Here is a 44,096-nt window from a genome sequence, read left to right on the forward strand (position 1 = left end):
CACGCACACCGCGTGCCGGGGTTCGGCGCAGGGCGCCCGTCCGACGGGCGGTGTCGCCCGCCCGGCGCGGCGGTCAGGTCTCGGACCAGGAACGGAACTCCCGCAGGCCGTAGAGCAGCGGTGGCTCGGCGTGCCGCCGCGTGATCCGGCGGCAGGTGCCGAAGACGGTGACATGGTCACCCATCTTCTGGGTGAGAGCCACCGAGCAGTCCGTGACCGTGTGCGCGTCCCGCACCAGATGAGGTCCGGCCGCGTCCGGCCCGTACTCCCACGGGGTCATCTCGAACCGGCGCTGGTTACCGGAGGCGAACAGTTCGGCGACCTCCTGGGCTCCGCCGTGCAGCAGATTCAGCGCGAAGGTGCCGGATTCCATGATGGCTTCGAGCGTGGGGCTGCCGTCGCGCAGACAGACCAGCAACGTGGGCGGATCGAGGGACACGCTGCACACCGAGGAGCACGTCATACCGCGTGGCGTTCCCTCGCGGTCCGTGGCGGTGACCACACAGACCCCCGTGGGAAAGCCGCTCATCATCGTCCGGAAGCCGTCGGGGGTCGCTTCGGCGACCGCTTGTATGGAGGAATGAGTCATCGAGCACTGCTTCCTGTCTGTGCGGGAACCTCCGCGACCCGGACACGGGACTCCTCGTCGCCGAGGAGGTTCAGGAGGGGGCCGGTCATCGCCGTTGTCGTCAGCGCCATCACGACCAGCGCCAGGACCATCGGTGCTGTCAGGAGCCCCGCGCTGTAGCCGGCTTGCAGCACGATCAGCTCGGTGAGACCGCGGGTGTTCATGAGCACAGCGACCTGCTGCGCCGTACGGCGGGACTCGCCGGCGAGCCGCGCCCCGAAGTAGCCCCCGAGACCCTTGCCCGCGCAGCCGAGCAGCACCGCCACGGCGATCAGCCCCCAGGGGGCCGAGGAGAACACTCCGTTGAGCACCGTGATGCCGGTGACCACCATGAAAGCGGGGACCAGTGCGCGGCCCGCCCGGGAGACACGGGACACCGCCCGCGCCCACGGGGCGTTCTCGTCCCCCGGGATCGACAGACCCACCAGGGCGGCGCCCAGGATCGCCGTCATCCCGAGGTGTTCCATGGCCAGGGCCACGCCGAGGGCCGCCGCACCGAGCAGCGCCGCCGCGGTCCTCGGCAGCGTCGCACACAAGCCCTGGGCGGTCCGGGTCCGCAGCCCGTACCGGATGGCGAGCGCGCACAGCGCGCCGACGACGAGCGCCCGGGCCGAGTCCAGTGTTCCCGCGAGACTCCCGGACCCGGCCCCGATCGCGGCGGTGAGCAGCAGCCAGCCCACCCCGTCGATGACGATGGCCGCGGCCAGCGCCAGCCGGCCCGCGGCCGATTCGCTCATTCCCCGGTCCGTCAGGATCCTGGCCATCACCGGCACCGCCGTGATGGACATCGCGACGGCGACCATCAGGAGGAAGGCCGGCAGCGGGGCGCTCCCGCGCGCCGTGGAGTCATCGGTGAGCAGTACCCAGCCGGCCAGCAGAAGGCCGGACAGCAGTGGTGGGACCAGGGCCCCCACGGACACCCAGACCGTGCTGCGGCGCGGGGGCCGGGCCGGCCCGATCCGTAGTTTGTGGGCCAGCCCGACGAGGAAGAGCACCAGCCCGGCCTGGGCGATGAGTTTGAGGACGTGGAGCACGGACCGCGGCAGCAGGGCGTCGAAGGTGTCCTGACCGAGGAGGCTGATCGCGGCGGGCCCGGACAGCAGGCCCAGTGTGATCTCCCCGATCACTGCGGGCTGGCGCAGCCGGACGGCAATTCTCCTTCCCACGACGGAAATCAGCAGAACTGCGGCGAGTGCGGTCGCCACATGCGCGCTGCGCGCCAAGAAGTCGAAGACGTCCATATTTGAGCGGTCCTTAACGGTCTCTTTTCGGTCAGCCCAGCTGGGAGAAGTAGTCGTACGCCTTGGGCAGCACCTCGGTGAGCCGCCTGGTCTTCTCGCGGATCTCGGCGAACTCGCGCTGCGCCGCCGTGCTGTCGGACAGCCGGAGCGCGGGCGACGGCTTCAGTTCGATGCCGCCCATGCCCAGCAGGATGCACATGTACGAGTACGGCGGCAGGCCGTGGTAGTAGGGGAAGACGGATTCGGAGTCGGGCAGCTGGGTCTTCCACTTCTCGATGCGCTCGGCGAGCGCATCGGGAATCTTCCGGGTCTTGGTGTCGCGCCAGTACTGGGTGTCCGACCGCTTCGCCGCGACGTAATGCAGCACCAGGAACTCCCGTACGCCATCCATGACATGGGAGATGGCCTCGTTGTAGAGATCGCGGTGGGTGCTGTTCCAGTCCTCGCCGGGGAAGTGCTTGACGAGCTGCTCGATGGCGTGGTGGATGAAGAAGATGCCGGTCGACTCCAGCGGCTCCACGAACCCGCTGGAGAGGCCGATGGCCACGCAGTTCTTGACCCAGGAATTCCGGCTGCGGCCGATGCGCATACGAATGTGGTTGGCCTCCACATCCGCAGCCGCCGGGCCGACGAATTCACGCAGTGTGCGTTCGGCGTCCTCGGGCGAGAGGTAGTCCTTCGCGTAGACGTATCCGGTGCCGACCCGGCCAAGCAGCGGGATCGTCCAGATCCAGCCCGCGTCCTGGGCGGTGGCGGTGGTGCACGGCAGGATGCCGCGGCGCTCCATGTCCATGGGTACCTGAAGGGCCACCGCGCTGTCGTTCGGCAGGGTGTCCTGGTAGGAGATGAAGGGCTCCTCCAACGCCTTGTTCAGCAGCAGCCCGCGGAAACCGGTGCAGTCGATGAACAGGTCGCCGGTGAGGTCGCCGTGCTCGCGGGTGTTGAGCTTGGTGATCCAGCCGCGCTCGTCCAGCTCGACGTTCTGGACGTCGTCCACGATGCGCTTGACGCCCCGGTCCACCGAATACGTGGTCAGGTACTTGGCGAGCAGCGCGGCCTCGAACTGATAGGCGTACGGGAACTGTGTCTTGCCCTGGTGCTCGGACATCGTCAGGCCCTGCATCTCGTCCGCGCCCTCGTCGAAGGGCTGGTCGAGCAGGGTGCCGTCGTTGCGCCGCGGGCTCAGCTGGGCGTCGATGACCGAGGCCATGACGAAGCAGTCCTTGTCGAACCGCTCCGTCGGACCTTCCTGGAGCCACCAGTCGGTCAGAGGGAAGCCGTTGACCGACCGCATCTGCTCGAAGGGGTGGTAGAAGTAGTGCCCCTGCTCGCGCCAGTTCTCGAACCGGACGGCGAGTTTGTAGGTGGCGTTGCACGCCGGCATCCAGTCCTTCTCCTTGAGTCCCAGGAACTCGAAGAAGTGTCGGATATCGCTGAAGGTGGCTTCGCCGACGCCGACCGTGCCGACGTTCCCGGACTCCACCAGCGTGATGTCTATTCGGTCTCCGAATGCGGCCTTGAAATAGGAGGCCGTCATCCATCCAGCTGTTCCGCCGCCCACGATCACAACTTTGTTGAGCACAGGTGACTCCTGTTCGGTTGCTGCACGATTTCCGGTGCCCTGAAGGGGCGCCATAAAGGGGAGAGTTCGCCATGCACCGATGACTCCCACCCGTGGACGAATCCGTCGGGGTGGCGCCACCAAAGAATGATCCTAGGCAGCTTGGAAGTAGCCGGCCAGATCATTAAGCATTGAATGAAAATCGCAGGTGAGGATGATGGGCGGGCAGGTGGGGGGTGCCTGCGCGGAGTTCGGCGCCGTGTCATTGGCCTGAATGCGACGGTGGTCGCGTCCGGGGGGAGGAGGGAGGCGTTCAGCAGGCGGAACAGTCGACTCGTGAGCCGGGTCGGCGTCAAGTCCCGTGAGTGGACGTCCCGGTGATGGTGTGCCCGCGTGTTCGCCGGCCTTCGTCTTCCTCGTGGTCGTACCGGACGGCGCCCTTGGATTTGAAGATCATTGGCCTGCTTCTTGATGGACGTAGTCAGAGCAGCCTGTTAGCGTGTTGATCACCTCGGTGCTTTTCTGCGGGCACGAGTACGAAGGTGCAGGTCGCGAGCGGGGGGATCGTGGATATTGAATTAAGGCATGCCAAGATAGTGGCAACGGTAGAGCGGGTCGGCAGTATTTCCAAGGCTGCTGTTGAGCTCGGTGTCCCCCAGTCGAGCCTTACTGCGCAAGTGCGCAGAATTGAAAAGGCGGTTGGCGGCGAATTGTTCGTCCGCTCCCGTTCCGGGGTCACTGCGACGCCCCTGGGAGAACGACTGATCCCCATGCTGGCCGAGCTCGTCGAGAGCGCGGACATGGTGGTCGCCGAAGCGGCCGCGCACGCCTCGGACGTATTCCGGTTCGGCAACACCGAGTGGACTCCGCCGTCACTGCACAATGCACTCCAGTCAGCGCTGTCCCCCGCGGAGATGCGGACCGAGACGCTCACCCCCGCCGCGGCGCTCGACGCGGTCCGCCGTGGTGCGCTCACCGCCACACTCGTCCCGAGCACGGCCTTCGGTGAGCCGGTCGACACCCCCGAACTGGCGTTGTCCCGAACGGTCGTGGTGCGCGAGCCGATCTGGCTGGCGCTGCCCAAAGGCCATCCGCTGTCCGAGCGGACCACCATCGACGCGTCCCATCTCGCCTCGCTGAACTGGGTGCGTCACGCGGTGGACCACTGGTTCCATCACGTCGAGAAGCACCTGTTCGCCAAGCTCGTCCACGACGACCACGAGGTCCTGCACAACGTTGTCAGCCACCACGAGGCGATGAGCTGGGTACGGGATGCCGACGCGGCGGCGCTGACCACGCCGACCGGTGGCACCCGAGATGTGAGTCTGGTGCCGATCTCCGGGACGGAGAGCGTCGAGATGCTCATGGTGTGGCGCAGCGGCTCCGTCGCCCGGGACGTACTGCGCCGGCTGGTGAGGGCGCTTCGCGAATATTACTGTGAATACGCCCGAACGATCCCCCGTTACTGGTCCTGGATCCTGGAACACCCGGGCGAGTTCACCGAGTTGAAGCGCTTCATGTCGGCGCCGGCCGGTTCCTAGGGCCGCGCCGGACAGGCCCCTGGGACGGTGCCGGACGGGCCGCTGGGACGGCGCGCCGGTCAGTCGCCGGGACAGCGCCGGTCAGTCCCTGGTCAGTGCCGGTCAGTCCCTGGTCAGTCTCCCATCAGCCCGCTGTCAGGGCCGTCCGCCAGCATCTACCGCATGACTACTGCGAATCAGGTGGACGCCGAAAGCCGCGCCACGATCAAGGAAATCATCTGCGACATCCTCGAGATCGACGCGGACGAGATGACCGACACCAGCCGCTTCAAGGAGGACCACGAGGCGGACTCGATGGGGGCCATCGAGATCCTCTCGCAGCTCGAGCGCGCCTTCGGAGTCGACATCGATCAGGCCGAACTGGCCCGGATGGTCAATCTCGAAGGCGTCATCACCGTGGTGAACGACGCCGTGGCGGCGAAGGCGACCCAGTCCAAGTAGACATCGGGACCGACTGACTGGAGCGCGTGGTGGACAACAACGATCAGCCGGCGCGGCGAGTGGTGATCACCGGGCTGGGGACGGTCACCAGCATCGGGCTCGGCGTACCGGCCTTCCTGGACGGACTGCGGGCCGGACGCAGCGGGGTGAAGCCGATCACCGCCTTCGACACGACGGGCTTCGCACACGCCAACGGATGCGAGGTGACCGACTTCGACCCCACGGAGTGGATTCACCGCATCGACCCGGCGGAGCTGGGGCGGGCCACCCAGTTCTCGGTCGCCGCGGCCAACATGGCCGTGACGGACGCGGGCATGCCCTTGGAGGAGCTCAGGCGCCGCAGGGCTCTGGTCTCGGTCGGTACCACCGACGCGGAGTCCCGCGACCTCGACGCGCTCATGGGCAGGCAACTGCAGGACGGCCCGGAGCAGTGGGAACCCGGCGTGGCACGCCGGGCCCAGGCCGGGCGGCTGTCCACCGGCATCGTCCGTGAGCTCGGGCTCGTGGACGTCGAGGCGGTCACCATCCCCACCGCCTGCGCCGCCGGCAACTACGCGATCGGCAGCGGCTTCGACGCGATCCGCGAGGGTGATGTCGAGGTCGCGCTGTGCGGTGGGGCGGACGCGGTGTGCCGCAAGACGTTCACCGGGTTCTACCGGCTCGGCACGATCGCTCCGGAGGTCTGCCAGCCCTTCGACACCGACCGCAAGGGGATCCTGACCGGTGAAGGCGCCGGAATCCTGATGATGGAGAGCCTGGAGTCGGCGCTGGCCCGCGGCGCCCGCATCTACGCCGAGGTCCTCGGATACGGTCTGAACTGCGATGCGCACCATCCGGTCGCACCCGACCGGGACAGCCTCGCGCGGTGCATGGAAGTGGCGCACCGCAACGCCGGGCTGAAGCCCGAGGACGTCGACTTCATCTCCGCACACGGCACCGGCACCCGTGCCAACGACGTGACCGAGGCCGGCGCCATCCGCCAGGTCTTCGACGCGCCCCCGCCGACCATCTCCATCAAGTCCATGATCGGGCACGCCATGGGGGCGGCGAGCGCGCTCGCCTCGGCCGCCTGCGCACTGGCCATCACCGAGGGCTTCATCCCGCCGACGATCAACCACCGGGAGACCGACCCGGAGTGCGGTCTGGACTGTGTGCCCAACGAAGCAAGGCCCGCCGAACTGAACGTGGTCCAGAACAACGCGCTCGCGTTCGCGGGCAACAACGCCGTGCTGATCCTCGGCCGGTACCGGGAGGCTGAGTGATGTCCGAACTGGTCTTCTCCGCCTGGTCGGCGGTCTCCCCGTTCGGCGTCGGCAGTGCCTCGTTCAGCGAGGGGATCAACGCCCGGCGCAGCGCGATCGGCAAGCTCGATCCCGAGGCGTACCCGGGTCCGTTCGGCGAAGGCGGCCTCGTGCCGGACTTCTCCGCCGCCGAGCACGTCGGCAGGAAGGGCACCCGGACGATGGACCGGGTGACCGCGATCGCCGTCGCCGCGGTCGGCCGGCTGCTGGACGCCTGCGGTCCCGGACTGACCGCCAGGCCGGAGCAGATCGGCCTGGTCCTCGGCACCGGGTCGGGCAGTGTCCAGAGCATCATGGACTTCACCCGGGACTCCCTCGAAGGGGAGCGTCCGTACCACGTCGACCCGGCCCGCTTCCCGAACACGGTGATGAACCGGGCAGCCGGCCAGAGCGCCATCTGGCACGGCATCAAGGGCCCCAACACCACGATCGCAGGCGGCTGGCTGACCGGCCTGCTGGCACTGAGCTACGCCGCGCGACTGCACCGCGGCGGACACTGCGCCCGCGTGCTGTGCGGCGCGGCCGAGGAGTACTCCACGCAGCGCGCCTGGCTGGAGTGGCACGGCCGCGCCGGCGAGGACCGCCGGTCACCGCTCGGTGAGGGCGGTGCCGTCTTCCTGCTGGAGACCGCCGAGGACGCGAGCGCCGCCGGACGCGGCCCCCTGGCCAGGTTGCTCACGACCCGCTTCAGGGCGTACAGCGACCAGGAGGGTGACCGCAACGGTGCCCGTGAGGCGCTCGCCGAATGCGTGCGCGGCGCGCTGCGAACCGCGGGCGTACGGGCCGAGGACGTCCGCCTGGTGGCCCCGCTCGGCGGCGGCGAGCTCGCCGCGCCGGAGGAGTACGGGATCACCGACGCGCTCGGCACGGCGCGGCCGGAGTGGATCCGCTGCCGCCCGCTGCTCGGCGACACCTCCGCGGCCGCCACGAGCCTGCAGCTGGCGGCGGTGCTCGCGGCAGCGGGCGACGGTGGGCTCGGCCCCGGCGAAGCGGCACTGGTCACCGGCATCGAGCGGGACGGCACGGTCGGTTGTGCGGTGCTAGGCGGCAGCGGGCGCCAGTCGATCCAGCGAGGAGAGGACAGGCATGTCCACAACTGACCGGCGCTGCGCGCTGGTGACCGGAGGCTCCCGGGGGATCGGCCGCCATGTGGTGACCCGGCTCGCCCAGGACGGTTACGACGTGGCTTTCTGCTACCAGTCGAACAAGGAGGCCGCCGACGGCGTGGCCGAGGAGGCCGCCGACGCCGGGGCGCGCGTGTACACGGCCCGGGTGGACGTCTCCGATCACGAGGCCGTGCGCGCGTTCGTACGCGACAGCGAGAAGGAGATCGGCCCCCTGAGCACGGTGGTCTCCTGCGCGGGCATCGTCCGGGACAACCCGCTGGTGATGCTGTCGGCTCAGGACTGGGACGCGGTGCTGCGGACCAACCTCGACGGCACGTACAACCTCTGCAAGGCCGCCGTCTTCGCGATGATGAAGCGCCGGGCCGGCTCCGTGGTCACGATGTCCTCGGTCGCCGGGGTGTACGGCAACGCCACACAGACCAACTACTCGGCGACCAAGGCCGGGATCATCGGGTTCACCAAGGCGCTGGCCAAGGAGTCCGGGCGCTACGGCATCCGCGCCAACGCCGTCGCGCCGGGTTTCATCGAGACCGACATGACCGACGGGCTCGCCGCCGAGTACGTGAAGAAGATGACCGAGCGGATCCCGCTGGGCCGGTTCGGCCGCCCCGAGGAGGTCGCGGACCTGGTGTCGTTCCTCGCCTCCGACCGGGCCCAATACATCACCGGCCAGGTCTTCGGAATCGACGGCGGACTCGTCGTCTGAGTCGTCCCGTCCCTCGACAGAAATGGGGTGTCGACATGCCCAAGAACAGGACACCGCGGTTCTACTTCTCCCTGCGCAGCCCGTATTCCTGGCTCGGCTACCAGCAGTTGATGTCCAGCCACCCGGAGCTGGCCGACGAACTGGAGTGGATCCCGTTCTTCGAGCCCGACCCACTGAGCGCACGGCTGCTCACCGAGCACGGCGGGACGTTCCCGTACTCGGAGATGTCCCGCGCGAAGCACCTGTACGTCCTTCAGGACGTCGGCCGGATCGCCAAGGCCCGGGGTCTCACGGTCACCTGGCCCGTGGACCGGGACCCGGTGTGGGAGGTGCCGCACCTGGGATACCTGGTCGCCGCACGCGAGGGACGGGGGCACGACTACATCGCCGCCGTCTACCGCGCCCGGTTCACGGAGGGCCGCGACATCTGCGACCGGCAGACCATCGCCGAGATCGGCGCCGGGCTCGGCATCGACCAGCGGCTGATCGCCGGCGCGAGCGACAATCCCGAGCTGCGTGCCGAAGGCATCCGGATCCTGCTGGAGATCTGCAAGGACGGGGTCTTCGGCGTTCCCTTCTTCGTGCACGGCTTCACCCGTTTCTGGGGGATCGACCGGTTCGACGACTTCGTCGAACACCTGCGGACCAAAGCACGGCCCGCGACGTCCGTACCGGAGCCGCTCGTCGGTGCCGTGGCCCTGGGCCGCTCGGCCGACGACGGCCACGCGGGCGGCTGCGGCTGACCTCCGGGGGAGGGATGACGTACTCATGAACGTACTCGACGACATTCTTGACGGAGTGAACGCCGATCTGGCCGTGCGCCGACGAGACGTGTCCGTCGCCGAGTTGGAGGACCGCGTGGCGGCGGCCGGGCCCGCACCGGACTGTGCCGTGCTGCTGCGCGGCGGCGGGCGCGCACAGGTGATCGCGGAGGTGAAGCGGGCAAGCCCGTCCAGAGGACCGCTGGCCGAGATCGGTGACCCGGCGGAACTGGCGGCCTGCTACGAGGCGGGCGGCGCGTCCGCCGTCAGCGTCCTGACCGAACGGCGCCGCTTCGGCGGCTGTCTGGCGGACCTGGACGCGGTACGTGCCCGGGTCGGCATTCCCGTACTGCGCAAGGACTTCATCGTCGGGCCGTACCAGCTGTGGGAGGCGCGGGCGCACGGGGCCGACCTCGCGCTGCTGATCGTCGCGGCGCTGGAGCAGCCACTGCTGGCCGACCTCGTCGCCCTGTCCGCGGAGATCGGCCTGACACCGCTGGTGGAGGTGCACGACGAGCGGGAGGCGGAGCGGGCGGTGGCCGCCGGCGCGAAGGTGATCGGTGTGAACGCGCGGGACCTGCGGACACTCGAGGTGGACCGCGGGACCTTCGCACGCATCGCGCCGCGTCTTCCGCGGGACGTCGTGAAGATCGCCGAATCAGGGGTCCGGGGGCCGCGGGACGTGGCGGAGTACGCCGCCCACGGAGCGGACGCCGTGCTGGTGGGCGAGTCGCTGGTCACCGGCGGCCGTCCCCGCGACGCCGTCCGCGCCCTGGTGGCGGCCGGCCGGCGGATCGCGGCCGGCTGAGGGCGCCACTGGTGCGGCTGCGACCGGCTCAGCCATTCCCGGCGCGCTTGGCGGTCACGGCCGCCCACCGCTCCAGAACGGCTGCCGCCGCACCCGAGTCGACCGACTCGGCGGCCCGTTCCACCCCCGCCGCCAGCCTGTCCGTGATGGGCAGGTCGCGGGGTTCGAGCGCCGCGAATCCGGCCGCGGCCGACAGCAGCACCGCGTCCCGCACCGGCCCGCGCGCCCCCGACAGGACCTCGCGGGCCACTCGCGCGTTGTGGGCCCGGTCGCCTCCGCGCAACGCGCCGGGGTCCGCGTGGCCGATGCCGATGTCACGCGGGTCGAAGACCTCGCAGCGCACCTGCGAGCCGTTGACCGACCAGACCGTGGAGGTGGTGGTGACCGTCAGCTCGTCCATGCCGTCGTCGCCGCGGAAGACCAGGGCCGACACCCCCCTGCGGGCCAGCACCCCGGCAAGCACCGGGGCCAGGCGCCGGTCCGCGACGCCCACCGCCTGGGCCGCGGGAGATGCGGGATTGGCCAGCGGCCCCAGCGCGTTGAAGACCGTACGGATTCCCAGCTCGCGGCGCGGCCCGGCCGCGTGCCGCATCGCCGGGTGGAACAGCGGGGCGAAGCAGAACGTGATGCCGGTCTCCTCAGCCACGTCCGCGACCTCGGCCGGTGGGAGGTCCAGCGCCACCCCCAACTCCTCCAGCACATCGGCCGATCCGCAGTCGGAGGAGGCGGAGCGGTTGCCGTGCTTGACCACCCGGGCCCCGCCCCCGGCCGCGACGACGGCCGACATCGTGGAGATGTTGACGCTGTTCGAACCGTCGCCGCCGGTGCCGACGATGTCCAGCGCGGGACCGGGGACGTCGAGGGGCACGGCGTGCCGGTACATGGCGCGCACCAGACCCTCGATCTCGTCGACGGTCTCTCCCTTGGCGCGCAGCGCCACCAGCAGTCCGGACAGCCGGACCGGCCCCGCGTCGCCCGACATCACCTGATCCATGGCCCAGGCGGTGTCCTGTGCGGACAGATCCCTGCGATCCAGCAGTGCGTTCAGTATGTCCGGCCAGGTCCGACCCTGAAGTTCGGCGGTCACGGGAATTCTCCTTGAACGGCGTCAGAGAAGCGGAATCAGAAGAAGCGGAATCAGAGGAAACGGAATCAGGAAGCGGATTCGGAGAACGGCGCCGGAAGCGGTCCTCGTCGCCTCGCCCAGTCTGCGACCGGTCGCAAACGATCCGCCAGACCATTACCCGCACAGAAATACAGTCCACTTCGGCAGTCCGAGAGGGGGAGGGCCGTGGCCCTGCACATGGCGGTCGAGGTGATCAGGGATTCGAAGAATTCCCTGACCTCACAGATCCAGCGGTCCATCAAGAGGGAGATATCCGAAGGAGTTCTGCAACCGGGCACCCGTCTGCCCTCCAGCCGCCGGCTCGCCGATGATCTCGAGGTCTCGCGCAGCGTGGTGGTGGAGGCGTACGGCCAGCTCGTCGCGGAGGGCTATCTGGAGGCGACACGCGGCGCGGGTACCCGGGTGGTACCGCATCTGAGCGCCGAGCCCGTCGTCCCGGCCCTGCTGGACGAGGGCCAGGTGCCCGCCGCCCGCTGGGACCTGCGCACGGGAGGCCGCAACATCCCGGCCTTCCCGCGCCGGGAGTGGCTCAGCTGCTACGAGCGCGTCCTGCACTCGGCCGTGCCCGCGGACCACGACTACCCGCCGCTGGCCGGAGCGGTCCGGCTGCGGGCCGAACTCGCCCGCTACCTCGGCCGGTTGCGCGGCATCCGGACCACCGCCGAGCAGATCATGGTGGTGGCGGGCTTCGCCCAGGCCCTGGGCCTGCTCTGCGCCGTCCTGCCGGATGCGGGTGTCGACGCCCTCGGCATCGAGGACCCGGGCCATCCGGGACAGCGGCAGTTCATCCACGAGAGCGGACTGCGGTCCGTACCGATCCCGGTCGACGAGGAGGGGATCGACGTCGAGGCGCTGGCGGCGTCCCAGGTGCGCGCCGTCCTCGTCACCCCCGCCCATCAGTTCCCCACCGGCGTCACCCTCTCCCCCCGGCGCCGGGAGGCGCTGGCCCGCTGGGCACACGACGTCGACGGCTGGGTGATCGAGGACGACTACGACGGCGGCCTCTGGTACGAACGCGGCACCCGTCCACTGGCCCTGCAGCGTGTCGCCCCCGAGCACGTCGTCTACGCGGGCACCGCCAGCAAGGCCCTCGCCCCCGGACTGCGCCTCGGCTGGCTGGCCGCTCCCGCGGGCATGCTCGACCGGCTGCTGCGCGCCCGGGCCCGGCACGACCTGGGCACCGACAACCTCACCCAGCTGGCCTTCGCCGAACTGCTGCGCAGCGGACTGTTCGACCGGCATCTGCGCCGACTGAACTCCCAGTGCCGCAGCCGCCGCGACGCGCTGGAGGAAGCCGTCCGCCGGCATCTGCCCGGCGCCGTGGTCCTCGGCCAGGCGGCGGGACTGCACGCGTACGTACGGCTGCCCCGGCACACCGACGAATCGGCCCTGGTGGCCGGGGCACTGCGCCGCTCGGTCCTGGTGCGCGGCGGTGCGGCGTTCCAGGCCCGGCCGCGATGGGACGCGCCCGCCCTGGTCGTCGGCCATGCGCACCTGCCGCGCTCGGCGGTGGCCGAAGCTATCCGCGAGGTGGGATCCGTACCGCGCCGGTGAGCTGGTGCCGTGGCCGGAAAGGTTTGCCGGCTCGCGTCGCCCTGCACGGCACTCCCCCAGCTACCGCTGGGAGGTACCCCCACGCTGCGTTGTCGCGTCACCCAAGTACGTCCAGTACGAGGGCGATGCTCCGCCTTGCGATGCGTCCCCTCGGCCCTCCGGGCCTGGGGAGACCCCATGCACCGGACGCCGCGAGCTTCCCGGCAAACCTTTCCGGCCTCGGCACTAGGGCACCGGAGCGTCGCTCGTCGTCAGGAAGTTCTCCAGCATCGTCAGCCCGCCGGTGGTCATGATGCTCTCGGGGTGGAACTGCACGCCCTCGACGGGCAGTGTGCGGTGGCGCAGACCCATCACATAGCCGTGGTCGATGGCGACGGCCGTGGTCTCCAGCTCGTCCGGGAGCGGGGCGGAGACGACCAGGGAGTGGTACCGGGTGGCTTCCAGGGTGTTGCCCAGGCCCTGGAAGATGCCGCGTCCGTCGTGCCGCACCGTGCTGGTCCGCCCGTGCATCACCTGGCCGGCCACCTCGATGCCGCCGCCGTACGCAAGGGCGATGGCCTGGTGCCCCAGACAGACACCGAGCAGCGGAACCCGCCCGGCGAAACGGTGCACCAGCTCGACATGGCCGGACTCGGCGGGGTGGCCGGGTCCCGGCCCGAGCACCACCGCGTCGGGCCCGGAGGCGGCCAGCTCGTCGGGGGAGCGGGTCAGCGACCGTACGACCTCGGTCCGTGCCCCGAGCGTGCGCAGATACTGGTCGATGATGTGGACGAAGCTGTCGTACGCGTCGATCACCAGGACCTTCATGCCCCGTACGCCTTCCGGGCCTCCCACTTCCGCGCCCCTCCCGTACCGCATGTCGTCCGTGCCCTTCACGGCAGCAACTCCTCACCGGTGAGCGCCCAATAGGCCGCCCCCATCTTGGCCAGCGTCTCCCGCCATTCGGCCGCGGGCTCCGACTGCGCGACGATGCCTGCCGAGCTCTGGGTGGAGTACGTGCTCCCGTCGTACTCGATCGTGCGGATGCACAGGGCCAGTTCGCTCCAGCCGCGTACGTCCACCAGGCCCACCGCGCCCGCGTAACTGCCGCGCCGCTCCCGCTCCAGTCCGTCGATGATCTCCATGGCACGCACCTTGGGCGCACCGGTCATGGTCCCGGCGGGGAAGGTGGCGCGTACCGCCTGCCAGGTGTCCACGCCGTCCTCCAGCCGCCCGGACACCGTCGAGACCAGATGGAACACGTGGGAGAAGCTCTCCACGGCCATCAGCCGGTCCACCGGCTGGGTGCTGGGCCGGCTCACCCGGCCGATGTCGTTGCGGCACAGGTCGACCAGCATGACGTGCTCGGCCTGTTCCTTCGTGCTCTGCTGCATCTCCTTGACGCGCCGCTGGTTCTCCTCCTCGTCCGGGCCGCGGCGCGCGGTGCCCGCGATGGGGCGCATCACGATCTCGTCGCCCTCGATCCGGAAGAACAGCTCGGGGCTCGCACCGATCAGCGTGCTGCCCGCACGCGGCATCAGATACATATGGGGCGAGGGGTTGCGGGCGCGAAGCCGTCGGTAGACCTCGATGGGCGTCAGGGCGGAGCGCACATCGATGCGATGGCCGATCTGGATCTGGTAGATGTCCCCGACCCGGATGTGCTCAAGGCAGCGGCCCGCCCAGTCCAGGAACGTCTCGCGGTGCACGCTGTCGTGTACGGACAGGGGCGCGGGTGCCTCGGGAACCCCGGGGCGAGGACCGCCCGTCCCGTTCCGCGCCGCCTCCCGCGCCAGTGCCGCGACATCCGGTGCCGTCGCCCGTCCGGGGAACGCGGCGCTCTCGGCGCGCAGCAGGCGCACCTCTCGCCCCTCTCCTGACGGGCGGTCGTACCACACGGTGTCCCGGAACAGGGTGAGGGTGATGTCCGGGCCGTGGGGTGCCTTGGTACGGGCCGGCAGGCGCTCCATGTGCCAGGCGGACTCGTACGCGAACGAGGCGAGGAAGCCGAAGGCGTACGACGTCGACGGGATGCCGGTGTCCACGGCGAACAGCCGCTGCGCCCGCCCCAACAGGTCCCAGACCTGATCGGGGCCGGTGAAACGCATGCGGTGCGGGGCACCGGAGAGGGGGTGCTCCCTGGTCAGCGCGAGCTCCTCGGCAGCCGCGGCCAGGGCCGCCACGAGGGCGGGCTCACCGTCCATGTCGACGTACCCGTCGAACACCCGGATCTCGGCCAGCCGGCCGGCACCGACGACGGCCGAGTGGCGGCCCGGGTCCGCGCCGTCCGCGTTCTCGAAGAGGAAGACCTCCTCGTCCCGCAGGACGTCCCGCAGGCGGGCGTACAGGTCGAGCGGATCGTGGGGCGGCAGCCCGGCGGCGGTGACCCGCACACTGATCGGTGTCGCTCCCGGCATGGTGAACTCCCTGTGAATTGTGCGCGATCGGAATATCTGTCGCGACAGGCCTTTGCCGCTCTGCCGATGTCAGGAAAACAGCGGCCCTCGAACCGGGCCAGACCAATTGCAGGGCCTTGATGCGGACCACTGAGGGATCGCTTGACCGGGACGTGGCGGGTGGATTGGGCTGGTGCGAGTTCCCATCCGTCCTCCCGCGAGGCAGCGACGAACGACAGAAACTGGAGACCCGAAGTGGAGAATTCTCCGAGCGACTCCTGGCGTGCGTTTCCCGCCGCCCAGCAACCGGACTGGCCCGACGAAGCGGAACTGCGTGCCGTGACCGCGGGGCTGGCCGCGGCGCCACCTCTGGTATTCGCCGCCGAATGCGATCTGCTGCGCCGGAGGCTGGCCGTGGTCGCCCGCGGCGAAGCCATCCTGCTCCACGGCGGCGACTGCGCGGAGACCTTCGGGCAGGTGACCGCCGAGACGATACGCGGAAAGCTCAGGACACTCCTGCAGATGGCGGTCGTGCTCACCCACGCCGCCGCACTGCCGGTCGTCAAGCTCGGCCGGATGGCGGGGCAGTACGCCAAGCCCCGCTCCAGCCCGGTCGAGGACCGGGACGGTCTCGTTCTGCCGTCCTACCGCGGCGATGCGGTGAACGGCCTGGAGTTCACCGCCGAGTCCCGGCGCCCCGACCCGCGGCGGATGCGGCGGATGTACGAGGCGTCGGCGATGACGCTCAACCTCGTGCGCGCCCTCACCACCGGCGGCTTCGCCGATCTGCGCCAACTGCACGCCTGGAACCAGGGGTTCGTGGCCGGTTCCCGGGCCGGTGCGCGCTACGAGAAGCTGGTGGACGACATCGGCCGCAGCCTGGCCTTCATGCAGGCGTGCGGAGTCGACACCGCGGAGCTGGGCAGCGCGGAGTTCTTCGTCGGGCACGAAGGACTGCTGCTCGACTACGAGGCGGCGCTGACCCGCGCCGAAGTCGGCTCCGGCCGGTCCTACGCCACCAGCGGACACCTGCTGTGGATCGGTGAGCGGACCCGGGACCTGGACGGCGCGCACGTCGAGTACTTCTCACGCATCCATAACCCGATCGCGGTCAAGCTCGGCCCGTCCGCGAACCCCGACACGGTCCTCGGTCTCATCGACCGGCTGGACCCGGAACGGGAGCCGGGCCGGCTGACCTTCGTGGTGCGCGCGGGGGCCGAGCGGGTCCGTGACGTCCTCCCCACGCTCGTGGAGAAGGTGATCGCGGAAGGTGCCCAGGTCTGCTGGGTCAGCGACCCGATGCACGGCAACACCATCACCGCCCCCAGCGGTCACAAGACGCGCCGGTTCGACGCGATCCTCGACGAGGTCCGCGGCTTCGTGGAGGTCCACCAGGCGCTGGGGACCCATCCCGGCGGAGTCCATGTCGAGCTCACGGGCGACGACGTCACCGAGTGTGTCGGAGGAGGCAACGCGGTCCTCGCCGAAGAGCTGCACCACCGCTACGAGACGGCCTGCGACCCGCGGCTCAATCACGCCCAGTCGCTCGATCTCGCCTTCCTGCTGGCCGAGATGTACCGCGATCGGCCCCCAGGCGGCGGGCAGCGGCGGAAAATGCCGCCGAGCTGGCCGTGAGGGAGCGATCACCCGATGTCATCAGGGGTCGTCAAACGCGCCTGCCCGCGAGGCATACCGCTCCGGTATAGGTCGCCCTGACGATCTGGTATAGCCGATCGGACGCGAATGTGGACGAGGCTGGACCCAGCACACGTCTGTGCAAGGTGAACAAGAACATGGGGGCCAGTAGCCGTATGCACATTCAACTTCTAGGTGCACTCACGCTCTCGAACGGAGGCAACCGGACTGTCCTGACCTCGACCCGTACCGGCGCGATCCTCGCTCTGATGGCGCTCTCGCCGCGCACGCCGGTGCCCATCGACCAACTCGTCGAAGAGATATGGCCCGACCAGCGCATAGCGAACGCCAGGAACGCGCTGCACGCCAACATCCGCAGGATCCGCAAGCTGTTCGGCGAACTGACAGGGTTCGCCGACGAGCAGGTCATGACGGTACGCGGGGGCTACCTCCTGCAGGTTCCGGCCGACACCGTGGACGCACACCGGTTCGTGACGCTCGCCGACCGAGGCTCCGGCCTGGTGGAGCGGGACCCGGCCGACGCCGTACGGCTGCTGGAGACGGCCCTGGACCTGTGGCAGGGGCCGGCCCTGCTGGAACTGCGCGACAGTGTGCGGCTGCGGATCGAGGCCGAGCGTCTCGAAGAGCGGCGGCTGTGTGCGTACGAGGACCTGATCTCGGCGAAATTCCTCATCGGAGCCGGGCGGGGCATGACCTCCGAGCTGCGGCAGCTGGCCCTCGAGTACCCCGAGCGGGAGCGACTGGTCGAGCTGCTGATGCTCGCGCTCTACGACGAGGGCCGGCAGACCGAGGCACTGGACGTGTTCCACAGCACGCGCCGGCGGCTCGTGGGCGATCTGGGCGTGGAGCCGGGGCGCGCCCTGCACCGGCTGTACCAGGCGATCCTCAGCCAGGACGCGAGCCTCGGCGAGCCGAGGTCCGTCCGTCTGTACAGCGCGCAGCTCGCATCCTGATTCCCACAGTGGGGCCGGGGCAGGGGGCGAAGGCCCCGGGCCCGGCTCCACTCGCCGTTCTGAAGGAGTGCCTGATGGCAGCTGCGACGACACGGACCCCGCAGAAGACCCTCGGTGTCCTCGGTGGCATGGGGCCCGCGGCGACGGCGGAGTTCCTCCGCCTTCTCGCGGCCGACGCGCCGGCGACCGTGGACCAGCAGCACCCCAGAATCGTCATGCTGTCCGACCCCGCCATTCCGGACCGGACGGCCGCCATCCTCGAGCGCGACGACGAACCCGCACGCCGGGTCCGGGAATGCCTGCGGACCCTCATCGGCTGGGGAGCCGATCTGCTGGCGATCCCCTGCAACACCGCGCACACGTTCCTCGACGAGTTCATGGCCGAGTCGCCGGTCCCCGTCATCGACATCGTCGACGCGACACTCAACGAGGCGATACGGCTGAGCCCCGAGGGAGGATGGCTCACGGCGACCACCGGGACCCTGGCGAGCGGTCTCTACCAGGAACGCGCCGCCGCACTCGGATACCCGCTGCACGTTCCGGACGACGTGACCCAGAAGCTCATCCACGAATCCGCGACGCATGTGAAGGCCAAACGGACCGGGGACGCGGCCCGGGAATTCCAGGAAGCCGTACAGAGCCTCTGGCGACGACGGGATCTGCCCGTTCTGGCGGCCTGCACCGAGCTCCCGATCGCCTATCACGGAACCTCGCTGCCGGCGGAGCGGATGGTGTCCAGTCTGTGCGCCCTGTCCCGGGAATGTATCGATGAATTATATGAATCGGTTTCACTGGAGCTGGTGTGAATAATCCCATGAGGGCTCATGGCTGATTGCCTCGTTCATTTCCGGCATGAATTCCGCCAGTTCGGTGAAGTCGCCGCGATGCGTCGTGATCCACTCCCAGTAGCGCGGGATGGACTGGGCGTATGTGCAGTAGTAGCGGCGAATGGCCCGGACGATACCGCGCAGCGCGACGTCGTTGATCTCCTCACTGCGCCACACCAGCCTCATCTCGGCGCACACCGTTCCTTCGACCGGTACGAGACGGACGTCGGAGGTCGCGCCGGTCGGAGTGATGAACGCGGCCGTTCCCGCGTCCCGCACCCAGCTCATCGCCTCTGCGTGCCCGCCGACCCGGTGCAGCACCTCGGGGCGCACCTCGTCGAAGCGGCCGAACAACTGCTCCTCGATCTCGTGGAACCAGTGGCCGCGTACATGACGCACCCAGCGCAACCCGGCCATCTGACTCAGGGTGATGGCATGCTGCGCGGCCAGTGGGTGCCCCGGGGGCAGTGCGACCCAGACGGGTTCACTCACGATGGCAACGTTGCCGAGCAGGGCGGGAACCGGGGCCGGCTGCGGTGTGCGCGGGCTCTGCGTGAGGGTTGCCGCGAGCGTGCCCTGAAGCACCCTGTCCACGGCGATGGCCGCGTCCACGGTCTCGGTGCGCACCTCGTAGGCCGAGAGCGCGGACTGGATCGCGGCGCGCAGACCCGACGGAGTCCATTCGAAGTTTCCGATACGCAGCAACGTGCGGGACTGGGTCACCATGGCCGCCTCGGCCACCACCGCGTCCCGGCAGCGGACCAGCTCGACGAGCAGCGGGAGGAGGCGCTTCCCCAGCACCGTCGGTGTCACGCCGGCGTGCGTACGGTCGAACAATGAGCCTCCCACGGCCCCCTCGATACGCCGCAGTTGAGCCGTCAGGCTCGGTTGCGGCAACTGCAGCGTCGACGCGGCCTTCGAGATGCTGCCGGCCTCGGCTATGGCCGCCACTACTCGTGCGTGTCGGACCTCGATATGCACAGTTGCAAAGCACCGCCTTCGTGTGTATCCCACAGTTAGATTAGGCAGATTCGACAGATGACCACAACAGTTCTTTTGCGCCACGGGAATCCCGCCCTGGCTGTTAGTTTGTCCGGGCTTTGCCGTTCGAATTGCGGCGCGTCATGTGTGCAGAGTGAGTGGATATCTCGTGCAGGTCGAAAGAGGCCGGGAACTCCGGGTTCAGAACTCGCCTGCCCGGGTATGCCGCCCGCGCCTTCCCGCGTGCTCACAAAGGACGGCTCGTGACCGAATGCACGGTGTGGTGGGCGGCCCCGCTGACGGACCGGCGGCTGCACGCGCTGCTCGACGCCCACGAGCGGCGGCGGTACGCCGACTACCGTCAGGAAGCCGACAGATCCCGGTTCCTGACCGGCAGGGCGATCGCCAAGTACGTGGTGGGTGAACTGCTGGGGATCGCGCCCGGCGGCGTACGGTTCGACGCCTCCTGCGCGGACTGTGACGAACAGCACGGGCCGCCCCGTGTGCCCGGCACGCCGGTGGCGCTGTCGATCTCGCACTCCGGCGACCGCATCGGTGTGGCGGTGACCGCGGGCCCCGCCGTCGGCCTCGATGTGGAGGCCCCCCGCGCCGACGTGGACGACGCGCTGATCGGCTACGCGCTGAACGCCGGTGAACGCGCCACGCTGCGCGCTCTGCCCGCGGGCAGACGTGCCGCGGGCTTCGTCGGCTACTGGACCCGTAAGGAGGCCGTGCTGAAGGCGACCGGACGTGGCCTGAGGATTCCGCTGCGGAGCATCACCCTGGCACCTCCGGACGAGCCGGCCGGGCTGCTCGCCTCCACGTACGCCGGCCTGCGGCCGGACCGTATGCGCATCGCCGACCTGGATCCGGGTGACGGATACCGGGCGGCCGTCGCGGTGTCGACCTCACAGGAACTGGACGTCACCGAGAAGTGGTGGGCGCCCTGAGCGGACCCGCGTGCGGGCCGCCTCACGGCCCGGCCCGCCACGCCGGCGTCCCCGGTGCGCTCAGCCGGAGTTGAGGGTGATGTCGCCGTTGCTCGTGGTCAGGTCGACCTGGTACTGGCCGGCCGGGTCGTTGTCCACATGGATGTTCTTGTCGCCGTTGTTGCTGTTCACCGTCACCTTGTAGCGGGCGCTCGGCACGGTGACGTCGATCTCGCCGTTGGACGTCTCCGCGCGGACGTCCTGCGGCTTCGCCGGGGTGAGGGTGATCCCGCCGTTGGACGTCTTGGCCCGGATGCCCGTGCCCTGCAGCCCGGTTCCGGTGATCCGGCCGTTGCTGGTCTCCACATCGACCGAACCGGCCACACCGTCCAGCTCGATACGCCCGGAGCTGGTGGTCACCTCCACCTTGCCCACCTGGGACAGACTGACCGCGCCGGACGAGGTCTCGCCCGACACCGGGAGTCCCGCCGGCAGGTCGACCGTGTAGTTCACCGAGCAGTCCTTGCCGCAGCCGCCGAGCACCAGGACGCCGTCCTCGACCCGGTGGGTCGCCCCCTCCGGCTTGTCACCCTTGTAGTCGACGGAACGGTGCAGGGACACCTTGCCGGCATTCTTCGCGCCGCGCAGGGTGACGCCGCCGGAACTGCTGTCCAGCCGTACGGACGTGATCTTCTCGGTCACCTTTGCGTCGTCCTCGAACGTGGAGCCGGGTACTAAGCCGCACGCGCTGAGTCCCATCACGCCGATGCCGGCCATCGCGACGGCCCCGAAGAGGCGGAGCTGCTGGCGCATGAAATTTCCCCAATTCTGTAGTGCTTGCTGCCACCCGGCCCGCTGAAGGCCGCGCCTCGATGAGGCTATCCGCACGCGCTGCGGGCCGACCATGGGGGAAACCCCCGGATGCCGCTATGGGCTCCCCCCGAACGTGGCGCGTCAACTCCCCTATGGCTGGAAAAGGTTGCCTCACAACCCCGCCCGGTCAGCCGTGTATCAGCCAGGTGTCAGTGCGCTGGGCCAGAGTCGACCCATGACAGCTGCGAACGTGAGTTCTGACTCCGCGCTGACCGAAGAGCAGCGGGCCAAGATCAAGGAAATTGTCTGCGACATCCTTGAGATCGATCCGTCCGAGATGACGGAAACCAGCAAGTTCAAAGAGGACCACGAGGCCGATTCGATGGGGGCGATTGAGATTCTCTCCTCACTCGAACGTGAAATCGGCGTCGACATCGACCAGAGCGAACTGGCCCGAATGGTCAACCTCGAAGGGATTTTTGCCGTCGTCCATGACGCCAAGGCGAAGTAAGGCGCGAGCGAGGCCGAAGTCGTGCTGATGACCCGTCGAATTCAGGAGGCGTGATGACCGACGAGGTCGTCGGCCGGCCCTGGCCGCGGCGCCCGGACCGCCCGGCCGGTCCGCCGAAGGCGGTGCTGCTGCACGGACTCGGCGGCCGGTCGGCCGTGTGGGACCGCTTCGTCGAAGAGATGACCGATCCGATCGGGCTCCGGGCCGTCGAGCTGCCGTGGCGCACCCTCGGCGACCCCGGGTGGAGCCACACGGGCGAGCCCGGTCGGGCGGTCACCGACGCGGTCGGCACCGCGGACGTGGTCGTCGCGCACTCCTACTCGGCGAACCTGCTGCTGGAGGAGTACGCATCCGGACGTCTCGCGCCGAGGCCGACGGTGCTGATGAGCCCGTTCTACCGGTCGAGTCCCGGTGACTTCGACTGGACGACCATCTCCTTCTATCTCAACGAGTTCCACCAGACCTTTCTCGAAGCCCTCCGGCTGGGAGACACCGGCCGATACCCCGAGGCGCACCGCGTCTGGATGGCCGGGCGCCTGCGGGACCACATCGGCCCGTACGGCTGGATGCGCTTCTTCACGAGCTATCTCCACACGCCCTTCCTCGATCTGGACGTGATCGAAGCCCCGGTGCTGGTGCTGACCGGCGCGGCGGACATCGCGGCCCGGCCGGACGACGGCCGCGCGCTCGCGGCGGCTCTGCCCGACGGCCGGTACGTCCAGGTCGACGGTTGCGGGCATTTTCCGATGCTGGAACGGCCCGCGCTCATGGCGCGGACCGTTTCGGACTTCCTCGGCGCCGTCCGCCGACCCGGCGGAGCCCGGCACCGTGCCCCGACGAAGCCACACCCTGGAGCTGATGTGAACCCGACCCCCTCCCGTACCAGCCAGGCCCCCGTCAGCGATGCGGAAGCCTCGACCACGGTGGAGATCCGGCCCCGCTACGAGGGGTCGAACATCTGCACCTGGATCGGCTTCAAGCACGTCAACTACGTGGTCGAGGAGGCGGTGCTCGACCACCTCAGGCAGCGCGGATTCCCCGCGGGCATGCTGTACGAGCGCTACGGCCTGTGTGTCGACATCACCGATCTGAGCACCAAGATCATGACCGCGTACCACATCGACGACATCGCCTCGGCGACGGTGCGTCAGGTCCCCGGCAAGGGCCCGGAACTCCGGTTCGCCGTCGAGCTGACGGTCGAGCGCGAGGGCAAGCCGGTGAAGGCGGCCGGCGCGAAGGTCGCGGTCTCGTTCCGGCTCGACCCGCGCGGTGGTGAGGCCGAGCCGGCTCCGGCGGAGCTCGCCCCGCATGTCGTCGACCGGCTCGGTACCGGGGCCGAGCCCATCCCGGTCACGGGTGAGCCGCTCGACCAGCTCATCAGCGGCAGCAACGCCTTCGCCTGGGCCTGGCGGATGCCGTACTTCTACTGCCACTTCACCGAGCGCGTACAGATGTCGGGCTACCTGAGGCAGATGGAGGAGGTGCTGGACCTCTTCCTCGAGGACCGCGGTGTGTCCATCAAGCGGCTCCTCGACGAGCAGGACTGGATCCCGGTCGTGCCCAAGTCCCGGATCACCATCCTGGACGAGGCGAAGATGGAGGAGGAGCTCTACACCGTCTTCACCGTCGAGGACGTCTTCAAGCGGTTCACCTTCACCGCGCGGATGGACTGCTACGTCCAGCGCGACGGCAAGCTGATCAAGACCGCGACGGGCCGTATCACCCATGGCTGGGCCGTGATCGACGACAACCGTCGCGACTGGAGCGTGGTGAACTTCGACGACCGGCTGACCAACGCCCTGCACGGCAAGGGCGGCACCGCGACGGGCCGGGGCAGCTCGCTCGGCTAGGGCGTGTTGCCGGAATCGTTCGACGCACGGGGTGAGGCGTGTCCGCGCCTCACCCCGTGCGTGCCGGACGCGGACAGGCGACCGATGAGTGTTACGCGCACATCACCCGAGGAGTGGACCGACACCATGTCTTTGCCTGCCGCCCCGCGAGGGGGGACAGCCGTACGGGAGGAAATCGGCGAGACGGGCCCCGTGCTGACCGGCACGAGCCGCATCGACCCGCAGGCCCCCGTGTTCCAGGGCCACTACCCGGGATTTCCCATCCTGCCGGGGCTGTTGCTCGTCGAGTACACACACGCGATGGTGTCCGCGACGCGCTACGGGAAGGGCCGGCGCCTGGCCGCGGTCGACCGGGCGCGCTTCCTCAAGCCGGTTCTGCCCGGCGACGAGATCACGATCACCGTGGCGCTCAGCGGTGATGTCGAACCGGGTTCCGCCGGCGACGGCGACATGCGGTGCACCGCGACGGTGTCCCACCGGTTCGGCAAAGCAGCCGTGATCCGGCTGCGCTACGCCCGCCTGGGAGAGGAGGGGTCGTCATGACCGGCGTCGGCATCGAGGAGATCAAGCGGAGGATCCCGCACCGTGACCCCGTACTGCTCGTCGACCGGGTGACCGGTGTGGAACCGGGTGTGCGGCTGACCGCGATCAAGAAGGTGAGCGCTGCCGAGCCGTCCGGCCGACGGGTGGTGGACACCCTCGGCACCGACGACGTGGACCTCTTCCCGACGAGTCTGGTGCTCGAGTCCTGGGCACAGGCCGCCGTTCTCCTCGCCTGCTGGGATCAGCCCAATCCCGATGTGCTCACCGGCATGGTCGAACTGGCCGTCTCCCTCGCCGACACCGAGGTGCTCCGGCCGGTGCGTGCCGGTGACGTACTGGAGCACCATGTCGAGCTGACCAGGGTCACCGGGGATGTTGCCACCCTGTCCGGCACCTGCCGTGCGGACGGGCAGGTTGTCGCACGGATCGGTGAGCTCTTCGTGGCCGCACGCCCGGCCCGGAGCCTGCTGGCCGGCCGGTCCGGCGAGCAGAACTGAGCATCCGTCGGCCCGGGCGGCTCACCGGCAGCCCGGGCCCGGCGTTTCCCCGGACGGTTACCGCTCACGCCGGGGCGGCCGCCGCGATCACGGGCCGGGAACGCAGTGCGATGGCACCCGCCACCAGCGCGGTGACGACCGTCAGCGCCGTCGCGGTACCCGTCACCGCGAAGTAGATCCACAGCGGACCGGGCGGAAGCAGCGAGCCGTCCAGGGCCATGGCGAACGGGACCAGTGTCAGCAGCGCGATCGCGGTGCCCAGCACGATGCTGACCAGCGCGATCAGTACGGCCTCGACGGCGATCATCCGAATCACCTGGCCGTAGGTGGAGCCGATGAGGCGCTGGAGTCCGAACTCCCGCTGCCGCTGGGTCGTGGCGATCACCAGCGTGTTGACCAGGGAGATCACGGTGTAGACGACGATCATCGCGACGAGCAGGTAGTTGACCCAGGCGCCGGTGAGTTCACCCTCGGAGGCCTGGATGTAGAGCAGCGCCGTCGCCAGGCCGACGGCGAGCATGACCGGCGTGACCGAGCCGGCCATCCGGACCGTGCGGGCGGAGGCGTTGAGCATCGCCAGATGGCCGGCGGCCCCGGGCAGCGCACGCAGCGGCAACCGGAGAACCGCGGTCAGCGCCTTGGTGCAGCCGGGGGCGAGCAGGCCGAACCCGGAAGCCCACAGCATGGCCGCGGGCCCCGCGGTGCTCGAGGCGATCGACCCGTTCATCACCGTGGCGGTCACGGCGGCCAGGGCGGTCGCCAGGCCGAGACACAGCAGTGCGAAGGCGAGACGTACCCCGCTCAGCCACTGGCGCTGCAGGTCCGCCTCGGTCAGCGCCTCGGTCGGTGGGGTCACCGCTGCGCGGCGGGACGCGATGAAGGCCGCGGAGAGCGCGGTCAGCAGGCCGACCCCGAAGCCCGTCATCGTCGGGATCCAGCCCTGCTGGTACGTGACGCTCGACGGGACACCGCCGCTCCTGGCGATCTGGTCGAGGAGCCACGTGCCGAGCAGGCCGCCCGGAAGATATCCGGCAGCGGCCGCGAGCACCGCGATCAGCAGCGTCTCTCCCATGATCAGCCGGCGCAGCTGCATCGGCGTCGAGCCGATCGTCCGGAGCAGGGCCATCTCCCGCCGTCGCAGTTGGACCGAGAGCCCGAGGGTGCTCGACACCACGAAGACCGCGACCATGATCGCGATGCCGCCGAAGACTCCGGACAGCGGGACCAGCATCTTCCCGGCTCGCGGATCGGCGGAGGTGATGCCGGTCTCCATGAGGCCGCCGCAGGCCATCACGATGGCGGTGCCGAGCAGCAGCACGATGAACGAGGCGGCGAACGCGCCCTTGCGAACGCGTAACGTCGCCAGTGCCAGATGCAGCATCAGCGCACCCCTTCCTGGTCGGGTTCCTGGTCGGGTTCCTGGTCGGGTTCCTGGTCGGGTCCGAAGCCGGGTGCGTGCGTGGCGCTCGCACCGTCGGCCCGGGCGGCCAGGCCGCCGGCCCGTGGGCCCAGCCGGGTCATCCGCTCGGCCACGGCAGGAGCCGTCGGACGCTCCAGTTCGTCCACCACGTCGCCGTCCGCGAGGAACACCACGCGGTCGGCGTGCGAGGCGGCCACCGGATCGTGCGTCACCATCACCACCGTCCGTCCGCCGTCGCGCACGGCTTCCTGGAGCAGCCGGAGGATCTCCCCGGCCGTCCTGGTGTCCAGCGCGCCGGTGGGTTCGTCACCGAAGATCACCGCCGGCCGGCTGATCAGCGCACGGGCGATGGCCACCCGCTGCTGCTGGCCGCCGGAGAGCTCGGCCGGCCGCCGCTGGTCCTTGCCCCCGAGTCCGACCTGCTCGAGGAGTTCCTGGATCTCCGCCGGCTGCGGCGTGCGCCCGGACAGCCGCAGCGGCAGGGCGATGTTCTCCGCCACCGTCAGCGCGGACAGCAGGTTGAGTGCCTGGAACACAAAGCCGATCCGCTCCCGGCGCAGCTTCACCAGCTGCCTCTCGCCCAGGTTGGTCAGCTCCTGACCCTCGATCATCACAGAGCCGGAATCCGGCTTTTCCAATCCGGCCGCACAGTGCATGAAGGTGCTTTTTCCCGAACCGGAGGGGCCCATCACCGCGGTGAAGGTACCTGGCCGAAAACCGAGGCTGACCCCGTTCAGTGCCACGACACCATTGCGCGCGTTCCCGTACGTTTTCCGGACGTTGCGCAGCCGCACTATCTCTTCGGTATCGCGGGGTGGTTCGTCGTTCACTTCGGGCCCATCTCCTCGCTGATCGCATGCGGAAGTCCGCCGCTGAAGGACTCCTCGGCGCGGCCGAGCCTACAAGCGGAACCGGAGCGCGGGTGGCGTCGGGAAACCGGCCCGCACCGGCCCCGAACCGGCGGAACCGTCCGGCCGAAGAAGCCGAATTCACGGTGTGACAAGGGGTTATGCGCCGCCCGGAACAACGGCCGGAACGGACGGCCGGGCCGGCGGCGATCAGCCATGTGTCAGCCCACTGTCAGCGGGCTTGGCGAATCTTGAATGGCTCCGACCCTGCACGCAAGGAGGCCCCTGCGCATGACCTCGCTAGAAGCGGTGTCGAGTTACCTGCCACCGACCATACCCGTCGCGCAGCTGCGGGAACCGCTGGGACTGAACGACCAGCAAGTGCGCAGATTCACCAGGCTCTACGGCCTGGACCAGATCTGTCAGGCACCCGAGCAGTCCGAGACGGAAATGCTGCTCGCCGCGGCGGGGAAACTGGACGCCCTCACCGGCCAGGAAGACCGAGTGCGGTACGTGGTGCGCGCCAAAGGGCTGCGCACCACCGCGCCGTATCCCCACAGCCCGCTCCAGCAGGTGCGCGAGGCGCTCGGCCTGCACCGGGCGAAGGTCCTCTCCGTGGCCGATCACGGCTGTGCGACCGGGCTCCTCGCGGTGGACGTGGCCGGAACCCTGCTCGCCGCGGAGGACGACCCGGACGCGCTCGCCCTGGTGCTCGCCGGGGACAAGACCTTCACACCGTTCTCGCAGTGGGTCGCCAACGTCTCGATCATGGGCGAGGGCATGACCGCCGTGCTGGTCGGATCGGGCGGTGCCCGGGACCGGGTACTGGGCTACGACGCCCGCATCCACGGCCGCGACGACGGTGTCATCGACCTGGACGCCGAGGGTGCGCGAGAGGCGATGAGGATCTACCAGGACGCCCTCGCCGATGTCGTCACCGGCGCTCTCGACGCGGCCGGACTGAGCGTCGACGACCTGGACCTCGTCCTTCCGCACAACGTCAACCGGGTCTCCTGGACGGTCGCGGCCGATCGCCTCGGCATCCGCAAGGACCGCATCTTCATGGAGAACATCGCGAAGACCGGCCACTGCTTCTGCGCCGACCCGTTCATCAACTACCAGTCCGCGTGCGAGCTCGGCATGCTCCGGCCCGGGGACAGATACCTGATGACCTCCGCGGGGCTCGGCCAGTCGTTCGCGGCGATGGTTCTCGAGCACTGAGAGGGAACGCCAATGGGTGGGAACTACCCGGACTTCAACACGCGCCTGACGACGGCACTGACCGGCTCCCCTGACACGGCACTGGTGTTCCTCGGCAACTTCGAGGTGGAGGAGCAGTGGGCGCGCGGCGAACACACGCTGCCGCGCTTCTCCGCCGCTTCGGCCGGCGCCGTGGTCAATCACATGGACGAGTTCGCCCTGTTGCTCGCCGGCGGCTCCGACCACGTGGTGCTCAAGACCAGGCCCGACGAGGAGTACCTCGGCTATCTCCGCGGACTGGGCCTGACACTGCCCCGTATGCATGTGGTCGACCACCAGAACCCGCAGTCGACCGTGACCGAGGACGCGCTGGACGACCTCGGACTGCTGCACGCCCTGGCCGCACTCGCCGCGGACGGCTGTCAGCTCGCCGTGCACGGCGTCTCCGAGCTGGAGGAGCGCCTCGCCGAGGCGACCGGGCTGCCGATCGCCGCCCCCGGCGCGGCCCTGTGCAAGGCGGTCAACAGCAAGGTCTACAGCCGGCGGATCGCCGACGAGCTCGGGCTGCGCCAGCCGAGGGGATGGGCCTGCGAGACGCTCGCCGAACTCGCCGAGGCGTTCGACGCGGCCGGTCCCGTCATCGACGCGGGCGGACAGGTCGCGCTGAAGGAGGCGTTCGGCGTCTCCGGCAAGGGCATCGCGATGCTGGAGAGCCGGCGGCGGTGCGACCGGCTCCACGGCATGATCGCCCGGCAGGCCGAGCGGTCCGGGAACGACCGGATCGGGTTCGTCGTCGAGGAGTGGGTGGAGAAGCGGGGCGACCTGAACTACCAGTTCACCGTCGGCCGCGACGGGTCGGTGCACTTCGACTTCGTGAAGGAACAACTCACCGAGGGCGGAGTCCACAAGGGCCACAAGATGCCGCCCGGTCTTTCCCCGGCGCTGCTCGGTCAACTGGCCGAAACCGCGGAACTCCTGGGTAAACGGCTGGCCGCCGACGGGTTTTTCGGCGTGGTGGGTGTGGACGCCATGGTGGACCCGGACGGCGGACTGTATCCGGTGGTGGAAATCAATGCCCGCAACAACATGTCCACGTACCAGGTACGGCTGCAGGAACAGTTCGTCGGCGACGACCAGGTCGCCCTGGCGCGCCACTACCCGCTGAAACTGACCGAGCCGCTGCCTTTCGGTGAAATAGCCCGGCGGCTCGACGGGCTCCTGCTCGACCGGGTGGGTGGAACGGGCCTCCTGGTGAACAACTCCGCCACGGTCAACGCGGGATTCCCCACCGACCGCCCGTCGGTCGACGGACGGCTCTACGGAATTGTCGTCGCCGATTCGGCCGGGCACATGAATGCCCTCGACGCGGAGATCACCGAACGGCTCGCGACGAGAAAGGACAACCGGCCGTGACCAAGAATTCCGAGATACAGGGGATAGCCGTCCCCGAGCTCGCCGAGACCTACGGAACGCCGCTCTACCTCTACGACGGTGATGTGCTGGAAGCGCGGATGCGTGAACTGCACGAGCACTTCGACTCCCGGCTCCAGATCTTCTTCTCGCTCAAGGCCAATCCCAATGTGTCCATCTGTGCACTGCTGCACGCGCACGGGGCGCGGGCCGAGGTCTCCTCGATGACGGAGCTGCTCACCGCACGGCAGGCAGGGGTCGCCGGCGAGGACATCATCTTCCTCGGTCCGGGCAAGAGCCGCCAGGAGCTGGCCGCCTGCCTCGACGAGGGCGTGGCCGCCCTCGTCTGCGAGTCGTTCCAGGAACTGGCGCTGATCGACGAGCTGTCCCGGGAGCGCGGGGTCCGGGCTCCCGTCGCCCTGCGGGTCAATCCCAGCTTCTCCGTCAAGGGCTCCGGCCTGACGATGGGCGGCAAGCCGCGCCAGTTCGGCATCGACGAGGCACAACTGCTCGCCGACACCGGCATCGTACGGAGATTCCCCCATGTGCGGCTGATGGGTGTCCAGGTCTACATGGGCACCCGGATCCTCACCGAGGACTCGGTCGTCGAGAACACCCGGCGGATCTTCGAACTGGCGGACCGGCTGTCCGTCGAACTCGGCTTCGAGCTGGAGATGGTGGACATCGGCGGCGGGCTCGGCGTCGCCTACTTCGAAGGCGAACGGGATCTGGACCTGCCCGCGCTCGCAGCCGGGCTGAACCCCGTCGTCGCGGCCTTCGCCGACCAGCACCCCCGCACCAGGCTGGTGATGGAGCTCGGCCGCTACCTCACCGCGACGGCCGGCACCTATGTCGTACGGGTCAGGTACGTGAAGACCTCGCTCGGCGAGCGGTTCGCCGTGGCCGACGGCGGTACCAACCACCACATGGCAGCGGTCGGCATCGGCTCCTTCGCCAAGCGCAACTTCCCGATGCGCCTGCTCAACCGGGTCGACGAGGCCGCGGCCGAGGACTGGAACGTCACAGGACCGCTCTGCACACCGAACGACACGCTCGCCAAGAAGATCAAGCTGCCGCCCGTGCGGCAGGGAGATCTGCTCGGCGTACTGCGCTCCGGAGCCTATGGGCCCACCGCTTCTCCCGTGCACTTCCTCAGCCACGGCTACCCGGCCGAGGTGCTGGTGCTCCGCGGGCAGCCGCACCTGATCCGTGAGGCGGACCGGCCCGAGGACCTGCTGAGCAGGCAGCGGCTGGTGGCCCTCGACGCACTGTCGCTGCCGACCCCACTGCACTGACCCGAACCACCACTGGAAGGACTGCACACCATGGCCGAACTGACCGGCATAGACCGTGAGCGGATCGTCAGCGAGATCTCGACCGCGCTCGGCGACGTGCTCGACTACGAACTGCCCACGCTCACCGAGGAGTCCCGGCTCTTCGACGAGCTCGGCCTCGACTCGACGGGCGTCTTCGAACTGCTGATGCGACTCGAGGAGTCGCTGACCATCCAGTTCGACACGGACTCCCTCGAAATGGGCCACTTCGCGAGCGTCGGCTCGCTGGCCGATTTCGTGGCCGGGGAAATAGGCGGCTGAGGATGCACGCACAGGCCGCACCGGCGCCCACCGCCCGGCACGACCGGGCCGCGCCGACGCTCGGGCTCACCACTATCGTGCACCGGACGTTCCCCGCCGGCACGTCCCGGATCGACGACCCGTTCTCCCACCGGCACTTCGCCGATCTGACCCGGCTCTACGGCGTCACCCACCGCCCGGACATCGCCGAACGCGGAACCGGGAACACCTTCACCGCGATGGCCCAGGTGCTGCTCGGCGAACTGGCACCGAAGGGCACGCCGATCGATCTCGCCGTCGTCGCGCACGCCACCCCCGACCTGGACTGCAGGCACGCCGCGGTCACGTTCCTGTCCGAGGCGATCCCCGGCAGGCCGCAGGTCTTCACCGTGTCGGACTGCGGCTCGGCGGCCCCCTTCGCCGCCCTCCACCTGGCCACCGAGTACGCCCTGCGCCACGGCCACCACCAGGTGGCGCTGTTCGTGCTCGACCAGGCGACGCTGCCGTACGACACCGGACAGCACCTCGCCGGGGACGCCGGGGTCGCGCTCCTGCTGACCGACTCCCCGTCCGCCGGCCGGCTCGCGCTGCGGCAGACAGCGGGCATCGCGCCACGGGACGTCGCGGACGCCGTACGCGCGGTCCTGGACGAGCTGGGCGGCGACGCGTCACTGCCGGTGATCGCCGGCGCCGGTGTCGACCCGGCCCGCGACCTTCCGGGGCACGGCGGCCGGATCGTACGCGCCGAGGCGGGATACCCGGCCTCCGGCACGCTCGGCGCCCTCGCCACGGACCCGCTGTGGCGGGAGGGACGCGACGACCGGATCGCGGTCGTCGACTACGAGCCGACGACAGGTGACCTGAGCCTCTGCCTCACCGAGCGGGGCTCACGGTGACCATCGCGGCCCCGCAGGGAACGCAGCTGCCGGAGCGATGCCACCGTGCCGCCCGGCAGGACGGCCTCGCCCCCGCCCTGACCGTGCTCGGATCCTCGTTACTGCCCGGCCTGTTGCCGTACGGGCCCAGTGGTCACGCCGTCGTCCCCGCCGGGATCTACGACAACGCCGTCGGCCTCTGGGCCGACGGCGTGACATGTGAACGCCGGGCCGAGGGCGAGACGAAGCTGGCCACCGTCGACCTGCCGGGCGGCAGCGTGGTCATGGCCGCCGCGACGGGCTACCAGGCGGCGGCGGTGGCCGACGAAGACCAACGCGCCTCGTTCGCCCTCGGTCTGGTGTGGGTGCGGCTCGGTCTCTCGGAAGCCCTGCGCGCGGACTGCCTCCGCTATCTCGGCCGCCGCCGCACCGGCGACTCGTACCTGCTGCAACAGCAGATGGTGAAGGGCACGGTCGCCGAAACCGTGGTCGAGCACCTGGAGATCCGGGCGGTGCTGGCCGAAGCCGGGCCCGGCGACCTGCCCTTCGCGATGCTGCGTCATCTGCACGCCCAGATCACCAGGGCCGACCGCGAGCAGGTCCGGCTGCTGGGAGCCAGCGGATTCCTCACCGAGGGACCCGGCATGACCGCCTACGTCTCGGAGCTGCTGGCCGAGGTCCACGCCGCCGCGGAGGAACGTTCATGACCGAGCTGGACGCCCGGCTGGCCGCGCTGCGCGGCCAGGTCCGCGAGTGGGGCGCGGACCTGCGCCCCCTGGCCCTGGAGATCGATCGCGATCCGGAAGCCGTCCGGCGCCACTTCGACCTGCCCGCCGTGCGGTATCTGTCGACGATGGGCATCCCGGCCGAATACGGCCACCAGCCCGAGAAGATCGACGGCCACCGTTTCTACGGGGTGTCGGCCCTGGAACGCGCGATCATCATGGAGGAACTCGCGTGTGCCGACGTCGGCACGCTGGTCGCCGCCCCCGGGCCGCTGCTCGCCGGTGTCGCCGTCGGCCTGTTCGCCGACGAGCACCAGAAGGAATGGTTCTACGGCCGCATGCTGCGTGAGCCGCTCTGGACCTGCTTCGCCCTGACCGAGCCGGACCGCGGCTCGGACGCGGGAGCCCTGGAGACCTCGCTGACCGAGACGCCGCACGGCGCCCTGCTGAACGGCGAGAAGCGCTACGTGGGCAACGCCTCGCGCGCCCAGCTCGGTGTGGTCTTCGCCCGGAGCCGGCCGGGACCACTGGGCATCACGGCGGTGCTGGTCGACACGGACACGCCCGGATTCCACGCCGAACCCCTGGACACCATCGGCCTGCGCGGCGCACAGATCAGCTCCATCGTCATGGACTCGGTGGAGATCCCGCAGGAGCGCTTCCTCGGCCGGCACCTCCCCGCGACCAGGCGCGGCGTCTGGGCCTTCGTGCAGACGTTCAACATGCTGCGTCCGGGGGTGGCGGCGATCGCCGTCGGTATCGCCCGCGCGGCGTGGGAGTACACCGTCGACAACCGCGGGACGCTGCGGACCGCGGAGCGGGACCGGCTGGACGAGCTCGGCCGGCGCATCGACGCGGCACGTCACCTGGTGCATCGCGCAGCGGCCGCGGTCGACGCGCGCGGCAGCGACGGCCATCTGGCGTCGGCCGCGAAGCTGCGTGCCGCCCGGCTCGCCGAGGACGTGACGATGGCGGCCTGCGGGTTCTTCGGCCCCGGGGCGCGTCTGGCACATCCGCTGCTGGACAAGCTGGCGCGCGACGCCCGGGCCATGGAGTTCCTCGAAGGCACCGGGAACATGCAGAAACTGAATCTCTTCCAGGGGCTGCTCGGCGGAAAGGTCGACCGCGCGGAGCGGTCGGGGGCGACGGCCGTCTGACTCCGTCCCGTCAGCTGCGAATCAGCCCGGTGTCAGGCCGTTCGGAAAGTATGAACACATCGTCCTCGGCTGGACCGAGCAATCCACTGGAAAGAGGGGCAGGGAGGTCATGGTGAATCCGTCTCCGGAATTCTCGGTGATTTCGGGAGCGCAGGTCCATGGTGCGCTGGCCGGCCGGGAGCAGCAGATCGTCTCATTGGTGGAGACCGCCTACCGAGTCCATGGATCGGGCGACACCGTCAATCCTGCCTCGTACTTCCTCCGTTTTCCGGACCGGCCGGACTCGCGCATCATCGCGCTGCCCGCTTCGTGCGGCGGAGAGATCGGTGTGGACGGGATCAAATGGATTTCCAGTTTCCCGGCCAACATCCGGTCGGGGCTGCCCCGGGCCTCGGCCGCTCTCCTGCTCAACGACCCGGCCACCGGTTATCCGTTCGCCTGCATGGAAGCCTCCATCGTCAGCGCCGTCAGGACGGCCGCCTCGGCCGCGCTCGCCGCGGACCGGCTCACCCGGGACCGTGAGCGTCCGGCCAGGCTCGGAATCGTGGGCACCGGTCTGATCGCCCGTTACCTGCACACGTACCTGGCCGCCACCGGCTGGGAGTTCGACCAGATCGGCGTGCACGACCTGGATGCCCGGCACGCCAAGGAATTCCGCACCTATCTCGAGCAGTCCGGCGAAACCGGCCCGATCGTCGTGCACGAGCGCGTCGAGGACCTGCTGAGCTCGTCGGACCTCGTACTGTTCGCCACCGTCGCCGCGACGCCGCACATCACCGATCCCGCGGTGTTTGCGCACCGGCCTCTCGTCCTGCACGTCTCGCTGCGTGACCTCGGCCCGGAGATCGTCCTGGGCGCGACGAACATCGTGGACGACATCGACCACGTCCTCAAGGCCAACACCTCGGTCCACCTGGCCGAACAGCAGGCCGGTCACCGGGACTTCATTGCAGGCACCCTCTACGACGTCATGACCGGAGCGGTCCGGCCGGACCACTCGCGACCGCTGGTGTTCTCGCCGTTCGGGCTCGGCGTGCTCGACCTCGCCGTCGGCAAGTACGTCTACGACCGCGTCCGGGACGCCGGCGAACTCACCGTCATCGAGGACTTCTTCTACGAGTTGGACCGCTACGGGAAGCGGCACGCCACAGCCGGCTGATCCGGTGGGAGTTGACGCATGCCAGTTATCACGACACCACAGGAATTCGACGTCGACGATCTGTACGTCGATCTCCGGCGGCTCTTCGGCCGCCCGCTGTATCTGAAATGCGAGGGCTTCAACTTCGCCGGTTCCATCAAGCTGAGGGCCGCGAGCGAGATGGTCGCATCCGCGGAGCGCGCCGGAGATCTACGGCCCGGAATGACCATCATCGAGAGTTCATCGGGAAATCTCGGTGTCGCGCTCAGCCTGGTCGCGATCAGCAAGGGATACCGGTTCCTCTGCGTCACCGACTCCCGGTGCACCATGGCCTCGCGGCAACTGATGCAGCGCCTCGGCGCCGAAGTACATGTGGTGACCGAGTCCCGTCACGAGCGCGGCCTGCTCGGTGCGAGGCTGGACCGGGTCGGCCAGTTGTGCGCCGACAACGAGGACTTCTACTGGCTGAACCAGTACGCCAACAGCGGTAACTGGACCGCGCACTACCAGACCACGGGCCCGCAGATCGCGAAGGAATTCCCGGACCTGGACGTGCTGTTCGTCGGCGCGGGAACCACGGGCACCCTGATGGGCTGTGCCCGGTACTTCCGGGAGACGAGCCCCTCGGTGACGATCGTCGGCGTCGACGCCGTCGGATCCGTCAACTTCGGCGGCGAGCCGGCACCACGGATGATCCCGGGCGTCGGCACCAGTGTGCGGCCGCCCATTTTCGACCCGTCCTGCCTGGACGACACGGTGCTCGTGCCGGAAACCGACACCGTGCGCGCCTGCCGCGCGCTGCTGCGCGAGGGATTCCTGCTCGGCGGCTCGACGGGCACCGTACTCAGCGGTGCCGCCCGGTGGCTCAGGGAGAACCGCCCCGACGACCGTGAGCTGACCGCGGTCGCGATCGCGCCCGATCTCGGCGAGCGGTACCTGGACACCGTCTACCACGACGAATGGGTGCGGGACATCTACGGTCCGGACGTCCTCGACGACAGCACCCCATCGGCCACTGCCGATCCGGTTTCGGCCGGACCGATCTCCACTTGGAGCCTGTGATGACCTCCGTTCTCGGTGCCACGCTGCCACTCTCCGCCGGGCAGGTGGAGATCTGGCTCGACGCCAAGGACTCCGCGGGGAGCAACGCGTACAACTCGGCCGCCTACCTGGACATCCGCGGCCCGCTGGACCTCGGGCGCCTGCGCGGCGCGCTCCATGGACTGGCCGACGAGGCCGAATGCCTCCGGAGCCGGTTCATCGACCTCGACGGAGAGCCCCGCCAGCGGCTGGATCCGCTGCCCCGGCTCCCGCTCACCGAGCACGACTTCAGCGGCGGCGACGACCCCGAGGGCGAGGCGCTCGCCTGGATCCACACGGACCTGGCGAGGCCCTGCGAACTCGCCGACTTCCCCCTGTTCCGGCTGGCGCTCCTCAGGGTGGACGCGGACCGCGTCCTCCTCTACATGTGCGTCCACCACCTGCTGTGCGACGGGTTCAGCCAGGTGATCTTCTGGCGCCGGCTCACCGAGCTCTACCAGGCCGGAGCCGAGGGCGACCCGGACGGCGCGCTGCCGCCCCTGCGTGAACTCCTCGCCGTGGAGCAGGACTACACCGATTCGGCACGAGCGCGGCGGGACGCGGAGTTCTGGCAGCGCCGCTTCACCGAGCCGCCGGAGCTGATCAGCCTCTCCCACCGAGCGGCCTCACCGACCATGCCCCAGGGCTTCCTGCGCCGGACGGTCACGCTGTCCGGCCGGACGTCGTCGCTGCTGCGCTCGTCCGCGAGCCGGTCGGACGTCACCTGGCCGACGGTCGTCATGTCCGCCGTCGCCGTGTACACGCAGCGGATGACCGGGACCGAGGACATCCTGCTCACCCTGCCGGCCACCGCCCGGATGGGCGCGTTCGCCCGGTCGGTCCCCGGCATGATGGCCAACTACCTGCCCCTGCGGATCCCCGTACGCCCCACCCTGACGAAGTCGGGCCTGCTCAAGCAGGTTTCGCGCGAGCTCACCCAGGTGCTCCTGCACCAGCGTCACCGGGTGAGCGCGATCCGCCGCGACATGGGCCTGCGCGGCGACGACCGCAGACCGTTCGGTCCGTTCATCAACCTGCTGCCGCAGCAGACGGAGCTGAGGATCGGGCCGTGCACGGCCCGGGTGAACAACCTGTCGACGGGGCTGATCGACGACCTGATGGTCACCGTCGTCGAAACGGGCGACGGCGGTATCGAGCTCCATCTGAACGGCAACCCGGACCGCTACACGGAGCCGGAGATCGCCGGCCACCTGGCCCGGCTCGCCGAGTTCGTCGAGCGGTTCGCCGCGGCCGACGCCGAGCAGCGGGTGGGCGGCATGCACATCGCGACCGACGACCGCGCCGCATGGCTGCGCACGGCCAGTGGGCCCGAGCGCACGGCGGAGTTCGACTGCGTCGTGGACCGGATCCGCGCGCTCGCCGCGAAGCACCCCGATGCCGTGGCCGTCGCCGAGGACGGCGCGTCGACCACCTATGCGGAACTGGCCGGCCGGGCCAGCGCCATCTCCCGTGGCCTTGCCGGTGCCGCTCTGGTCGGCGTGCTCGCCGGGCCGGGCGCCGGGTTCATCGCCTCGGCACTCGGCGTCATCGGAGCCGGCGGGGCCTACGTACCCCTCGACGTCAACGCCCCCGTGGCCAGGACCGTCGCGCTGCTCGTCGACAACGGCATCGACTGCCTGATCACCGACACCGAGCACCGGGACCTGGCCGACGAGGTGGCCGCCGCCACCGGGCGGGAGATCCGGGTGGTGGTTCCCGACGGCACCGAGGACGCGGCGGACGCCCTCGCGCCGCTCGCGGGGTCCGGCCAGGACCTGGCGTACGTGATCTTCACCTCCGGCTCCACCGGGAAGCCGAAGGGGGCGATGGTGCACCGGGCAGGGATGATCAACCACCTGCTGGCCAAGGTCGACGACCTGGCACTGACCGACCGTGACGTGCTCGTCCAGAACGCCCCGCTCACCTTCGACATCTCCGTCTGGCAGATGTTCGCGCCGCTCGTCGTCGGCGGCCGGGTCCGGGTGGTCGGCCGGGACACCGCCGCGGACCCGGACCAGTTGTTCTCGCTGACCGCCGCCGAAGGCGTCACCGTGCTGGAGCTCGTACCGTCCCTGCTGCGCGCGGCGCTCGACGCCTGGGACGTCGTCGGCGCGCGGGTGGACCTGCCGGCGCTGCGGTTCCTCATGGTGACGGGAGAGGCGCTGCCCGCAGATCTGTGCCGGCGCTGGCTCGCCCGGCATCCGGAGATCCCCCTGGTCAATGCCTACGGCCCGACGGAGTGCTCCGACGACGTCACCCACGCGCGGATCGAGCCGGGCACGGTGGCACCCGGCGAACTGGTCCCGATCGGCGCACCGGTGCGCAACACCCGGCTGTACGTGCTCGGTGACGACCTGCGCCCGGTGCCGCCGGGCGCGGCCGGAGAGCTGTACGTCGGCGGCGCCGGGGTCGGACGGGGATACCTGGGAGACCCGGGGCGGTCGGCCGCCGCATTCGTCGCCGACCCCTTCGGGCCCGCGGGCTCCCGGATGTACCGCACCGGCGACCGCGTGGTGTGGGGCGAGAACGAGCAGTTGGTCTTCCTGGACCGCAGGGACTACCAGGTCAAGATTCGCGGTCACCGCATCGAGCTGAGCGAGATCGAGGTGGCACTGCGCGAGGCCGCGAACGTCGCCGACGCCGTCGTGAAGGTGGTCGGCGACGCGTCCGGGCACAAGCAGCTCGTCGGCTACTGCGTCCCCCGCGAAGGGACCTCGCTGCGGACCGACGACGTCCGCGAGCACCTGGCCGGACTGCTGCCCGAGTACATGGTGCCGCCCACCCTGCTCGTCCTCGACGCGCTGCCGCTGACCGCGCACGGGAAGGTCGACCGCAAGGCGCTGCCCGAACCGGTGACCGGTCGGGCCGGCGCCCCCGTGCGGCCGGACGCACCGCGCACCCGGAGCGAAGAGATCATCTGCGCCGTGTTCGCCGAGATCCTCGGCGTGCCCGGCGTCGGCGTCGACGACAACTTCTTCGCCCTGGGCGGAGACAGCATCAGCTCCATCCAGGCGGTCAGCCATGCCCGCAGGGCCGGACTGGTGATCACGCCGACGCAGATCCGCAAACACCGCACACCCGCGGCCATCGCCGCGGTGGCCGCGCCGCAGGAGCGGGCGGCACGACCGGTGGCCGAGCCGGACGACGTCGGCGAGGTCGAGCTGGCTCCCATCGCCCACCAGCTGCGGGAGGACCTGGCCGTGCTCGACGCACGGTCCCGGGAGTACAGCCAGTACGTGGTGCTGATGACCCCGGCCGGACTTGACCTCGACCGGCTCACCGGGGCGGCCGCCGTGCTGCTCGACCATCACGCGTCCCTGCGATCGCGGCTCGCGGTGCCGGCGGAGGGCCTGTGGTCGCTGGAGGCGCTGCCGAAGGGATCCGTGCCGGCCGCCGACGTGGTGCGACGCGTCGATGTCTCGGCCGTCGCCGACGACCCGGCCGCACTGGCCGCCGCCGTCCGGGAACAGACCGACGCGGCCAGGCGCCGGCTGGCGCCGGAGGCCGGACTGGTGACACAGCTGGTTCTGCTCGACGCGGGACCGGAGCGGCGCGGCCGGCTGGTGTGGCTGACACACCACCTGTGCGTCGACGGTGTGTCCTGGCGGATCCTGGTGTCCGATCTCGCCGCCGCCTGCCGGGGCGGCTCGCCGGAGCCGGTCGGCACCTCCTACCGCCGGTGGACACGGCTGCTGGGCGAGCAGTCCCGTACCGCCGAGCGGGTCCGCGAATACCCCCTGTGGACCGGGCAGTCGGCAACAGGCGCCCCGCCGCTCGGCGACCGTCCGCTGGACCCGGCGCGCGACGTGTACGGCTCCGCGCACCGGCTCCGGCTGGAGCTGCCCGCCGACGCCACATCGGCCCTGCTGTCCTGTGCCCACCAGGCGTTCGACGGCGAGATCAACGATCTGCTGCTGACCGGCCTCGCCCTCGCGGTCGCCGACTGGCGCCGCCGCCGCGGCCAGGACGGCGACGGAGTGCTGATCGAACTGGAGGGACACGGACGCGAGCAGTTCACCGACGACGTCGACCTCTCCCGCACCGTCGGCTGGTTCACCAGCGTCTTCCCGGTACGGCTGGGGCTCGGCGAGGTGGACTGGACCGATCTGTGGGCGGCGGGCGAGTCGGCCGGAACCGCGCTGAAGCAGGTCCAGCAGCAGCTCCGGCTGCTTCCCGACCACGGGCTCGGCTTCGGACTGCTGCGCCACCTGAACCCCCAGACCGTCACCGGTCTCGCCCGGCAGGGCGTCCCGGAGATCGGGTTCAACTACCTGGGCCGGTTCCAGGCCGACGCCGCCGCGAGCGACTGGTCCCTCGACACGGACCACGCCGTCGTCGGCACCGGAGTGGACCCGCAGATGCCGTTGCGGCACGTGCTCGCGGCGACCCCGGTGACCGAGGACCGGCCGGACGGACCGCATCTGGTCGCGGACTGGATCTGGGCCGCGGATCTGCTGGCCGACGCGGACGCCCACGACATCGCCCGCTCCTGGTTCCGTGCGCTTCGGACCCTGGTGGCGCACGCCGAGAGCTCCGCCGTGCCCGGTGACACCGGGAGCGACACGCTCGCGCTGTCGCCGCTCCAGCAGGGCCTGCTCTACCAGGCGGAACTCGACGAACAGGGAACAGCCTCCTACCTGCTCCAGGTCGTCGTCGACATCGAAGGGCCCTTCGACGCCTCCGTGTTCCGATCGGCGGCCGCGGCGCTGCTGGCGCGCCACGCCGGCCTGCGCGTGAGCTTCCCCGACCGGCCGGACGGGGATCCCGTACAGGTCGTGTCGCCCGAGGTTCCGGTGCCCTGGTCGGAGACCGACCTCTCCGGTCTGCCGGAGCAGGAAGCCGAGATCGCGCGGCTCACCGACGCCGACTGGTCGCGCGGCTTCGACGTCACGACGCCGCCGCTGACACGGTTCACCGTGCTGCGGCTCGCGGACGACCGGGTCCGGCTGCTCTGGACCACGCATCATCTCCTGGTCGACGGCTGGTCCATGGGGGTGCTCGCACGCGAGCTGTTCACCCTCTACGGCAACGGGATCGACACCGCCGCACTGCCTGACGCACCCTCCTACCACGCCTACTTCTCCTGGCTCGCCGACCAGGACGCCGAGGCGGCACGAGCGGCCTGGCGGGCCGCGCTGGACGGCGTCACCGAGCCGACCCGCATCGGCGCGGCCCAGCAGCCGAAGGCCCCAGGACAGCCGGAGCTCTCCGGACCGTCGCAGGGCTCCTCCGGACAGCGGGAGACCCACGGCCGGCGGGACACCTCCGGACTGCCGGACTCCGTCGAGCTCGAACTGCCCGAAGACCTCACGGAGCAGCTCACCGCCTGGGCCCGCCGGCACCATCTCACCCTCAACACGGTCCTTCAGGGCTGCTGGGCCGTGGTGCTCGGCCGGCTGACCGGACGCTCCGACGTGCTGCTCGGAGCGGTGAGCTCCGGGCGGCCGCCCGAGCTCCCCGGCATGGAGTCCATGGTCGGCCTCTTCCTGAACATGCTGCCGGTCCGCGGCCGGCTCGATCCGGCCAAGCCGGTCGTGGAACTGTTCGGCGAAATCGCCGACCAGCAGACGGATCTGCTGGACCACCAGCACATCGGCCTGGCCGAGGTGCAGCAACTCGCCGGCGTCGGGCAGCTCTTCGACACGGCCATCAGCTTCCAGAACCAGCCGAAGGCCGACATCACCGACCTCGACGCACTCGTTCCGGATCTGCGGCTGAAGGGCGGCGAAACCCGGCTGGCGGCCGAGCGCGGTCTCGCCGTACTGGTGGTGTATCCGGGCCGGCGCCTGACCCTGGACGCCCAGTTCCGCCCCGACGTGTTCGAGCGCGCCACGATCGAGGACCTGCTGGACCAGCTGGTCCGGGTGGCGAGGACCGTGCTGGCGGAGCCGGACGTCCGGGTCGGCCGACTGGGGCTGCTCACCGCCGAGGAACACCGGCGCATCGTCGGTGACTGGGGCGGTCACGCCGCTTCCGCTCCCGAGACCGTGATCCCCGCGCTGTTCGCGGCCAGGGTCGCCCACGACCCTTCCGCGGTCGCCCTGGTGTCCGGCGACACCGAGCTGACCTACCGCGAGCTCGACAGCCGGTCGAACCGGCTCGCACGCCTGCTGGTCTCCTCCGGTATCGAGCCGGAGAAGATCGTCGCACTCGCCCTCACCGATCCGGTCGAGATGACGACCGCAGCCCTGGCGGTGCTCAAGTCCGGAGCCGCGTACCTGCCGGTCGACCCGCAGTACCCGGCCGACCGCATCGACTTCATGCTGTCCGACAGCCGGCCGGCGCTCCTGCTCACCACCGGGGCGACGAGCCCGCGGCTCCCGGAGCCCGGCTGCGACGTCCTGCTGCTGGACGAGCCGGAGACGGCCGAGGCGCTCGCCGGACTCCCGGACGGGGCTCTGTCGGATGCCGACCGGGCCGGCGCCCTGCTGCCCCGTCACCCGGCCTACGTCATCTACACCTCCGGCTCCACCGGTCGCCCCAAGGGCGTGGTGGTCGACCATTCCGGCTTCGCCGCGATGGTGGCGAGCCTGATCGAACGCTTCGGTGTGGACAGTGACACCCGGGTGCTGAAGTTCGCCTCGTTCAGCTTCGACGCGTCGGTCTGGGAGCTGAGCCTGTCGCTGCTCGGCGGCGGCGCGCTCGTCGTGGCCGACGAGGAGAGCCGTCTCTCCGGCCGGCGCCTGCTCGAACTGCTGCACCGGCACCGGGTGAACCTCGCCGGGCTGCCGCCGGTGGTCGTCGCGGCACTTCCGGAGGACGCCCGGCTGCCCGACGACATGACCCTGATCGTCGCCGGTGAGGCGTGCCCGCCGCACGTGGCGGCCGAGTGGTCCGGCCGGCTGCGGATGTTCAACGGGTACGGCCCCACCGAGGCCGTGATCGCGTCGACGGTGAGCGACCGGCTCAGCGGCTCGGGCCGGCCCCCGATCGGCCGGCCGACCCGAGCGCACCGGGTCTACGTACTCGATGCCGCGCTGCGCCCGGTCCCGGCCGGTGTCGTCGGTGAGCTCTACGTCGGCGGCAACCTGGCCCGCGGCTATCTGCACCGGGTCGGCCTCACCGCCGAACGGTTCGTCGCCGACCCCTTCGGCCCCGCCGGGGAGCGGATGTACCGCACCGGCGACCTGGTGAAATGGCAGCCGGACGGCCAGCTCGACTATGTCGGCCGGGCCGACGAGCAGGTGCAGCTGCGCGGCTTCCGGATCGAACCGGGTGAGGTCGAATCCGCGCTGACCGCACAGCCGGAGGTGAGCCAGGCCGTCGCCGTCGTACGCAACGACGGAGGCGAGGACCGCCTGGTGGGCTATGCGGTCCCCGCGACGGCCGGTGCCCCGATCCCGACGGATCTTCGCGCACGGCTCGCCGCAGCACTGCCGGAGTACATGGTTCCGTCGGCGATCGTCACGCTCGAGGAGATCCCGCTGACCCCGCAGGGAAAGGTGGACCGCAAGGCGCTGCCCGCCCCGGAGCGTGCCGCGGGCCACGGCGGCCGAAAGCCGCGCAATCCCGTCGAGCGGACCATGTGCGAGATCTTCGCGGACGTGCTGGGGCTGACCGAGGTCGGTATCGACGACGACTTCTTCGAACTCGGCGGCCACTCCCTCCTGGCGACACGCGTGGTCAGCAGGGCACGGTCACTGCTGACCGTCGAGCTGCCGATCCGCACGCTGTTCGAGGAGCGGACGGTCGCAAGCGTCACCCGGCACCTCACCGCCGGGGACGCCGTCCGGCCGGCACTGCGACCGGCGGACCGGGCCGCAGCGGATACGGGCAAGGGCCTGCCCCTGTCCTCCGCACAACTGCGGCTGTGGTTCCTGAACCGGCTGGAGAGCGAGTCCGCGGCCTACAACGTGTCCTTCGCGTCGAGGCTGTCCGGTGAGCTGGATGTGGCGGCGCTGGATGCTGCGCTGGCCGATGTGGTGGGCCGGCACGAGAG

At 70.0% G+C, this 44,096-nt stretch carries 36 protein-coding genes and 1 pseudogene; 27 read left to right on the forward strand and 10 right to left on the reverse strand.

Annotated elements, in window-relative coordinates; genetic code table 11:
* Positions 1-73: 73 nt before the first annotated feature.
* The 3 genes from ACWGI8_RS05535 to ACWGI8_RS05545 are packed head-to-tail and all read right to left on the reverse strand — an operon-like array spanning position 74 to position 3,505.
* Entirely contained in the window at positions 74-589 is a 516-nt protein-coding gene (locus tag ACWGI8_RS05535; RefSeq protein WP_453658804.1) for a flavin reductase family protein, read from the reverse strand.
* On the reverse strand, positions 586-1,869 hold the full coding sequence (locus ACWGI8_RS05540; RefSeq protein ID WP_453658805.1) for a cation:proton antiporter: 1,284 nt from the start codon (positions 1,867-1,869) through the stop codon (positions 586-588). The genes ACWGI8_RS05535 and ACWGI8_RS05540 overlap by 4 nt, the downstream gene beginning before the upstream one ends.
* Before the next feature lie 31 nt (positions 1,870-1,900).
* Positions 1,901-3,505 carry a tryptophan halogenase family protein gene (locus ACWGI8_RS05545; protein WP_453658806.1) on the reverse strand — a complete coding sequence of 535 codons (1,605 nt, stop codon included), beginning with the start codon at positions 3,503-3,505 and terminating at the stop codon, positions 1,901-1,903.
* A 491-nt stretch (positions 3,506-3,996) separates the two neighbouring features.
* Between ACWGI8_RS05545 and ACWGI8_RS05550 the strand changes: the two are divergent.
* The 8 genes and pseudogenes from ACWGI8_RS05550 to trpC all read left to right on the forward strand — a co-directional run.
* Positions 3,997-4,176: pseudogene (locus tag ACWGI8_RS05550) on the forward strand (LysR family transcriptional regulator); the annotation flags it as partial.
* Between the two features lie 24 nt (positions 4,177-4,200).
* On the forward strand, positions 4,201-4,971 hold the full coding sequence (locus tag ACWGI8_RS05555; protein ID WP_453658836.1) for a LysR substrate-binding domain-containing protein: 771 nt from the start codon (positions 4,201-4,203) through the stop codon (positions 4,969-4,971).
* 162 nt (positions 4,972-5,133) lie between these two features.
* Positions 5,134-5,412 (forward strand): acyl carrier protein, encoded by a 279-nt coding sequence (locus tag ACWGI8_RS05560; protein WP_453658807.1) that lies wholly within the window; start codon positions 5,134-5,136, stop codon positions 5,410-5,412.
* A gap of 29 nt (positions 5,413-5,441) precedes the next feature.
* Positions 5,442-6,674, forward strand: coding sequence for a beta-ketoacyl-[acyl-carrier-protein] synthase family protein (locus ACWGI8_RS05565; RefSeq protein ID WP_453658808.1), 1,233 nt, complete (start codon positions 5,442-5,444; stop codon positions 6,672-6,674).
* Positions 6,674-7,813 (forward strand): beta-ketoacyl synthase N-terminal-like domain-containing protein, encoded by a 1,140-nt coding sequence (locus ACWGI8_RS05570; protein WP_453658809.1) that lies wholly within the window; start codon positions 6,674-6,676, stop codon positions 7,811-7,813. Before ACWGI8_RS05565 ends, ACWGI8_RS05570 begins: the two co-directional genes overlap by 1 nt.
* Positions 7,800-8,546, forward strand: coding sequence for a 3-oxoacyl-[acyl-carrier-protein] reductase (fabG, locus tag ACWGI8_RS05575; RefSeq protein WP_453658810.1), 747 nt, complete (start codon positions 7,800-7,802; stop codon positions 8,544-8,546). Before ACWGI8_RS05570 ends, fabG begins: the two co-directional genes overlap by 14 nt.
* A gap of 35 nt (positions 8,547-8,581) precedes the next feature.
* Positions 8,582-9,289, forward strand: coding sequence for a DsbA family protein (locus ACWGI8_RS05580; RefSeq protein ID WP_453658811.1), 708 nt, complete (start codon positions 8,582-8,584; stop codon positions 9,287-9,289).
* A gap of 25 nt (positions 9,290-9,314) precedes the next feature.
* Positions 9,315-10,115, forward strand: coding sequence for an indole-3-glycerol phosphate synthase TrpC (gene trpC, locus ACWGI8_RS05585; protein ID WP_453658812.1), 801 nt, complete (start codon positions 9,315-9,317; stop codon positions 10,113-10,115).
* 28 nt (positions 10,116-10,143) lie between these two features.
* Here trpC and trpD read toward each other — a convergent pair whose 3' ends face one another.
* Positions 10,144-11,208, reverse strand: coding sequence for an anthranilate phosphoribosyltransferase (trpD, locus tag ACWGI8_RS05590; RefSeq protein WP_453658837.1), 1,065 nt, complete (start codon positions 11,206-11,208; stop codon positions 10,144-10,146).
* A 198-nt stretch (positions 11,209-11,406) separates the two neighbouring features.
* Here trpD and pdxR point away from each other — a divergent pair, with 198 nt between their 5' ends.
* On the forward strand, positions 11,407-12,795 hold the full coding sequence (gene pdxR, locus ACWGI8_RS05595) for a MocR-like pyridoxine biosynthesis transcription factor PdxR (RefSeq protein WP_453658813.1): 1,389 nt from the start codon (positions 11,407-11,409) through the stop codon (positions 12,793-12,795).
* Positions 12,796-13,020: 225 nt separating this feature from the next.
* Here pdxR and ACWGI8_RS05600 read toward each other — a convergent pair whose 3' ends face one another.
* Complete coding sequence (locus tag ACWGI8_RS05600; protein WP_453658838.1) at positions 13,021-13,602, reverse strand: anthranilate synthase component II; 582 nt, start codon at positions 13,600-13,602, stop codon at positions 13,021-13,023.
* Between the two features lie 65 nt (positions 13,603-13,667).
* A complete protein-coding gene (locus ACWGI8_RS05605) occupies positions 13,668-15,191 on the reverse strand; it encodes an anthranilate synthase component I family protein (protein WP_453658814.1) in 1,524 nt (507 codons plus the stop codon).
* Between the two features lie 234 nt (positions 15,192-15,425).
* Between ACWGI8_RS05605 and ACWGI8_RS05610 the strand changes: the two genes are divergently transcribed.
* From ACWGI8_RS05610 to ACWGI8_RS05620, 3 genes are all read left to right on the forward strand, one after another.
* A complete protein-coding gene (locus tag ACWGI8_RS05610; RefSeq protein ID WP_453658815.1) occupies positions 15,426-16,805 on the forward strand; it encodes a class II 3-deoxy-7-phosphoheptulonate synthase in 1,380 nt (459 codons plus the stop codon).
* 158 nt (positions 16,806-16,963) lie between these two features.
* Positions 16,964-17,779, forward strand: a complete 816-nt coding sequence (locus ACWGI8_RS05615) for an AfsR/SARP family transcriptional regulator (RefSeq protein ID WP_453658816.1) — start codon at positions 16,964-16,966, stop codon at positions 17,777-17,779.
* A gap of 74 nt (positions 17,780-17,853) precedes the next feature.
* Positions 17,854-18,585, forward strand: coding sequence for an aspartate/glutamate racemase family protein (locus tag ACWGI8_RS05620; RefSeq protein ID WP_453658817.1), 732 nt, complete (start codon positions 17,854-17,856; stop codon positions 18,583-18,585).
* On the opposite strand, the gene ACWGI8_RS05625 is transcribed toward ACWGI8_RS05620, so the two are convergent.
* On the reverse strand, positions 18,568-19,620 hold the full coding sequence (locus tag ACWGI8_RS05625; protein WP_453658839.1) for a LysR family transcriptional regulator: 1,053 nt from the start codon (positions 19,618-19,620) through the stop codon (positions 18,568-18,570). The two genes, ACWGI8_RS05620 and ACWGI8_RS05625, sit on opposite strands and share 18 nt — an antisense overlap.
* A 230-nt stretch (positions 19,621-19,850) precedes the next feature.
* On the opposite strand from ACWGI8_RS05625, the gene ACWGI8_RS05630 reads away from it, so the two are divergent.
* A complete protein-coding gene (locus tag ACWGI8_RS05630) occupies positions 19,851-20,537 on the forward strand; it encodes a 4'-phosphopantetheinyl transferase family protein (RefSeq protein ID WP_453658818.1) in 687 nt (228 codons plus the stop codon).
* Positions 20,538-20,597: 60 nt separating this feature from the next.
* Here the strand turns inward: ACWGI8_RS05630 and ACWGI8_RS05635 are convergent, their stop codons facing one another.
* Positions 20,598-21,329, reverse strand: a complete 732-nt coding sequence (locus ACWGI8_RS05635; RefSeq protein ID WP_453658819.1) for a DUF4097 family beta strand repeat-containing protein — start codon at positions 21,327-21,329, stop codon at positions 20,598-20,600.
* A 235-nt stretch (positions 21,330-21,564) separates the two neighbouring features.
* Between ACWGI8_RS05635 and ACWGI8_RS05640 the strand changes: the two genes are divergently transcribed.
* From ACWGI8_RS05640 to ACWGI8_RS05655, 4 genes are all read left to right on the forward strand, one after another.
* On the forward strand, positions 21,565-21,840 hold the full coding sequence (locus ACWGI8_RS05640; RefSeq protein ID WP_453658820.1) for an acyl carrier protein: 276 nt from the start codon (positions 21,565-21,567) through the stop codon (positions 21,838-21,840).
* Positions 21,841-21,893: 53 nt separating this feature from the next.
* The gene (locus ACWGI8_RS05645) at positions 21,894-23,690 is read left to right on the forward strand and encodes an alpha/beta fold hydrolase (protein WP_453658821.1); all 1,797 of its coding nucleotides are present in this window, start codon (positions 21,894-21,896) and stop codon (positions 23,688-23,690) included.
* A 126-nt stretch (positions 23,691-23,816) separates the two neighbouring features.
* Positions 23,817-24,233 (forward strand): 3-hydroxyacyl-ACP dehydratase FabZ family protein, encoded by a 417-nt coding sequence (locus ACWGI8_RS05650; RefSeq protein ID WP_453658822.1) that lies wholly within the window; start codon positions 23,817-23,819, stop codon positions 24,231-24,233.
* Positions 24,230-24,730 (forward strand): 3-hydroxyacyl-ACP dehydratase FabZ family protein, encoded by a 501-nt coding sequence (locus ACWGI8_RS05655; protein WP_453658823.1) that lies wholly within the window; start codon positions 24,230-24,232, stop codon positions 24,728-24,730. The genes ACWGI8_RS05650 and ACWGI8_RS05655 overlap by 4 nt, the downstream gene beginning before the upstream one ends.
* A gap of 64 nt (positions 24,731-24,794) precedes the next feature.
* Here the strand turns inward: ACWGI8_RS05655 and ACWGI8_RS05660 are convergent, their stop codons facing one another.
* A complete protein-coding gene (locus tag ACWGI8_RS05660; protein ID WP_453658824.1) occupies positions 24,795-26,111 on the reverse strand; it encodes an ABC transporter permease in 1,317 nt (438 codons plus the stop codon).
* A complete protein-coding gene (locus ACWGI8_RS05665) occupies positions 26,111-26,980 on the reverse strand; it encodes an ABC transporter ATP-binding protein (RefSeq protein WP_453658825.1) in 870 nt (289 codons plus the stop codon). Before ACWGI8_RS05665 ends, ACWGI8_RS05660 begins: the two co-directional genes overlap by 1 nt.
* Before the next feature lie 309 nt (positions 26,981-27,289).
* On the opposite strand from ACWGI8_RS05665, the gene ACWGI8_RS05670 reads away from it, so the two are divergent.
* The 10 genes from ACWGI8_RS05670 to ACWGI8_RS05715 all read left to right on the forward strand — a co-directional run.
* On the forward strand, positions 27,290-28,219 hold the full coding sequence (locus ACWGI8_RS05670; RefSeq protein ID WP_453658826.1) for a 3-oxoacyl-[acyl-carrier-protein] synthase III C-terminal domain-containing protein: 930 nt from the start codon (positions 27,290-27,292) through the stop codon (positions 28,217-28,219).
* A 12-nt stretch (positions 28,220-28,231) separates the two neighbouring features.
* Positions 28,232-29,611 (forward strand): preATP grasp domain-containing protein, encoded by a 1,380-nt coding sequence (locus ACWGI8_RS05675; RefSeq protein ID WP_453658827.1) that lies wholly within the window; start codon positions 28,232-28,234, stop codon positions 29,609-29,611.
* Positions 29,608-30,903, forward strand: coding sequence for a type III PLP-dependent enzyme (locus ACWGI8_RS05680; RefSeq protein WP_453658828.1), 1,296 nt, complete (start codon positions 29,608-29,610; stop codon positions 30,901-30,903). Before ACWGI8_RS05675 ends, ACWGI8_RS05680 begins: the two co-directional genes overlap by 4 nt.
* A 30-nt stretch (positions 30,904-30,933) precedes the next feature.
* Positions 30,934-31,203, forward strand: a complete 270-nt coding sequence (locus tag ACWGI8_RS05685) for an acyl carrier protein (RefSeq protein ID WP_453658829.1) — start codon at positions 30,934-30,936, stop codon at positions 31,201-31,203.
* 2 nt (positions 31,204-31,205) lie between these two features.
* On the forward strand, positions 31,206-32,078 hold the full coding sequence (locus ACWGI8_RS05690) for a hypothetical protein (protein WP_453658830.1): 873 nt from the start codon (positions 31,206-31,208) through the stop codon (positions 32,076-32,078).
* Positions 32,075-32,764 carry a hypothetical protein gene (locus tag ACWGI8_RS05695; RefSeq protein WP_453658831.1) on the forward strand — a complete coding sequence of 230 codons (690 nt, stop codon included), beginning with the start codon at positions 32,075-32,077 and terminating at the stop codon, positions 32,762-32,764. Before ACWGI8_RS05690 ends, ACWGI8_RS05695 begins: the two co-directional genes overlap by 4 nt.
* The gene (locus ACWGI8_RS05700) at positions 32,761-33,939 is read left to right on the forward strand and encodes an acyl-CoA dehydrogenase family protein (protein ID WP_453658832.1); all 1,179 of its coding nucleotides are present in this window, start codon (positions 32,761-32,763) and stop codon (positions 33,937-33,939) included. The genes ACWGI8_RS05695 and ACWGI8_RS05700 overlap by 4 nt, the downstream gene beginning before the upstream one ends.
* Positions 33,940-34,048: 109 nt before the next feature.
* Positions 34,049-35,098, forward strand: a complete 1,050-nt coding sequence (gene sbnB / locus ACWGI8_RS05705) for a 2,3-diaminopropionate biosynthesis protein SbnB (protein WP_453658833.1) — start codon at positions 34,049-34,051, stop codon at positions 35,096-35,098.
* A gap of 18 nt (positions 35,099-35,116) precedes the next feature.
* Positions 35,117-36,139, forward strand: coding sequence for a 2,3-diaminopropionate biosynthesis protein SbnA (sbnA, locus tag ACWGI8_RS05710; RefSeq protein ID WP_453658834.1), 1,023 nt, complete (start codon positions 35,117-35,119; stop codon positions 36,137-36,139).
* Positions 36,139-44,096: amino acid adenylation domain-containing protein (locus ACWGI8_RS05715; RefSeq protein ID WP_453658835.1), on the forward strand; the 7,958-nt coding region annotated here is incomplete at its 3' end. The genes sbnA and ACWGI8_RS05715, both read left to right, overlap by 1 nt.

The sequence above is a fragment of the Streptomyces sp. NPDC054841 genome (assembly GCF_053611045.1).

Coding starts and splice junctions, on each gene's coding strand:
- ACWGI8_RS05535 (WP_453658804.1), bottom strand. CDS start 589: ATGACTCATTCCTCCATACAAGCGGTCGCCGAAGCGACCCCCGACGGC.
- ACWGI8_RS05540 (WP_453658805.1), bottom strand. CDS start 1,869: ATGGACGTCTTCGACTTCTTGGCGCGCAGCGCGCATGTGGCGACCGCA.
- ACWGI8_RS05545 (WP_453658806.1), bottom strand. CDS start 3,505: ATGGCGCCCCTTCAGGGCACCGGAAATCGTGCAGCAACCGAACAGGAG.
- ACWGI8_RS05555 (WP_453658836.1), top strand. CDS start 4,201: ATGCTGGCCGAGCTCGTCGAGAGCGCGGACATGGTGGTCGCCGAAGCG.
- ACWGI8_RS05560 (WP_453658807.1), top strand. CDS start 5,134: ATGACTACTGCGAATCAGGTGGACGCCGAAAGCCGCGCCACGATCAAG.
- ACWGI8_RS05570 (WP_453658809.1), top strand. CDS start 6,674: ATGTCCGAACTGGTCTTCTCCGCCTGGTCGGCGGTCTCCCCGTTCGGC.
- fabG (WP_453658810.1), top strand. CDS start 7,800: ATGTCCACAACTGACCGGCGCTGCGCGCTGGTGACCGGAGGCTCCCGG.
- ACWGI8_RS05580 (WP_453658811.1), top strand. CDS start 8,582: ATGCCCAAGAACAGGACACCGCGGTTCTACTTCTCCCTGCGCAGCCCG.
- trpC (WP_453658812.1), top strand. CDS start 9,315: ATGAACGTACTCGACGACATTCTTGACGGAGTGAACGCCGATCTGGCC.
- ACWGI8_RS05600 (WP_453658838.1), bottom strand. CDS start 13,602: ATGAAGGTCCTGGTGATCGACGCGTACGACAGCTTCGTCCACATCATC.
- ACWGI8_RS05605 (WP_453658814.1), bottom strand. CDS start 15,191: ATGCCGGGAGCGACACCGATCAGTGTGCGGGTCACCGCCGCCGGGCTG.
- ACWGI8_RS05615 (WP_453658816.1), top strand. CDS start 16,964: ATGGGGGCCAGTAGCCGTATGCACATTCAACTTCTAGGTGCACTCACG.
- ACWGI8_RS05620 (WP_453658817.1), top strand. CDS start 17,854: ATGGCAGCTGCGACGACACGGACCCCGCAGAAGACCCTCGGTGTCCTC.
- ACWGI8_RS05635 (WP_453658819.1), bottom strand. CDS start 21,329: ATGCGCCAGCAGCTCCGCCTCTTCGGGGCCGTCGCGATGGCCGGCATC.
- ACWGI8_RS05640 (WP_453658820.1), top strand. CDS start 21,565: ATGACAGCTGCGAACGTGAGTTCTGACTCCGCGCTGACCGAAGAGCAG.
- ACWGI8_RS05645 (WP_453658821.1), top strand. CDS start 21,894: ATGACCGACGAGGTCGTCGGCCGGCCCTGGCCGCGGCGCCCGGACCGC.
- ACWGI8_RS05650 (WP_453658822.1), top strand. CDS start 23,817: ATGTCTTTGCCTGCCGCCCCGCGAGGGGGGACAGCCGTACGGGAGGAA.
- ACWGI8_RS05655 (WP_453658823.1), top strand. CDS start 24,230: ATGACCGGCGTCGGCATCGAGGAGATCAAGCGGAGGATCCCGCACCGT.
- ACWGI8_RS05660 (WP_453658824.1), bottom strand. CDS start 26,111: ATGCTGCATCTGGCACTGGCGACGTTACGCGTTCGCAAGGGCGCGTTC.
- ACWGI8_RS05670 (WP_453658826.1), top strand. CDS start 27,290: ATGACCTCGCTAGAAGCGGTGTCGAGTTACCTGCCACCGACCATACCC.
- ACWGI8_RS05675 (WP_453658827.1), top strand. CDS start 28,232: ATGGGTGGGAACTACCCGGACTTCAACACGCGCCTGACGACGGCACTG.
- ACWGI8_RS05685 (WP_453658829.1), top strand. CDS start 30,934: ATGGCCGAACTGACCGGCATAGACCGTGAGCGGATCGTCAGCGAGATC.
- ACWGI8_RS05690 (WP_453658830.1), top strand. CDS start 31,206: ATGCACGCACAGGCCGCACCGGCGCCCACCGCCCGGCACGACCGGGCC.
- ACWGI8_RS05700 (WP_453658832.1), top strand. CDS start 32,761: ATGACCGAGCTGGACGCCCGGCTGGCCGCGCTGCGCGGCCAGGTCCGC.
- sbnB (WP_453658833.1), top strand. CDS start 34,049: ATGGTGAATCCGTCTCCGGAATTCTCGGTGATTTCGGGAGCGCAGGTC.
- sbnA (WP_453658834.1), top strand. CDS start 35,117: ATGCCAGTTATCACGACACCACAGGAATTCGACGTCGACGATCTGTAC.